Here is a 54,450-nt window from a genome sequence, read left to right on the forward strand (position 1 = left end):
CCAGCTCTCCAGGTCCGCGGCGGGCTTGCCGAAGACGTACTGGGAGGCGGCCTCCACGCCGTAGGCGCGGCCCTGGAAGAGCACCAGGTTCAGGTAGCCCTGGAGGATCTCCTCCTTGGACATCTGGTTCTCCACCGCGACGGCGAGCTTGATCTCCTTGACCTTGTCCGACGCCTCCTTGGTGCCGGAGAGGGTCAGGCGGGAGTCGCCGCGCACCTGCTGCGAGTTGATGAGCATGTTGTTGACGAACTGCTGGGTCAGGGTGGAGGCGCCCTGCGTGGAGGGCGAGGTGAGGTTGTTGACCGCCGCACGGATCAGGCCCTTGGCGTCCACGCCCTCGTGCTCGAAGAACCGCTCGTCCTCGATGGCCACGATCGCGTGCTCCATGTGGTCCGAGATCTGGTCCAGGGTGACCGGCTTGCGGTTCTCCTCGTAGAACGTGGCGATCAGCTCCCCGTCCGCCGAGTAGATCTTCGAGGGCATCGAGACGGGCTCCGCCGGCAGCTGGTCCGGCAGCTGGTCCAGCATGTCCTTGCCGGAGGCGAACACCGCGCGCCCGGCGCCCATGGCCGGCAGCGTCAGTCCCGCCACCAGCAGTCCGGCCAGCGCGGCCAGCCCGAGGAAGGTCAGCAGTCGGCCCAGGACCGAGGAGCGGGCGGCCGGATGGGCGGCGCGGGAGGAGCGTGCGGCGCGGGAGGACATGCGGGAAGTGTAGCGGCCCGCCCTGGATGTGGATCGGGCTCCGGGCGGCCTCGCTACGCTGGTCCCATGACTACTCAGACCCGGTGGGAGTACGCCACCGTCCCCCTGCTCATCCACGCCACCAAGCAGATCCTCGACCAGTGGGGCGAGGACGGGTGGGAGCTCGTCGCCGTCGTGCCCGGCCCGGAGGGCCCCAACCCCGTGGCCTATCTCAAGCGCCCCAAGGCGGCGTGAGCGTGGCCGATCAGGCGTCCGCCCCCACGTGGGGTGAGGGCGCCGCGGCTGCCCGCCTGGCGGAGCTGGGCCTCGCCCGCCCCGCCGTGGCGGCCCCGATGGGCTCCTACGTCCCCGCGGTGCGCGACGGCGACCTCGTCCTCACCTCCGGCCAGCTGCCCTTCGTCGAGGGCGCCCTGCCGCTGACCGGCAAGGTCGGCGCCGAGGTGACGCTCGAGCAGGCGCAGGACCTGGCCCGCACGGCCGCCGTGAACGCGGTGGCCGCCGTGCACGAGCTCGTGGGGGACCTCGACGCCGTGCTCCAGGTGGTGAAGGTGGTCGGGTTCGTCGCCTCGGACCCCGCGTTCACCGCGCAGCCGGCCGTCGTGAACGGCGCCTCGGACGTGCTCGCCGAGATCTTCGGCGAGGCCGGGCGCCACGCCCGCTCCGCCGTCGGCGTGGCCGTCCTGCCCCTGGACGCCCCCGTCGAGGTGGAGATCACCGTCCGTGTCCGCTGACGCGGCGGACCGCGTCCGGGTCCCCTCCCACGAGGAGGAGCTGACCCGGCAGTGGCTCGCGCAGCGTCACCGGCAGGTGCGCCCCGCGCGTCCGGCCTCCGCCGTCGTGCTGGTGCGTGACGGCGAGGACGGTGTCGAGGTGCTGCTGCGGCACCGGGCCGGCCGGACCCCGCTGGGCCGGATCGGGTTCCCCGGGGGCTCGCTCGTCGAGGCGGACGCGCACGCCTGCCCCTGGTTCGGGCCGAGCCCGGGGGAGTGGGCGCACACCCTCGGCCTGGCGGACCGCCGTCGGGTGCGCCAGCACGTGGTGGCGGCCGTGCGCGAGCTGTTCGAGGAGTGCGGCGTGCTCCTGGCCGGCGCCTCGGACATGGAGGTCGTGCAGGACGCCCGTGGCGAGACCTGGGGCGCCCGCCGCTCCTCGCTCGAGCACGGCGACGCCGGCCTCCCCCAGCTGCTGGAGGAGCGCGGCCTCGGCCTGCGCACGGACTTGCTGCGGGCCCTCGGGCGGTGGCAGTCCGCCCCGCACAGTCCGCGCCGCTTCGACACCGTGGTCTTCACGGCGGCCCTGCCCCCGCAGCAGGAGCCCGTGCCGCGGCCGGAGGGTCCCGACCTGCAGGGCTGGGTCCCCGCGGCCCGGGCGGTGGCCGAGCCGATGCCCCTGCCGGGTCCGGACGGCTGGCTCGGCGAGGTGGGCCGCATCGCCCTGGCGGAGGTGTCCACACCCCTGACCCAGCTGGTGCTGCGCGACGTGGCCCGGCACCGCACGGCGGCCGGCTTCCTCCTGTCCCTGGGCCACGGCCGGGACCCCGTCCCCCACGTGCGCCTGCGCACCGAGGCCGAGCGGGACGACGTCGCCACGGGCGCCCTGCACACCGTGGCCGAGCCGGTCAGGCCGGAGTGAGCGACCCCCGGACGCGGGAGGGGCCCGCACCGGACGGTGCGGGCCCCTCGTCTGTGCGGGGTCAGCGGGAGCGCTGACGCAGGCGCTGCAGGTCCAGGACGACCACGGCGCGGTTCTCCAGGCGGATCCAGCCGCGCTGCACGAACTCGGCCAGGGCCTTGTTGACGGTCTCGCGCGAGGCGCCCACCAGCTGGGCCAGCTCCTCCTGGGTGAGGTCGTGGGCCACGAGGAGGCCGTCGGCGGCCGGGCGGCCGAAGCGGTCGGCCAGGTCCAGCAGGGCCTTGGCCACGCGCCCGGGGACGTCGGAGAACACGAGGTCCGCGAGGGACTCGTTGGTCTTGGACAGGCGCTGGGCGAGGGCCTGCAACAGCTGCAGGGACACGTCCGGGGACGAGGCGATGGCGCGGCGCAGGTTCTCGTGACGCAGGCCGGCCAGGCGGGTGGCGGACACCGCGGTGGCCGTGGCCGAGCGCGGGGCCGGGTTGAACAGGGCCATCTCACCGAAGATCTCACCGGGGCCGAGTACGGCGACGAGGTTCTCGCGGCCGTCGGAGGCGGTGCGGCCCAGCTTGATCTTGCCGGACATGATCACGTACAGCTGATCGCCCTGATCGCCCTCGTGGAAGGCGGAGGCCCCACGGGAGAGGTCCACCTCGGTCAGCTCGGAGGTGAGGATGGCGAACACCTCGTCGTCCAGGTTGGTGAAGAGCGGAGCCTTCCGCAGAACCTCGAGATCCATGAATGCGCGTCCCTTCCGACGGTCGTACGGCGTTCCGCGGCGAAGACGCCCGGACTGTTGCCAGCCATTCTGCCCCATCGTCCCCTGGGGTGCCGATACCCTGGTGCCCCGCTCATCCCGGGCGGCACAGGAGCAGCGGGACAGATCGGAGGACGGCCTTGGAATCGCCCCTGCCGTGGGTCGACGCGGTCCTCTCGCTCGTCCTCCTGGCATCCGCGGCCTCGGGCGCCGGACGGGGGGCCAGCGGGGTGGCCGGTGCCCTGCTGGGCGCGGCCCTCGGCCTGACGGCCTGCGCGTGGGCGCTGCCGCACGTGCCCGGCCTGGTGGCGGACCCGGTGTGGTCGCCCGTGGCCACCGTGGTGGCCGGTCTGCTGCTGCTCGTCCTCGGTGAGGGCCTGGGTCTGCGGGTGGGCTCCGCCCTGCGCCGCGGGCTGGGAGGCGGGACGGCCCGCCGGCTGGACGGCGTGGCCGGGGCCGCGCTGGCGGCCGCGGTCTGCCTCGTGCTCCTCGGCGTCCTCGCTCCGCGGCTGGCCCCCGTCCTGCCCTCCGGGCTCGTGGCGGAGACGGGCCGCTCCCGGGTGCTGGCCGTGGCCGAGCGGACCGTGCCCGGGCCCGTGGACCGGGCCGCGGACGGCCTCCAGGCCGCCGTCGGCGAGGTGCTCTCCGGGCTGCCGCCGCTGCGTGTCCCGGCGCCCCCGGACCGGCAGGACGTCGTGCGGGCCTGAGCGCTGCCGACATCGGCCGAGGGATGTCCATGATGCGGACACGCCGGGAGAGCGGTGTCCGGCTTCCGGACGCTGCAGTACCGTGTGCTCACTCACACCCGCAGCACCGCCGCGACGGAGCCGAGGATCGGCCCGGTCCGCGTCGCGGAACCACCCGGAGGTCATCCCCCATGTCCACGTCCGCATCCGCGACGGCGCCCGCGCCGACGCGCACCCGCGAGGAGTTCACCGGCCGGTGGGCGTTCATCCTCGCCGCCATCGGCTCCGCCGTCGGCCTCGGCAACATCTGGCGCTTCCCGTACGTCGCCTATGAGAACGGCGGCGGCGCCTTCGTCATCCCCTACCTGATCGCGCTGCTCACCGCGGGCATCCCGCTACTGTTCTTCGACTACGCGATCGGCCACCGCTTCCGCGGCTCCGCGCCGCTGGCGTTCCGGCGCCTGTCCCGGTGGACCGAGACCGTCGGCTGGTGGCAGGTGCTCATCTGCGTCGTCATCGGGATCTACTACGCCGCGATCATCGGCTGGGCGATCATGTACACCTGGTTCTCCGTGGACCAGCGGTGGGGTGACGACCCGGAGACCTTCCTCATGGACGACTACCTGCAGGTCGCCGAGGACCCGTCCCCGTCCTTCGACTTCGTCTCGGGCGTCTTCTGGCCCATGCTCGCCGTCTGGGTGATCACGCTGCTCATCATGGGCTTCGGCGTGCGCCGGGGCGTGGCCCTGGCCTCGATGGTCGGCATCCCGCTGCTCATCGTGATGTTCCTGGTCCTCGTCGGCATCGCCCTCACCCTGCCGGGCGCCGCCCAGGGCCTGGACGCCCTGTTCACGCCGAACTGGGCCGCGCTCGCGGACCCGGGCGTCTGGATCGCCGCCTACGGTCAGATCTTCTTCTCGCTGTCCGTCGGCTTCGGCATCATGATCACCTACGCCTCCTACCTCAACCGCCGCACGAACCTCACCGGCTCCGGCCTGGTGGTCGGCTTCTCCAACTCGGGCTTCGAGATCCTGGCCGGCATCGGCGTGTTCTCCGCCCTGGGCTTCATGGCGCAGGCCTCCGGCGTGTCCGTGGCCGAGGTGGCGGGCAGCGGCATCGGCCTGGCGTTCATCGCCTTCCCCACCCTGATCTCGCAGGCCCCGCTCGGCGCCCTGATCGGCGTGCTGTTCTTCGGCTCGCTCGTGGTCGCCGGCTTCACCTCGCTGATCTCGATCCTCGAGGTCGTCATCTCCGCCGTGAAGGACAAGCTCGGCTGGGGCCGCTGGACGGCCACGATCGTCGTGATCGGCCTGTCCGGGGTGGTCTCCCTCACCCTGTTCTCCACCACCACGGGCCTGCAGATGCTGGACACCATGGACGCGTTCACGAACAACTTCGGCATCGTGGGCGCGGCGCTCCTCTCGGTGCTCCTGGTCACCGGCGCGCTGGGCTCGGCCCGTCGCATCACGGCGCACCTCAACGCCGTCTCCTCCTTCAAGGTCGGCCGCGGGTACGTGCTGCTGATCGGCGTGCTCATGCCGATCGTGCTCGCCTACATCTGGCTCTCCTGGATCATGAAGGTGATTGCGGAGGGCTATGAGGGCTACCCGGGCGACTTCCTCGGCGTCTTCGGCTGGGGCATCGCGCTCGGCTCCGTCGCCCTGGCTGTCCTGCTCTCCCTCATCCCGTGGTCCCGCAAGTCCAACCTCTACGCCGAGGACCTGGACAGCGAGATCCACGGCGACCTCATCCCGCACAACGCCGTGCCCGAGGGCACCGTCCCCACCGGCGCCCTGCCGGTGGTGCCCGCGGCCGCCACCCGGAAGGAGCTCTGACCGATGAGCACCGCAGCGATCGTCATGATGTCCCTGGCCATCCTCCTGGTGTGGGGCGGCCTCGCGGTCTCCGCCGTCCACCTGCTCCGCCACCCGGACGACTCCTCGGGCGATCTCGCCATCGAGGATGAACTGGCCCCCGCCGTGTGGGAGCGCGAGGATGACCGTCTCGACGCACGGCACCGGTGAGTCGATGAGGGCCCCCGGTCCGTCCCCAGCGGCCCCGTCCGCGGCCTCGGTCGCCGACGGGGCCGCGGGCGTGGTCTCCGCCTCCCTGCCGGTCGTGGCGGTGGACGGGAGCCTGCCGGCCCCGCCCTACCGGCAGATCGTGGACGCGGTCCTGGCCGCCGTCGCCGCCGGGCACCTCGCCCGTGGGGATCGGCTGCCGCCCGTGCGGACCCTGGCCGGGGAGCTGGGCCTGGCGCCCAACACGGTGGCCAAGGCCTACAAGGACCTCGAGGCGGACGGCCTGCTCCAGGGCCGGGGCCGGGCCGGCACGTTCGTGGCGGCCGCCGCGGACGAGCGCGCCGACCGCGCCCGGGCCGCCGCCCGGACCTTCGCCGACGAGGTGCTCGACCGCCTGCGGCTCACCCCGGACGAGGCCCTCGACCTCGTCCGCTCCGAGGCGGCCCGGCGCGCCTGACCTCCGGGCCGGGACTCCTCCCCGGACGCGACGACGCCCCCGCCCCCTCCGTCGGGAGGGGGCGGGGGCGTCGTGGTACCGGGTCAGGAGCCCAGGGTCTCGGTGATGCGCTGCATCACCGTGGGGTCCGCCAGCGTGGTGGCGTCGCCCGGGTCGCGGCCCTCGGCCACGTCCTTGAGCAGGCGGCGCATGATCTTGCCGGAGCGGGTCTTGGGCAGCTCCGGGACCACGAGCACGCGCTTCGGCTTGGCGATCGGGCCGATGTCCTTGCCCACGTGCTGGCGCAGCTCCTCCTGCACGGCCTCGACGTCCTCGCCCGCCGCGGCGGCCTCCTCCGTCAGCAGCACGAACGCGACGACGGCCTCGCCCGTGGTCTCGTCCGCAGCGCCGACCACGGCCGACTCCGCGACCTTCGGGTGCGCCACGAGCGAGGACTCGATCTCCGTGGTGGACAGGCGGTGGCCGGAGACGTTCATGACGTCGTCCACGCGGCCGAGCAGCCAGATGTCCCCGTCCTCGTCGTACCGGGCGCCGTCGCCGGCGAAGTACATGCCGGGGAACCGGTTCCAGTAGGTCTCCTTGAACCGCTCCGGGTTGCCCCAGATGCCGCGCAGCATCGACGGCCACGGCTCGCGGGCCACGAGGAAGCCGGGCGCGGTGCTGCCGGTCATCGGCTCGCCGAGCTCGTCCACCACCTCGAGGGAGACGCCGGGCACCGGCCGCTGGGCCGAGCCGGGCTTGAGCTCGGTGACGCCGGGCAGCGGGGTGAGCATGTGGCCGCCGGTCTCGGTCTGCCACCAGGTGTCCACGATCGGGCAGCGGGAGCCGCCGATGACCTCGTGGAACCAGCGCCAGGCCTCCGGGTTGATGGCCTCGCCCACGGTGCCCAGCACGCGCAGGCTGGAGAGGTCGTAGCCGTCCGGGATCTGCCGACCCCACTTCATGAACGTGCGGATGGCGGTGGGGGCGGTGTAGAGGATCGTCACGCCGTACTTCTGCACGATCTCCCACCAGCGGCCCTGGTGCGGGGAGTCCGGGGTGCCCTCGTAGATCACCTGGGTGGCGCCGTTGACCAGAGGCGCGTAGGCGACGTAGGAGTGGCCGGTGACCCAGCCGACGTCGGCGGTGCACCAGTACACGTCCGTGTCCGGATGGAGGTCGAAGGTGTCGTGGTGCGTGGCGGCGGTCTGCACCAGGTAGCCGCCCGTGGTGTGCAGGATGCCCTTGGGCTTCCCGGTGGTGCCGGAGGTGTAGAGGATGAACAGCGGGTGCTCGGCCTCGTGCCAGACCAGCTCGTGCTCGTCGGACTGGGCGGGGACCGTCTCGTGCCACCAGAGGTCGCGGCCCTCGGTCCACTCGACGTCGGCCTCGTTGCGCTTGACCACCAGCACGTGCTGGACGGTGTGGCCCTCGGCGGCCAGGGCCTGGTCCACGGCGGGCTTGAGCAGGGAGGGCTTGCCGCGGCGGAAGGAGCCGTCCGCCGTGACCACGAGCGTCGCCTCGGCGTCGTCCACGCGGGAGCGCAGCGCGTCCGCGGAGAAGCCGCCGAAGACCACGGAGTGCACCGCGCCGATGCGCGCGCAGGCCAGCATGGTGATGACGGCCTCCGGGATCATCGGCAGGTAGACCGCCACGCGGTCGCCCTTGGTCACGCCGAGGGACTCGAAGGCGTTGGCGGCGCGCCGGACCTCGGCGGCCAGCTCGGCGTAGGTCCACGTGCGGGTGTCGCCGGGCTCGCCCTCGAAGTGCAGGGCCACGCGGTCCCCGTTCCCGGCCTCGACGTGCCGGTCCAGGGCGTTGTAGGCAGCGTTCGTGGTGCCGTCCGGGAACCACTTCGCGAACGGGGCGTCCGACCAGTCCAGGACCTCGGTGAAGTCTTGCTCCCAGTGCAGGTGCTGGCGGGCACGGCGGGCCCAGTACGCGAGGCGGTCCTCGGCGGCCTCCTCATAGAGCCCGGCGCCGGCCACGGCCTGGGCGGCGAACTCCTCGGACGGCGGGTACGTGCGGGTGGTCTCCTCCACGGGGGTCTCCTCTGGATCTCGACGGCGGGGGCGCGCCGCGCGGTGTGATGCACGGCACACGGATGTCCTGCCACACCCTAGGGGACACGGGGGCCGGAGCCGCATCTCTGCGAGACTGTGTGACTCATCACGGCCCCCGGCTCCCTAGGATGGAGCGGCACCGAGGACGGGAGGCGGCCCCATGGCCGAGGACGGCACGACGACCGCGGCGGCGGCGACCCCCACGGGGGAGACCACGCTGGCCCTGACCCGGAGGGCGCGGCGGATCGACCGGGTCCTGGCCGAGGCCTACCCGTACGCCGTGGCGGAGCTGGACTTCGAGACCCCGTTCGAGCTGCTCGTGGCCACGGTGCTCTCGGCGCAGACCACGGACGTCCGGGTGAACGCCGTGACCCCGGCCCTGTTCGCCCGCTTCCCGGACGCGCACGCCATGGCCTCGGCCTCCGAGGTGGAGCTGCAGGAGCTCGTGCGGCCCACCGGGTTCTACAAGAACAAGGCGTCGGCGGTGCTGCGGCTCTCTCAGGAGCTCGTGGCCCGCTTCGGCGGGGAGGTCCCCGGCCGCCTCGAGGACCTCGTCTCCCTGCCGGGCGTGGGGCGCAAGACGGCGTTCGTGGTGCTCGGCAACGCCTTCGGCCGCCCGGGGATCACCGTGGACACGCACGTCGGTCGCCTCGCCCGGCGCCTCGGGTGGACGGAGGAGACGGACCCCGTGAAGGTGGAGCACGCCGTCGCCGCGCTGTTCCCGCCGAAGGACTGGACCATGCTCTCGCATCACCTGATCTTCCACGGCCGCCGCGTGTGCCATGCGCGCCGGCCCGCGTGTGGGGCGTGCCCGATCGCCCGCTGGTGCCCCTCCTACGGCGAGGGCGAGACCGAGCCGGAGGCGGCGCGGGCCCTCCTCTCCTACGAGCTGAAGCCGGGCCGCGAGGAGCTGCTCGCCGCGATGCGGGCCGGGAAGACCCGGCGGCAACTGCGGGCCGAGGGGTGGTCGCTGGAGGCGTGAGGGGCGAGGCGTAAGGCGACGGCACGTGGATCCCTGTTCGCAGGACGGGCGGGTAGCGAGCTGGCTAACCGCCCGTCCTGCGGGGGCTCCGAAGGATGAAAGCCGGGGTTCAGGGCAGCCGAGCGAGCTTCGACTCGGCGGCAATCTTGCTCCTATTGAGCCACCACCAGGTAAGTGAATGCCGGACCTGGAGAGATCCGAGCTCCTGGAGTGAAGGAAGGCCGCGCTCTGCAAGTTCGCGTGCGATGGCTTCCTTTCCGGCTCCGGCGTTCGCCGTGATGACGGCGTGGGCATCCTTCACGGCAGTCGATCCCAAAGGATGTTCGGCAATACGAGCGTCAAGGCTCCGGAGTTTGGCCTCGAGTCGGGGCCGTGCAGAGGTGGCATGGAACATGGGTGGTCACTTTCCACGCAGGCAGGCGAGGGTGGCCCGTCCGCCGGCTGCCCAGAACGCCTCCAGGGTTCCCTTCGTCATGATCTGGGTCATCTGTGGGCCGTTCAGTCCGAGCCCCATGAGGCAGCGGGCGACCACCCAGGGCAGTGCGTCGGTGTGAGCGACGTCGGAATATCCCTTGTCCTTCTCGATCACCGTGGAGGTGAACTCTTCCTCGTCTGCGGACGGGGTGGAGGGGGTGGAGGCGGACGTGCTGATGCTGGTGTGCGAGACATTCGGTGCGCCGACGCGCGCGGGTTCGACAGCCCACGCTGATGTGCCAAGGGAGGTTGCGAGCAGGGTGCCTGCAAGGGAAATGGCGGCGCCTGAACGTGCGATGCGAGTCAGGGGGGAGGTCATCGTGTTCCGTTTCTGTGGATGACATGGACAATCACAGAGTCTATGAGATACATATAGCGAGGGTAAGTTTTACCTACGGCGTCAACTGATTTCTTCGTGATCGCTAGGTTTTGCTACGACGCTCACTGGCGCCGTCATCCAGCAGAGTGTGACACGTCGCACAATCCCTCAAGGGATTTATCGCCTTACGGGTGAGGGGCGCGAGCTACTCGCCCGTCACTGCGAGTGGCAGCGGTGCAAGCGCACTGAGTGGTCCCTTGGGGCTTGAGGCGACGTCCGCCGCTCGGCACACGCTACCGTCGGGCCCATGTGGACCCTCGCCCTGGCCGGGCTGATCACGGGCCTCGCCCTCATCGTGGCGATCGGCGCCCAGAACGCGTTCGTGCTGCGCCAGGGCGTGCGGCGTGAGCACGTGGGGCTCGTCGTCGCGGTGTGCATGCTCTCCGACGCGGTGTTGATCTTCGGCGGCACCGCGGGTGTCGGCGCGGTGGTGGGCGCCGCCCCCTGGCTGCTGGAGGTGCTCCGCTGGGGTGGGGCGCTGTACCTGCTCTGGTTCGCGGTCACCTCGTTCCGCTCCGCGCTGCAGCCCACCGCGCTCACCCTGGAGCAGGCACCGCGCTCGGCCGGGTCGGTGCTCGGCACCACGCTCGCCCTGACCTGGCTGAACCCCCACGTGTACCTGGACACCGTGGTGTTCCTCGGCGGACTGGCCAACCAGCACGGCCCGGACCGCCGGTGGGTGTTCGCAGCCGGCGCCGCCCTGGGCTCCGTCCTCTGGTTCTCCGCGATCGGCTACGGCGCGCGGCTGCTCTCCGGGCCGCTCGGGGACCCGAAGGCGTGGCGGGTGCTGGACCTGGTGATCGGGGTCGTCATGGTGGCGCTCGCCCTCACGCTGATCCTGGGCTGATCCGGGCCCGCGGGCGGCCGCGGGCGTCGGCGTCGGCGTCCAGGCGGCCCCGCTACGGTGGGCCCATGGCCTCCCTCTCCGCCCCCCGGCCCGCCGTCCCGTCCACCGCGTCCGCCCGCGCCGGGCTCGAGGCGCTCCTGGCCGAGCACGGCGTGCCCGCGACGGCGGCCCCCGGCCCCGCCGCCGCGGGGTCCCTGACGCGGATCACCGAGGCCTCCGCCGCCATGTGGGGGCTGGACTGGCCGGTCCCGGCCGAGGCCCGCCCCTCCGCGGTGCTGATCCTGTTCGGCGCCCTCGACGACGTCCCCGCGGCCCGCTCCTGCCGGGGGGTCCACCCGGCCGTGGACGTGCTTCTGACCCAGCGGGCGGCCACCCTGCGCCAGCACGCCGGGCAGGTGGCGTTCCCCGGCGGCCGCGTGGACCCGGAGGACGGGGACGTGGTGGCCACGGCCCTGCGCGAGGCGCGCGAGGAGACGGGACTGGACCCGGCCGGCGTCGACGTGCTGGGCGTGCTGCCGCCCGTGCCGGTGAGCGTGTCCGGGCACGTGGTGCATCCGGTGGTCGGCTGGTGGCGGCGGGCCAGCGAGGTGGGCGTGGTGGACCACGGGGAGGCGGCCGCCGTCTTCCGCATGCCCGTGGCGGACCTCGTCGCTCCCGTGAACCGGGTGCGGGTGGCCCGGCCCGGGGGCCGGCGCGGCATCACCCCGGGGTTCCTGGTGGAAGACCGTCTGGTGTGGGGGTTCACGGCCGCCCTGCTGGACCGCGTGCTGCACCTGCTCGGCTGGGACGAGCCCTGGGACGAGGCCCGGGTGGTGGACGCCGCGACCCGCCTGCCCCTGCGGCGCGGCGGGGCGGGAGGGCCCGGGCCCGCGGCCTGAGCCGCCTCTCTCTCGGCCACGACTCCTGCACAGCCGCCGCCGGGGCGGGCCCGGTCCCCGGCGCGGGACCCCGGTGGTGCGGCACCGACCGGGGCGGGGTGGACTGGCGGGGCCCGACCCCGATCCCGCCGAGGAGGCCCCGTGCGCGCCTGGGTGCCCGCCGACCCGTCCCTGCCCCCCGCCCGGCCCCGACGCCGGCCACGACCGGCGGGGCCGCCCCGTGGACCCGCCGCCGCGCCGGTGCCGTCCGGGGCCGCCGCGCAACCGCCGTCGGTCCCCGGCGCGGAGGCCCCGCATCCCCGCCAGGGCCCGCCCGGCGCCCTGCGTCGCCTCCTCCGCCGGCCCGCACCCGATCCGGGTGGACCGGTGGACCTCGACCCGGAGGAGCGCCTGGCCCGTGTGCGGCGGGCCGCCGCCGAACGGCTCGCCCGTGCCCCGCTCGGGGCGGAGCCCTCCGTCCTGGACGCGGTGCGCGGGGTCCTCGCCCTCCCCGACCCCGGCGTCGCGCCCGAGGCCGCGGCGGAGCCCCTGACGGCCGGAGGGGCCGGCGTCGTGGCCCGGCGCGCCGCGGCGGTCACGGAGGAGCTGACCGGCTTCGGCCCCCTCGCGCCGTGGGTGCGCAGGGAGGGGGTCACCGACGTGCTCGTGGACGCGGACGGCCACGTGTGGACGGACGGCACGGAGGGGTTGGTGCGCCGGTCTCTCACGCTGCGGCCGGGGGACGCGGAGGCCCTCGCCGTCCGCCTCATCACCCAGGCCGGACGCCGCCTCGATCCGGCCGTCCCCCTGGCCGACGCCCGCCTGTACGGGGTGCGCGTCCACGCCGCGCTGCCCCCGGTCAGCAGCGGGGGCGCCGTCCTAAGCCTGCGCGTGCCCGCACCCGCGCCGCCGTCGCTGGAGCGGCTGGCCCGCGGCTGGCCCGACGGCCCCCGGTGGGGTGCGGTGCTGGACGAGCTCGTGGGCGGCCACGCCACCGTGCTGGTCAGCGGGACCACGGGCTCAGGCAAGACCACGCTGCTGTCCGCAGCGCTGTCGGCCGCGGCCCCGGACGAGCGGATCGTGCTCGTAGAGGACACCCGGGAGGCCACGCCCGCGCACCCGCACGTCATCCCGCTGCAGACCCGCGCCCCCAACCCGGACGGGGCCGGCGAGGTGACCCTCGCGGAGCTCATCCGGCAGGCCCTGCGCATGCGGCCTGACCGCCTGGTGGTGGGCGAGTGCCGCGGCGCGGAGGTGGCGGACCTGCTCACCGCCCTCAACACCGGCCACCAGGGCGCGTGGGGCACGCTGCACGCCAACGCCGCCGACGACGTCCCCGCCCGCCTGACCGCGATGGGCGCTCTGGCGGGGTGGTCGCCCGCGGCCGTGGCCGCCCAGACCCGGGCCGGGGTGGACGCCGTGCTGCATGTCGTGCGGGACGGCCGAGGGAGGCACCCTGCGGCGCTCGCGGTCCCGGACCGGCCCGACGACCCGGCCGCCCCGCTGCGCATGCTCCCCGCCCTGACCTGGACCGCTGAGGAGGGCACGCGGGACGGACCCGGCCTGGCCCTGCTCCGGGCCCGGCTGGCCGGCCGTGGACCGGCGACACCGCCCGGGGCGGGCGGATGAGTCGGGCACGGCGGCTGCTCACGGCGCTGCGGGGCCGCGCCGGACGCGAGGCCCGCGCCGAAGCCCGGCTCGAGGAGGCCGCCGAGGCCCTGCGCCGGTGGGCGGCGCTGCTGCGGGCCGGGCTGGCCGCGGACGCGGCCTGGGAGGAGGTCGCCCGGGGCGCCCCGCCGTGTGAGGATCCCGCCAAGCGGTGCTGCCCGCATCACGAGGCGCGACGCCGCGCCGTCCACGCCCGGTGGGCGCTGCCGCCCGACCCGGAGGGCGCTGCCATCACCGAGCGGGGTGACGGCGACGACGCCGACCCCTGGGCCCTCGCCGACGCCGCCCTGGCCGCCGCGCGGCGGGCCGGGGCCGCCCCGTCCGCGGTGGCCGTGCGCCTGGCCGACGCGCTCGAGGCCGGGCTGGACGCTGCGCGGGCGCGCCGGTCCGCCGCGGCCGGACCCCGGGCCACCGCCCGGCTGCTCTCCTGGCTGCCCGTGGGCGGCCTCGGCCTGGCCTGGCTGCTGGGCATGGGTCCCGTGGAGCTGCTGGCCACCCCGCTCGGGTGGATGCTCCTGGCGCTCGGCGGCGCGCTCACGGCGGCCGGCCGCGCCTGGACGCGACTGGCCGTGCGCCGCGCCGCCGGAGACGAGTCCGAGGCGGACCCCGCCGTCGTGCTGGACGTGGCGGCGGCCCTGCTGGGGGCGGGGCGCTCCCTGCCGGCGGCGCTCGACGACGTCGCCGTGTGCCTGCCCGGCGCGCAGGGCCTGCGCGTGGTCACCACGCTGCTGCGCTGGGGCGCGGACTGGGACGAGGCGTGGGAGCCGGTCGCGGACCGGCCCTCCTGGCGCACCCTGGGCGAGCGGCTGCGCCCCCTGCACCGCACCGGCATGGCCGGGCAGGGGACGCTCGCGGCCGCCGCAGCAGGTCTGCGGCAGGCGGGGCGACGCGCGGACGAGCGCGCCGCGGAGGAGCTGGCGGTGCGGCTCGTGGTGCCGCTCGGGCTGTGCCAGCTCCCGGCCTTCGTGTGCTGGGGCGTGGCACCCATGGCCCTCGCGCTGCTCGGCGGCGGCTGACCTCACCGGCTACCGACCGAGGGGGCGGGGGCGGTCCGCTCCTGCACAGGGTGCCGGAACCCGGGGCGTCGTCCACGGCCGCACACCCCGCTCACCCGCCGGGCGCTCCGGCCGCCCAGTCTGGGATCAGCGGCCCACCCGGGACGCAGCCATCACACCGAGGCACGGCCACCGAGCCGGCCCCACACCCAGGAGGAATCCCATGACCCCGATCTCCACCGCCCTGCAGCAGACCCTCACCACCACCCTCGGCGCCGAGCGCGCCGCCGCCCTGACCGGGGCCGCCGCGGACGAGACCGGCGCGCAGACCGCCGAGTACGGCATCCTCACGCTCGCCGCGGTCGGCTTCGCCGGCGTGCTCGCCGTGGTCCTCACCAGCTCCGAGGTGCAGGGCCTGCTGGTGGACCTCGTCTCCCAGGCGCTGACCCGTGACTGAGGACCGCTCCACCCTCCGCCGGTCCGTCCGCCCCCGTGGCGGACGGACCGGCGGCGGCCGTCCCGGCTCCCGGACCCGGTGCGAGGGCCGACCGGGCGGGCGGCGGCTCCTCGCCGGCGACCGCGGCGCGCTCACGGCCGAGTACGCCGTGCTCCTGCCGGCGGCCGTCCTGATGCTCGTGGCGGTGCTGCTGGCCGGCGCCGGCGCCGTGCAGCAGGTCCGCAACCAGGACGCCGCCGCCTCCGCCGCGCGGGTGCTCGCCCGGGGGGACGGGGAGGCCGCCGCCCGGTCCGCCGCCGCCCGCATGGCCGGGGACGGCGCGGACGTGCACCTGGCGATGGGCGACGGCTGGGCCACGGTGACCGTCACCCACGCCGGCCCGGGGTTCCTGGCCGGGGCGCTGCTGAGCGCCGAGGCCTCCGCCCCGCTGCAGCCGCCGCCCTTCCCGGTGCGCTCATGAGTGCCCCCGGCGAGGTCGCCACCACCGGGCCCCGGCCGCCGTGGCGGGACGACACCGGCTCCGGATCCGTCACGGTGCTGGGCACGGTGCTCCTGGCCGCGGGCCTGCTCGCCGCCGTCCTGGCGGTGGGGGAGGCCGCCGTCGTCTCCGCCCGGGCCTCCGGCGCCGCGGACCTGGCCGCGCTCGCGGCCTCGGACGCCCGCCGTGGGCTGTCCGACCACGACCCCTGCGGGATCGCCGAGGACACGGCCGAGCGCAACGGGGCCGTCGTCACCGAGTGCACGGCCCGTCAGGACGGGTCGATGCGCGTGGCCGTGGAGGTGCGTCAGGGCCCGGTGCCGCTGCCGCCGGGGGAGGCGGTCGCCGTCGCCGGCGCCCCGCACCCGGGCACTGGGCCGGGGTGATCAGCGGTGGCCCGCCCTGTCGGCCCCGGTCACGTCCGGGACGCCGACTGGGACCTCGGCGAGGCTGTCGAACCGCTCGGTCAGGAAGTGCAGCACAGTGAGGGCCCCGGCCTTGTCCAGCGGGCTGTTGCGGTTGCCGCACTTGGGCGACTGCACGCAGGAGGGGCAGCCGTCCTCGCACTCGCACGCGGCGATCGCCCCGGCGGTGGCCTCCACCCAGCGGCGGGCCTGCGCGAAGCCGCGCTCGGCGAACCCGGCCCCGCCGGGGCGGCCGTCGTACACGAACACCGCGGGGGAGCCGGTGTCCGGGTGCAGGACCATGGACACCCCGCCGATGTCCCAGCGGTCGTTGGAGGCCACGAGCGGCATCATGCCGATCATGGCGTGCTCGGCAGCGTGCAGGGCGCCGGGCAGCCGGTCCATGGTCAGCCCCGCGGCCACCAGCTCGTCCGAGGAGGCCTGGAACCACACGCCGGAGGTGAACAGGTCCCGGGCCGGCAGGTCGAGGGGCTCCTCGCCCAGCACCTCCCCGGACAGCAGCGCCTTGCGCTGGAAGGAGATCACCTGGGTGCGCACCTGCAGGTCCCCGAGACACCAGCGCAGCGAGGATCCGGCCGCGTCGAGCCGGCGGTGCACGGCCACGATCTCCACCTCCGTGACGTCCCGGGCCTGCGTGGTGAAGTCCGGCCAGGCCCGGCGCACCAGCACCGCGTGCCCGTCCTCGTCCAGCTCCTCCACCAGGAACGTGCGGTCCTGGTGGACGTACACGGCCCCCGGGTGGGCCTGGTAATGCGTCTGCGGGGAGTCCATGGTGCCCAGCAGAGCGCCGGACTCCACGTCCACGATGTCCATGGGCCCGCCACCGTCGTCCCGCAGGGACACCAGGGCGGCGGCATGCTCGGCGTGCGTCCAGAACCACCCGGCCGGACGGCGGCGCAGCAGCCCCTGCTCCACGAGCACGTCCAGCAGCGCGCGCACCCGCGCCGGATCCCCGAACCACGCGAGCGCATCCGGGGTCAGCGGCAGCTCCGCGGCGGCCGCGCACAGCTGCGGGCCCAGCAGGTGCGGGTTGGCCGGATCCAGCACGGTGTCCTCCACGCCGAGGTCGAACACGGCCTCCGGGTGGTCCACCACGAACGTGTCCAGCGGGTCGTCCGAGGCCACGAAGAACGCCAGGGCGTCCTGTCCGCCGCGCCCGGCGCGTCCGATCTGCTGGAAGAACGACGCGCGGGTCCCCGGCCAGCCCGCCACCACCACGGCGTCGAGCCCGGCGATGTCGATCCCCATCTCGAGCGCCGGCGTCGAGGCCATCCCCAGCAGCCGTCCCGAGCGCAGCGCCTCCTCGAGGGCGCGCCGCTCCTCCGGCAGGTACCCGGAGCGGTAGGCGGCGATCCGCGTTCCGAGGCCGGCCTCCACCTCCTCGAGCTGGCGCTTGGCGGTGCTCGCGATCACCTCGGCGCCGCGACGGGACGTGATGAACGCGAGCGTGCGCACCTGCTGCAGGGCGAGGTCGGTCACCAGGTCGGCGGCGGCGGCCGTGGCGGAGCGCCGCACGGGCGCGCCGTTCTCCCCGCGCCGGTCGGTCAGCTCCGGCTCCCAGAACGCCACGTGGACGGCCCCGTGCGGGGAGGCGTCGTCGGTGACGGCCACGGCCGGCGCTCCGATCAGCGTGGCGAAGTGCTCCGCCGGCGCGGCCGAGGTGGCCGAGGCCCCGAGGAACACCGCCGCGGGGCGCTCGCCCCGGTAGTGGGCGGCCACCCGGCGCAGGCGCCGCAGCAGGATGCCCACCTGGGACCCGAACACGCCGCGGTAGGTGTGGGACTCGTCGACCACCACGTAGGCCAGGTGGCGCAGGAACGTCGCCCAGCGCTCGTGGTGGGGCAGGATCCCGACGTGCAGCATGTCCGGGTTCGTCATCAGGACGTTCGCGTGCTCCCGGGCCCAGATGCGGTCCTGGGGGGCCGTGTCGCCGTCGTACGGGGCGGCCCGCAGCCAGGGGGCGCCGTCCCGCTCGAGGGCGCGCCACGAGGCCAGCTGGTCCGCGGCGAGGGCCTTGGTGGGCGCCAGGTACAGGGCGGTGGCGCGGGGGTCGTCCGCCAGGGTGGTCCCCACGGCCAGCTGGTAGCCCAGCGACTTCCCGGAGGCGGTGCCCGTGGCGAGCACCGTGTGCCGCCCGGCCAGCGCCGACGCCGCCCCCGCTACCTGGTGCTCCCACGGCGCCTCGACGCCGCGCGCCGCGAAGGCGCACACGAGCCCCTCGGGCGTCCCCTCCGGCCAGGCCGCGGTGCGCGCCTGCCGGGCGGGCAGCGTGGTGACATGCCGGACCTGCTCCGGCAACGACCGGCGGCCCAGCGCCGCCGCGAGCGCCCCGCGCGCCTCCGGGGAGGCCGCGGCGAGGTGTGCGGGCGGCGCCCAGGGGCCGGCGTCGTGCCAGGGCGTGTCCCCCGCGGGGGCGACCTCCGGCCCTTCGCCCCACGGGTCGCCGTCGGGCCAGGGGACGCCGTCGTCGGGGGAGGGGGTCACCGCCCCATCGTGCCGGTGTGCTCCGCCTCCGCGGCCTCGTCGTCCTCGGCGCGGGTCCAGATGCTGACGGGGCCCAGGTCGGTCCAGCCGAGATGGCCGTAGAGCTTCTGCCCGTCCGGGGAGGCCACGAGGAGGCCGTGCTCGAGGTCCGCGTCGGCGCTGAGGGCCTCGCTGGTCAGGTACCGCATGAGGAGGCTGCCGAGGCCGCGGCGGCGGTAGTGCGGAGAGGTCCAGATGCGGTCGTAGACGGCGGTGTCGCCCTCGAAGGTGACCCAGCCGAGGCCGGCGAGCTGCTCCTCGCCGTCGGGGGCGGCGGACGCGTCCCCGGTCGCGTAGAGCCGCAGGCGCCGCGCGCCCTCCACCGGCTCGTCCACGCGGGCCTCGTAGCCCTCCGGCAGGAGCGGCAGCTCGACGTCCTGGACCTCGGGGTCCAGGGCCACGGTCATGAACCGCTCCGGTTCGGCGGCGTTGTGAAGGCCCGCCGCGGTCAGGTCCTCGGAGGTCTCGCCGAACACCGTGATCAGGCGGTCCGGCTGCTCCTCCAGGGAGCGCAGGGCCGGGGCGAGGGCGGCGGCGTCGGGCTCGACCAGGATGTGCTCCCACGTCATCGGGATGTCGAGCGTCGCCCGGCCGGAGCCGCCCGGGATGCGCCGGGCCGGCCGCTTCTGGCGCAGCGCCGAGCGCAGGCCGTCCTCGGTGCGGGTCTCGTAGCCGCGGGAGCGGGACCACGCGGCGAACCACGTGCCCACCAGGGTGTCGTCGATGCTCTGCGTCATGCCGTCGAGCGTACTTCCCCGCGGGGTCGCCGGTCACGGTCTGCCCGTGGGCCGCGTCACATTCGGAGCCGTGCGCGGCCGACTAGGCTCGACGCCGATGACCACCGTCTCCCGCATCGTCCTCTACTACCGCTTCGTCCCGCTCGCCGACCCGGAGGCGGTGCGGCTCTGGCAGCGCACCCTCGCGGCCTCCCTCGGTCTGACCGGGCGGATCATCGTGTCCCCGCAGGGGATCAACGGCACGGTCGGCGGGCCCGTGGACGCCGTCAAGGCCTACGTGCAGGGCACCCGCGAGCACCCCGCGTTCGCCGACCTGGACGTGAAGTGGTCGGACGGGTCGGCCGAGGACTTCCCGCGTCTGTCGGTCAAGGTGCGGCCGGAGCTCGTGGCATTCGGCGCCCCGGGCCGCGTCCGCGTGGACGAGCACGGCGTGGTGGGCACCGGCGAGCACCTGTCCCCGCAGGGCGTCCACGCCCTCGTGGCCGAGCGTGCGGGCACCGATCGCCCGGTCGTGTTCCTGGACGGCCGGAACACGGTGGAGGCGCAGATCGGCCGGTTCGAGGGGGCCGTGGTCCCGGAGGCGCGCACCACGCGGGACCTGCTCGCGGCCGTCGACTCCGGCGCCCTCGACCACCTCAGGGACTCGCCGGTGGTCTCCTACTGCACGGGCGGGGTGCGCTGCGAGGTCCTCTCCGCGCTGCTCAAGGACCGCGGGTTCGCGGAGGTCTACCAGATCGACGGCGGCATCGTCCGCTACGGGGAGGCCTTCGGGGACGCCGGCCTGTGGCACGGCGAGCTCGCCGTGTTCGACCGCCGCCTGTCCGTGCGCTTCTCCGACGACGCCGAGACGATCGGCCGCTGCGTCACGTGCGGGGCGGCGACCTCGCGCCTGGCCAACTGCGCGGACCCGGCCTGCACCACGCTCGAGGTCCGCTGCCCGGACTGCGTGGCCGCCCACACCTACCACCGCTGCCCCGTCTGCGCGGACCGCCGCGCCCCCGAGAGGACTCCCGCATGAGCCTGCCCGTCCCGTCCCTGACCCCGACGTCGGCCGCCGCCCTGGCCGCCGACCTCACCGCGCTGCCGTACACCACGGACGCCGTGGAGGGCCTGCTCGGGCCCGTCGCCACCGCCGCCCTCGACCGCGAGCACGCCGAGGCCGCCAGGATGGCCGTGGCGCGCGTCCTGGACCCCGCCTCGGACGGCGCCGCCCCCGACGCCTCGGGCACCCGTCCGCTCGCCGCCGTCGTCGGCGCCTTCCTGCTGGGGGATCCCGTGCCCGCCGCCGCCCTGGCCGCCGCCGTCCCGACGCTCGGACTGGACGGGCTGCGGGAGGCCGGGCTCATCGTCGACGCCCCGGACGGCACGGCACGTGCCACGTGCGACCTCTCGCCCTACGAGACGGACGAGCCGGGCCGCCTGTGGGTGGCCTCGGACCAGACCGCGCTGCAGCGGCGCGGCCCCCTGCCGGAGGACCACGTGCTGGGCATCGGGCGTGCCTCGCTCACCCTGGCCGGGGCCGTGCAGCGCCGGCCGGTGGACGCGGCGCTGGACCTCGGCACCGGATGCGGCATCCAGACCCTGCACCTGCTCGCCCATGCGCAGCACGTGACCGCCACGGACCTGGCCCCGCGCTGCCTGGAGTTCACCCGCTTCAACCTGCTGCTCAACGCGGACGTGCTCGGCCTGGACCGCGAGCGCCTCGAGGAGCGCGTCGAGCTGCTCGCCGGGGACATGCTCGAGCCGGTGGCCGGGCGCCGGTTCGACATGGTGGTCTCCAACCCGCCGTTCGTGATCACCCCGCGCACGGACCCGGACGCCCCCGTGCTCACCTACCGCGACGGCGGCCGCGAGGGGGACCGGCTCGTCGCCGAGCTGCTCGCGGGCCTGTCGGACGTGCTCGCCGAGGGCGGCACCGCGCAGCTGCTCGCCAACTGGGAGATCCCCGCGGCCCCCGACGACGACGGCGCCCCCGCCCCCGCCTGGGACGCGCGCCCGCGCTCCTGGGTGGCCGAGGGCATCCAGGCCTGGTTCGTGCAGCGGGACGTGCAGGACGCGGCCGGCTACGCCGAGACCTGGCTGCAGGACTCCTCGCTAGAGCTCGACCCGGAGGCGTATCAGCGCCGGTATGCCCAGTACCTGGAGGACTTCACGGCCCGGGGCGTGGCCGGCGTCGGCTTCGGCCACGTGTGGCTGCGCCGCCCGGCGGCGGACGGCTCGCAGGGCCGGGCCTGGACGGTGGCGGAGGAGCTGACCGGCCCGGCCGACGACGCCCTGGGCGCCGCGTGGGCGGCCGCGATCGCCCGCCGGGACCGGCTCGCGGCGGGCACGGGCGGCGCAGCGTCCGACGGCGACCCCACCCTGGCCGTACTGCGCGGACTGCACCTGCGGGTGGCCGAGGACGTCACCGAGGAACGGCACCAGCGCTTCGGCGCCGAGCACCCGGAGGTGATCCTGGCCCGCCAGGGCTCCGGGTTCCGGCGCACCGCCCGTCTGGACACCGCCACCGCCGGCCTGCTCGCGGCGAGTGACGGCGAGCTGACGGTCGGGCAGATCGTCGGGGCGCTCGCCGCCCTGCTCGAGCTGGACGCCCCCGCCCAGACCGCGCTGCTCGTGGCCGTTCGTGAGCTCTACGAGGACGGGTTCCTCGCCGAGGCCTGAGTGCCAGGGCCTGGGCGCGGCCCCGGCGTCAGATCAAGCCGAACCGGGCGGCCTGACGCAGATGCCGCACGAACATCTCGTCGCCGGGGTCCCCGCGCCTCATCACCGGCACGGCTTCGTGGAAGGTGGGGTCCGGCTCGGGGAAGCCCACGAGCCCCTCGAGGTGCTCGTCCACCATCCGCCCGAGCACGCCCTCCACCTTGAACCCGGTCACCGCCCCGTCCTCGACCTCGAGGATCACGGTGACGCGTTGCCCCAGGGCGTGCTGGGTGAGGACCAGTCCGTAGGGATGGTCCTCCTCGGGGATCGGGCTCTCGAGCCCTGTCCAGTAGGCGACGTCGGCTCGCTCGATGCCGTCCTCTGCCTGGATGGCCTCGTCCTCCTCCTGTCGCCCCGACTCGAGGTGCCTCAGGTACGCGTCGAGGGAGGCGAAGGCGTGCCGGGCGCAGTGCAGGAGGGTGACGGGGTCCGTGATCGTCCACAGGACCTTCTGCGTCCCGTCCCGCAGCTCCTCGTCATTCTGGAGGTGTCCTCCCGAGAGGATCTCCGGGGCCAGGGGCCTGGCGCGGTAGCGCTCCGCCAGCATGGAGCCCACCTCTGCCACGGTGGGCGCGGGTCGGGCCGCGGACTCCCAGCGGCGGACGAGCTCCGCCGTCGGCACCGAGGTATCCCGGGCAGTCAACACGTCCCCTGCCCGGCCACGCCGTAGAAGGCGTGGACGCCCGCAGGTTTGCGGTTGTTGCCGTGGTAGTGGCAGTACTTGCCTGAGCCCGACTTGTCTTGCTCCGGACCGACCGGCCTGAGACCGGAGCGCGCAGACTGCGCGACTTGACGTGCTCCGTCCTTTGAGGCGGACCAGGTGTTGCCTCCACCGCGGAAGTGCGTGACGGCCTGAGAGAGGCTCAGACCGGCACCGAAGTAGACCTTTCCGTTTCGCAGCACTACGGCGTAGTGGCGCTTAGTCGCGGAGTTCTTGCGGATCTGCTCGCGGATGGCGGGGATGGCCCGGTCTGCGACGACGTAGGTGACGCCGAGGATGACGACGGTCGCCCCCGTCGCCACTAGGAATGCCTTCATGATGGCCCCAAGGGCCGGCAACGCCAGCAGGAACGGGATCGCGGACAGCGTCCCCTGCGAGGAGTCGTAGACCGCGCTCTGGCCGGTCTCCACGTCCGTCGCAGTGAAGAGGACTCGGTCGGCGGTCAGTTCGTGGACGTCCAGGGCGAGGGTCTGGCCGTCTAGTTCCGCGACGTCGCTGGTGAGATGGACCATGCCCTCAGACGTGGCCGCGTCGAGGGTCAGGTCGTAGGCGATCTCGTCGTCGGCGTGGAGCTGGGCGGTGACGTCCAGCTCCACTGTGTCGGCCGTCAAGTCCAGGGCCTGCAGCTCAAGGTCCTCGGCCACGGCGTCGGTGGTCTTCGTAGTGCCGGCGGCAACCGGATCGACGGGGTCTACGCTCATGCCGGTGGTGGCGACGGCGACGGCGAGCGCCGACGCGACGGCTATCAATCTGGTCTTCATCAGGGGGTCCTTTCGTAGGGGTGAGAGGTCTGCAGTTGGTGTGCGGCGCCAGTTGTGTCGCTACCCCGGCTCACGCGCTCTAGGAGGATGCGGGCCGCCTGTGCCGTAGCCGAGGACGTGCCGCCTTCGCCAGGCTCTCCGTCGGGGACATCAACGAGGACGTCCACCCCGGTCACCGGGCTGTACCACCGTGGGTCGCCGTGCTGGTCGGCGGCGCCGACGGAGATCGTTTCCGGCATGGACGCGGGGAAGCCGGATGACAGGCCCGGACGGTTGCCTGCTGCTGCGAGGACCACTGTGCCCGAACGGTGCATGCGAGCGATGGTGTCTGCGGCCGAGTCTGTGGGGACGTCGAAGGTAAGCGGCAGGATCAGGAGGTCCGTCCCACGGGATTCCAGCACACGCAAGGCCGCGTCGAAGGCCTCCGCCTCGAGGGTGTCGCTGATGGCGATCCCGTGGTGATGGACGGTCACCGCGCCGTCACGGGCTGAGCACACCGCCTCGAGCCCTGGCCGCATCGTCTCTAGTGTGCGCCGGGCATGAGGGGACTCCTCCCGCCCGAGGGTCGCGGCATGCTGGTGGAACTCGACGCAGTTCACGGAGCCCGCAGGCTGGACAAACCCGTCGATGACGCCCACGGTCAGCTCGCCGTCCCCGTCTGCCGTGGATGCGCATCCGGCCACGACGAGGGAACCCACGAGTAGACAGGCTGTCGCGCCCCAGGGCCGCCGATGCCGGTCGGTGCCCTGGACGGTGCGGGATGGGGTACGGGTACGGGACCGGCGGGGAAGTATGGCCTGAGAATAGACTGAGCGCCCGGAGGCGCCAAGGTCTCGCCCAGGGTCCCGTCCCGGTCCGGGCGTCGTCGTGTCCGCTGTTGTGGATAGTGTGGAGGGATCGGCCCGTAGGATGACGGGCGCCGGAGCGGCGCCGTCGTCGGCGGTCCCGCCCATCCCCGTCCGAGGAGGAACCCCCCTTGTCCCCTGCATCCGCGTCCAGGACCGGCTCCACGCCCGAGGGCAAGAAGCTGGTCATCGTGGAGTCCCCGGCCAAGAGCAAGTCCATCGCGAAGTACCTGAACGCGGTGGGCTCCGGCTGGGTGGTGGACTCGTCCGTGGGCCACATCCGGGACCTCCCCAAGCCCTCGGACCTGCCGGCGGACATGAAGAAGGGCCCCTACGGCAAGTTCGCGGTGGACACGGACCACGGCTTCACGCCGTACTACGTGGTGCACCCGGACAAGAAGAAGAAGGTCACCGAGCTCAAACGCGAGCTCAAGGACGCGGACGCCCTCTACCTCGCCACGGATGCGGACCGCGAGGGCGAGGCCATCGCATGGCACCTGCTGGACACCCTCAAGCCCAAGGTCCCCGTGTACCGGATGACCTTCGGCGAGATCACCAAGGAGGGCGTGCGCCGCGGCCTCGAGAACATCCGCGAGCTGGACACCCACCTCGTGGACGCCCAGGAGACCCGCCGCATCCTGGACCGCCTGTTCGGCTACGAGCTCTCGCCCGTGCTGTGGCGCAAGGTCTCCCGTGGCCTGTCCGCCGGCCGCGTGCAGTCCGTGGCCACCCGTCTGGTGGTGGAGCGCGAGCGCGAGCGCATGGCGTTCGTGGCCGCGCAGTACTGGGGCGTGGAGGGCACCTTCACGGTGGGCCCGGACGCGAAGGCCGACGGCGCCGCCGGCTCCTCCTTCACCGCGCGCCTGTCCACGGTGGACGGCTCCCGCGTGGCCACCGGCCGCGACTTCACGGACGCCGGCGCGCTCAAGGACTCCGCCGCCGGCAAGGTGACGCACCTGGACGAGGCGGCGGCGTCGTCGCTGGCCGCGGGCCTGGCCGGCAGGGACTTCACGGTGGACGCCGTGGAGGACAAGCCGTACACCCGGCGGCCGGCGGCCCCGTTCACCACCTCCACGCTCCAGCAGGAGGCCTCCCGCAAGCTGCGCATGAGCTCGCGGGTGTCCATGCAGGTGGCCCAGCGCCTGTACGAGAACGGCTACATCACCTACATGCGCACGGACTCGGTGAACCTCTCCCAGGAGGCGATCGGCGCCGCCCGCACGCAGGCCACCGAGCTCTACGGCGCGGCGTCCGTGCCGGACAAGCCCCGCGTCTACGCCAAGCGCTCCGAGAACGCGCAGGAGGCGCACGAGGCCATCCGCCCGGCGGGCGACGCCTTCCGCACGCCCGCGCAGGTCAAGGCCGAGCTGCGGCCTGACGAGTTCCGGCTCTACGAGCTGATCTGGAAGCGCACCGTGGCGTCGCAGATGGCCGACGCCAAGGGCTACACCGCCACGCTGCGCTTCTCCGCCACGGCCGAGGACGGCCGGACGGCCCAGTTCGCCGCCTCCGGCACCGTGATCACGTTCAAGGGCTTCCTCGACGCCTACGAGGAGGGCCGGGACGTGGAGAAGGAGGACGCGGAGGACAAGGACTCCGTGGGCCGCCGCCTGCCGCAGGTCGGGGAGGGGGAGACCCTCACGGGCGCCCCGATCGAGCCGACCGGGCACGAGACCTCCCCGCCGGCGCGCTACACGGAGGCCTCGATCGTCGCCGAGCTGGAGCGCCGCGAGATCGGCCGCCCGTCCACCTACGCGCCCACGATCTCCACGATCATGGACCGCGGCTACGTGACCAAGCGCGGCAACGCCCTGGTGCCGTCCTGGACCGCGTTCGCCGTGATCGGCCTGCTCGAAGACCACTTCGCCACGTACGTCGACTACGACTTCACGGCCCGCATGGAGGACGACCTCGACCGGATCGCCGCCGGCGAGCTGGCCCGCGAGGCCTGGCTCCAGACCTTCTACTTCGGCGCCCCCGCGGAGCAGACCCAGCGGGGCGTGGAGGGGCTCAAGCACGTGGTGGAGAACCTCGGGGAGATCGACGCCCGCGCCGTGAACTCCCTGCCCGTCACAGACGAGATCACCCTGCGCGTGGGCCAGTACGGCCCGTACCTCGAGCGCCGCCTGCCCGAGGGCGCCCCGGAGGGCACGACGCCGGACCGCGCCAACGTGCCCGAGGACCTCGCTCCGGACGAGCTGACGCCGGCCAAGGCCGAGGAGCTCCTGGCCGCCAGCGGCGGCACGGGCGAGCGCGAGCTGGGCACGGATCCGGAGACGGGGCGCGTCGTCGTCGCCAAGGACGGGCGCTACGGGCCGTACGTCACCGAGGTGATCCCGGAGATGACGGAGGAGCAGCTGCAGGCCTGGCTGGACGCGCAGCCCACCGAGTACTACAAGAACGGCAGGCCCAAGCCCAAGAAGAAGCCGGCCAAGGAGAAGCCCCGCACCGGCTCCCTCTTCAAGTCCATGTCCCTGGACACGGTCACGCTGGAGCAGGCGCTGCAGCTGATGTCCCTGCCGCGGATCGTGGGCGCGGACGCCGAGGGCGAGGTCATCACCGCCCAGAACGGCCGGTTCGGCCCGTACCTGAAGAAGGGCACGGACTCCCGGTCGCTCGAGTCCGAGGACCAGATCTTCACGATCACCCAGGAGCAGGCCCTCGAGATCTACGCCCAGCCCAAGCAGCGCGGCCGGGGCGCGGCCAAGCCGCCGCTGGCCGAGTTCGGCGAGGACCCGGTGTCCGGCAAGAAGGTCACGGTCAAGGAGGGCCGGTTCGGCCCGTACGTGACGGACGGCCAGACCAACATCACCGTGCCGCGCGGGAAGGACCCGGAGCAGCTCACCGCGGAGGAGGCCTACCAGCTCCTCGCGGACAAGCGCGCCAAGGGCCCCGCCACCAAGAAGGCGCCGGCCCGGAAGCCGGCCGCGAAGAGGCCCGCGGCGAAGAAGGCCCCCGCGACGAAGCCCGCCCCCCGGAAGAAGGGCTGAGCGTGCGCCTCGGCGTCCTGGACATCGGGTCCAACACCGTCCACCTGCTGCTCGTGGAGGCGCACGCCGGGGCGCGTCCGGCCCCGTACGCGGAGCACAAGCGGTCCCTGCCGCTGATCCGCTTCCTCGACGACGAGGGCGCGATCAGCACCGAGGGCCAGGACGAGCTGGTCGGGTTCATCGGCGAGGCCGTGGCCTTCGCCGAGGAGCACGAGGCGGAGGACATGATCTCCTTCTGCACCTCCGCCATCCGCGAGGCCGCCAACGGCCCCGCGGTGCTGGCCCGCGTGGAGGCGGAGACCGGGGTGCACCTCATGGAGCTCTCCGGCGAGCAGGAGGCCGCCATGACGTACTTCGCGGTGCGTCGCTGGCAGGGCTGGGACGCCGGGTCCATCCTGAACTTCGACATCGGCGGCGGCTCCTTCGAGATCGCCTACGGCCAGGACGAGCTGCCCAGCCACGCGGTCTCCCTGCCCCTGGGCGCCGGCCGGCTCACCCGCGAGTGGCTCCCGGACGATCCGCCCAGCCCCAAGGGCGTGAAGCGGCTGCGCAAGCACGTCGAGGCGCGCATGGAGGAGGCCTTCGCCCGGTTCCCTCCGACGGAGGCCCCGCTCGCGGTCACCGCCACGTCCAAGACGTTCCGGGCCCTCGCCCGCCTCACCGGCGCGGCGCCGTCCGCGGCGGGTCCGCACGTCAAGCGGCACCTGCGCGCGGACGACCTGCAGCTCTGGGTCAACCGCCTGGCCGCCATGACGTGGGACGAGCGCGCGGAGCTGCCCGGCGTCTCCGAGGTGCGCGCGCCCCAGGTGCTGGCGGGCGCCGTCGTCGCACTCGCCGCGATGCGCGCCTTCGGCGTGGCCCAGCTGGAGATCTGCCCGTGGGCGCTGCGCGAGGGCCTCATCCTCAACCGGCTCGACGCCCTCATGCTGGAGGGCCACCTCACGCGGGACGGCGGCCGCGGGGTCGGTCACATCAACCTCAACACGGACTCACTGCTGCCGGGCCTGCGCCTGGGGGTGCGCTGAGATGACCGAGCCGACACCGGACCCCGCCCGCACCCCGTACCCCCACCGGGTGTCGGGCACCGGCTCCCACGCGCGTCTACCCGGGGAGCCGCAGCTCGCCCCGCCGCTGGTGTCCACCGAGCACCTGATCCCGGAGCTCCGCCACGGCGCGGACATCCCCGTGACCCTGTCCTCCTCCTCGGTCTTCCCGCTGGGCACGCAGGACGTGTTCGCCCTGGCCCAGGACCTGGGCTACGACGGCGTCGAGGTGATGGTCACCCACAACGGGTACAGCCAGGACGCCGACCGACTCACCACGCTGTCCAAGCGCACCGGCATGCGGATCGACTCCATCCATGCCCCGACCCTGCTGTTCGCCCAGCAGGTGTGGGGCACGGCCTGGTCCAAGATCGAGCGGTCGGTGGAGCTCGCGCAGGCGGTGGGCGCCCGGACCGTGGTGGCGCACCCGCCGTTCCGCTGGCAGGGCACCTACGCCTCGCAGTTCGCCCGGCGCATCGCCGAGATCATGTCCGAGACCGGTGTGGTGATCGCGGTGGAGAACATGTACCCGTGGCGCGCCCGCGGCCGGGAGCTGACCATGTACCTGCCGCACTGGGACCCCGTGCCCGAGCCCTACGAGCACGTCACGTGGGACTTCTCCCACGCCGCGATCGCCCGCGAGGACTCGCTGGCCAACATCCGCGGGCTCGGCCGGCGGCTGCGCCACGTCCACCTCACCGACGGCGTGGACGGCACCAAGGACGCCCACCTGGTCCCCGGGGAGGGCACGCAGAACGTGGCCGAGTCCCTGCGGTTCCTGGGACGTGCGGGCATCGCGGGCTCGGTGTGCGTGGAGGTGGGCACCCGCGGCGTCTCCTACGCCGGCGAGCGCGAGGAGAAGCTGGCCGCCTCGCTCGCCTTCGCGCGCGAGCACCTCGGCGGGCGCGACGACTGACCCGGGCGGCCGCCGTCGCCCCTCCCACGGACCCCCACGGAAAGGACCGACCATGACCTCCCAGCCCCGCCTCGCGATCCTCGGCCTCGGCTCCATGACCGGCGCCATCCTCACCGGCCTGCTCGCCGCCTCCGTCACGACGCCGGACCGCATCTCCGCCACGACCCGCAGCGCCGCCTCGGCGCAGGAGCGGGCGGCGAAGCACGGCGTGACCGTGCACTCGTCCGAGGAGGACCCCGACGCCAACCTCACCGCGGTGCGGGAGGCGGACGTGGTGCTGCTCGGCGTCAAGCCCAAGGACATCGTGGCCACCGCCCGGGAGATCGCCCCCGCGCTGCGTCCGGAGACCGTCGTGGTGTCGGTGGCCGCCGGCGTGCGCGCCGAGACCATCGCCGCAGCCCTGCCGGCGGGCCAGCCGCTCGTGCGGACCATGCCGAACACCCCGCTGACCGTCGGCTCCGGCGTGGTGGGCGTGGCCCCCGCCGCGGGTGTCACCGAGGAGCAGCGCGCGCTCGTGGAGTCCCTGTTCTCCGGCTCTGGCCTGGTGGTGCCGGTGACGGAGGAGCAGCTGTCCGCCGTCGTGGCGGCGGCGGGCTCGGCTCCCGCCTACGTGTTCCTGCTGGCCGAAGCGATCGCGAAGCACGCGGTGCAGCTGGGCCTGGACCGGGCCGACGCCGAGGCCATGGCCGCGGCCACCGTCAAGGGCGCCGGGCTCATGCTGCAGCGCGGCGTGCAGTCCGGGGACCAGACCGCCGAGCAGCTCCGGAAGGCCGTGATGAGCCCGAACGGCACCACGGAGCGCGCCGTGGCGGTGCTGCAGGAGGGCGGGTTCGAGCGGCTCGTGGCCGAGGCCATGGACGCCGCCGCGGCCCGGGACCGGGAGATGGGCGAGGAGTTCGCCGGCTGAGGTCCAGCGGCGCGCCGCGCCCTTGCTCAGGGCCGCGCGGCGAACCGGTCGATGAGGTCCGTGTGGCCGGAGACGATCAGCGTGTCGCGCGGGCCCACGCGGGTGAACGGCTGGGCGTAGGTGAAGTCCTCGCCGGGGGTCTTCACGCCCACGATCGTCACGCCGTACTTCTGGCGCACGTTGGACTCGGCCAGGGTGAAGCCCACCGTCTCGGACGGCGGGAACATCTTCACGATCGCGAAGTCGTCGTCGAACTCGATGAAGTCCAGCATGCGCCCGTTCACCAGGTGCGCGGCGCGGACGCCGGCGTCCTTCTCCGGGAAGATGATGTGCTGCGCCCCGATCCGCTGGAGGATCGTGCCGTGTGCGTCGGAGATGGCCTTGACCCAGATGTGGGGGATCTCCAGGTCCACGAGGTTCGCGGTGATCAGGACGGACGCCTCGATCGAGGTGCCCACGCCCACCACGGCCATGGCGAAGTCCTGGGCGCCCAGCTGGCGCAGCGCCTCCGGGTCCGTGGCGTCCGCCTCCACGATGTGCGTGAGGACGGGGGCGAAGCGCTGCACGAGTCCCGGGTCCCGCTCGATGGCCAGGACCTCGCGCCCCTGGGCCACGAGCTCCTGGGCCGTGGCGGCGCCGAAGCGCCCCAGGCCGATCACGAGGACGGGCGCGTTGGGGTCGGTGCGCTGCTGGTCAGCCAAGGATCGGCCTCTCGACGGGGTAGCGGTAGAGCACGCGGCGCTGGCGCAGGGCCAGGGCGGCGGCGAACGTGATCGTACCAACGCGCCCGGCGAACATCAGGGCGGTCAGGAGGTACTTGCCGGCGGGCGGCGCCTCGGCGGACACCCCCACGGACAGCCCGCACGTGCCGAACGCCGAGATCACCTCGAACAGGGGCCGCTGCAGGGACTCGCCGGTGATGGAGACGAGCACGATCGTGGCCAGCAGCACGAGCGTCGACCCCAGTGCCAGCACGGAGATGGCCACCCGGAGGGTCTCCTGCGCGATCGTGCGGCCGTGCACCGTGACCTCCTTGTCACCGCGCGCCTCGGCCACGATGGCCAGGAACATCACGGCCAGCGTCGTCACCTTGATGCCGCCGGCGGTGGAGGCCGACCCGCCGCCCACGAACATGAGGGCGTCCATCAGCAGCAGGGACTCGGGGCTGTGGCTGTTGGTGTCGTCGATCGCGAACCCGCCCGAGCGCGTCATCACCGAGCCGAACAGCGCGTGTGCGATGCGCTGACCCACCCCCATGCCCCCGTGCGTGGCCGGGTTGTCCGCCTCGAAGAAGAACAGGCCGACGGCGCCGAGCAGCAGCAGGAGGACGGTCACCTCCACGGTGAGCTTGGTGTGCAGGTTCCAGGAGCGGAACCGCCACCCCTTGTCCAGCAGCACCATCACCACGGGGAAGCCCAGGGCGCCGGCGAACACGCCGACCGCGATCACGGTGACGATCACCGGCTGCCCCGCGAGCTCCGCGATGCCGCCGCCGGCGTGCAGGGCGAAGCCGGCGTTGTTGAACGCGCTCACCGAGTAGAAGACGCCCTGCCACAGGCCCGTGGCCCAGGACCCGGAGAGCCCCGCGAACTGCGGCACGAGGATCACCGCCAGCGCGGCCTCGCACGTGAGCACGGTGACCACCACGACCCGCAGCAGCCGGCCCACCTCGCCCATGTTGCCGGTGGTCATGCCGGCCTCCTGGGTGGCGAGCTTGGTGCGCAGGCCGAGGTGACGGGACACGGCGAGGGTCAGCAGGGAGGCCATGGACAGGATGCCCAGGCCGCCGATCTGCATCGCGGCCAGCAGGATCAGGTGTCCCCAGAACGACCAGTGGGTGGAGGTGTCCACGGTGGTCAGCCCCGTCACGGAGAAGGCGGAGACGGCCGTGAACATGGCGTCGTGCAGCGCGGTGGGACGCCCGTCCGCCGCGGCGATCGGCAGTGTCAGGAGCGCCGTGAACAGCAGGGCTCCGAGGGCGAAGGCGGACAGGGCCGCGCGGGCGGGGGAGCCGGCGACGACGGCGGTCACCGCGCCGCTCGCGCGCCGGAGCGCGGACGCGGGGGCGGGGGCCATGGGGATCCTCCTGGTGGGTGGTCGCCGGGGCGGGGCCCCGTCTCGGCCCGGCGGGCCGGGTCCAGTATCCCCCTCGGGGAACCGGGTCGGCGTCGTGCCGCTGCGCGTCACGGAGGGGACACGATCCGGAGCCGGGTTGCCCCGACGGTGGTGGACGGATCTACCCTGAGGCGTGACCTCCGCCACGTCCGACGCCGCCCAGCCCGCACCCACCGCGGTGGTGTGGGATCCGAGCCTGCTGAAGTACCGCTTCAGCGCGCATCACCCGATGGCGCCGCTGCGCCTGGACCTGACGCACCGGCTCACGGACGCCCTCGGCCTGCTGGACGCGGAGCACGTGCGGATCCTCCAGCCCCCCGTGGCCACGGACGAGGAGCTGGCCACGGTGCACTCCCCGGAGTTCATCGCGGCCGTGCGGTCGGCCTCGTGCGAGGACGCCGCCGTGGACGAGGCGCACGGTCTGGGCACCGAGGACTGCCCCACGTTCCCCGACCTGCACGAGTCCGCGGCGCGGATCGCCGGCGGCACCCGCGCCGCCGCCGAGGCCGTCTGGTCCGGGGAGGTGACGCGCGCCGTGAACTTCTCCGGCGGCATGCACCACGCCGCGCGGGACAGGGCCTCGGGGTTCTGCATCTACAACGACTGCGCGCTGGCGATCCGGCGCCTGCTGGACCTGGGCGCCGAGCGCGTGGCCTACGTGGACGTGGACGCCCACCACGGGGACGGCACGCAGGCGATCTTCTACGACGACCCCCGCGTCATGACGATCTCCCTGCACGAGACGGGCATCAGCCTGTTCCCCGGCACGGGGTTCGCCAACGAGACCGGCGGCCCGGACGCGGTGGGCACCGCGGTGAACGTGGCCCTGCCCCCGCGCACCGGAGACGCCGGCTTCCTGCGGGCCGCGCACGCCGTGATCCCCCAGCTGCTCGAGGAATTCGCCCCGGACGTGCTCATCACCCAGCACGGCTGCGACTCCCACGCGGCGGACCCCCTGGCGGACCTGCGCCTGTCCGTGGACGGCCAGCGCCAGCTGGCCTTCGACCTCGGCGACTGGGCCGACCGGTTCGCCCACGGCCGGTGGCTGGCCACCGGCGGCGGCGGCTACAACCCGCTGCGCGTGGTGCCGCGTGCGTGGACGCACCTGGTCGGCGTCGTCACCGGCCAGCCGGTGCCGCTGTCCACGCCGATCCCCGAGGCCTGGCGGGAGCACGTGCGGCGCCTGGGCAAGGAGGACCTCACGGGGGACATGTCCCTGTTCGAGGGCGACGACGAGGCGCGCATCCCCGCCGTCATGGGCGAGGACGCCGACGTGTGGTGGCGCTCGTGGGAGGTGGGCTACGACCCCGCCGACCCCGTCGACCAGACCATCATGGCCACCCGCCGCGAGGTCTTCCCCCTGCACGGTCTCGACCCCTGGTTCGGCTGAGGGCCCCCGAGGCCCCTCGGCGCCGCGGTTCGACGCGGGCCCGCGGCGACCGGTAGTGTGGCCGGGAACGTTTTCATGCGTTCCACACCCGGTGGAATGCGGGTCGGCGTGACCGGAGGACCCGGACACCCGCGGTCCCCACGCCCCGCCGACCCTCACCCCGACGAAGGAGTCCCCATGGGATCTGTCATCAAGAAGCGCCGCAAGCGCATGGCGAAGAAGAAGCACCGCAAGCTGCTTCGCAAGACCCGCCACCAGCGTCGCAACAAGAAGTGACGCCCGCTCCCTGAGAGCGACTGACGAGGCCGTCCGCCCCCCGCCGGGGCGGACGGCCTCGTCGTCTGTCCGGCGGGCGAGGGGCGCCGCCGTCGGGCGGGGGAGCGCGCCTAGGATGGCGGCATGCTCCCCGCGCCTCCCGCCTCCGACGCCCGCGTCCAGCTCCTGGTCAAGCCCGGATGCCACCTCTGCGCGGACGCCGAGTCCGCCGTCGAGGGGGTGTGCGCCCCGCGGGGGCAGGCGTGGGAGAGGGTCGACGGCGCCGCGCACCCGGATCTGCTGGAGGCCTACGCGGAGGAGGTGCCGGTGCTGTTCGTGGACGGGGTCCAGCGCGACTTCTGGCGCGTGGACCCCGCCCGGCTGGCGCGCCTGCTCGACGCGCCGCGGCCCTGAGGCCGGCCCGCGAGGCCGGCGGTCGCGCCCGTCAGCGGCGGGCGGCGCGCTCCCAGGCCTTGAGCCGCAGGTACTCGGTGGCGTCCTTGCGGTAGGCCATCCCGACGCCGACCGCGCCGAGGGCCACCCACAGCAGCTCGAGCGGGTTGAACGACCCGAGGACGAGGTTGACGGCCAGCATCAGCACGGAGAGCACCGCGAGCACGGTGCCGACCGTGCGGGCCGCGCGCGAGCCACCGCGGATCTTGAGGGCGATCCAGAGGTAGACGAGGAAGGCCAGCACGCCCAGGGCGATGGTCACCCCCGTCATCACCGGCAGGAGGGTGGGGACGAGCTCCCGGTACTGCTGGATCTGGGCGTCGGTCAGGCCCACGTCCCGATAGGACTGCTCCATCGCCTGGGTGAGCGCCTGGCGGCCGGGCTCGGTGAGCAGGGACAGCCCGGCCAGCAGCGTGGTGAGCAGGAACAGGGAACCGGCCGAGAGGATGAGCCAGAAGGCGGCCGTGATGGAGCCCGGGCGGCGCGGCGTCGCGGGCGCCGGGTGCCCGGACCACTGCGGGAGGGCCTCCTGACCCGGCTGCTGCCCGGGCACCCCGGTCCACTGCGGGGCCTGGGCGCCGGGCGCGCCGGCGTCGACCGGGGGACGGCCGTAGGGGCTCTGGGCGTCCGCGTCCGGCCAGCGGGGCGCGGACCCGGCGTGCGGGTCGGCGCCGTAGGGGCTGCGGTCGCGGGGGTCGTGCTGGGGCGTGCCGGACATGGTCCTCCTCGGTCGGTGCTCTGGCGCCCACGGTACCGGGCGGGGCGGTCTGGAAGACTGGGCCCATGCAGACCCTCGCCACGGTGCACCTCGTCCGTCACGGAGAAGTCCACAACCCGGAGCGCGTGCTCTACGGCCGCCTGGACGGCTTCGGCCTGTCCGAGCTGGGCCGGCGCATGGCCGTGGACGTGGCCGCGTGGTTCGCGCGCCGGGCGGACGAGCAGGGCCGTCGGCCGGAGATCGTGGCCGCCTCCCCGCTGCTGCGCGCCCAGCAGACCGCCGCCCCGATCGCCGAGGCCCTGGACCGGCCGCTGCGCACCGAGGCGGACGTGATCGAGGCGGAGAACGCCTTCGAGGGGATGTCCGACGTCGCCGCCACGCTCAAGCGCTCCCCGCGGCTGTGGCCGCTGCTGCGCAACCCCCTGACCCCCTCGTGGGGCGAGCCCTACCGGCAGCAGGCCGCCCGCATGCTCGCGACCGCGGACCGGGTCAAGGACGAGGCGCTCGAGGCCGGCGGGCCCGGTGCGGAGGCCGTCCTGGTGTCCCACCAGCTGCCCATCTGGGTCACCCGCCTGGCCGTGGAGGGGCGTCCGCTGGCCCACGACCCGCGCTCGCGGGAGTGCTCGCTGACCTCCGTGACCTCGTTGGTCTACGAGGAGGGCCGGGCCCTGCCGCGCGTCGAGTACCACGAGCCCAACCGCGCGCTGCTCAAGGACGCCTCCTCCCTGCCCGGGGCCTGAGCGTCCGCCCCTCCGACGGGGGAGGGGCCTCCGGTGCCGAGGGGGAGTCTCCGGCGGCACCCAGGGTTCCATCAGGCGGAGTCCCGCCGCGTAGACTCGCGAAGACCCCGTCCACCCTGCTCACCCCGCCGTCCCCGTCCCCGGAGCGCCCGCGTCATGTCCCTTCCGTCCCGTCCCTCCCGCCGCGTCGTCCTCACCGGACTGTCCGCGGCCTCCCTGGCCCCCCTGCTGGCCGCCTGCTCGGGCGGCGACGACTCCCTCGCGCGCCAGGCCGGCAACGCCGGCGGGAAGAACTACATCGCCGGGGACGGCTCCGTGGCGGAGTTCGCCCCGGCCGAGCGCGGCACGCCGGTGGGGTTCACCGCGGAGCTGTTCGACGGCACCCCCGTCAGCGGCGCGGACCTGCGCGGCGAGCCCGCCCTGTTGAACTTCTGGTACGCCGCGTGCGCCCCGTGCCGCGTGGAGGCCCCCCACCTGGTGTCGCTGCACGAGCGGTTCGCCCCGCAGGGCGTGCGCTTCCTGGGTGTGAACGTCCGGGACACCGCCACCACGGCCCAGGCGTTCGAGCGCACCTTCGACATCCCGTACCCCTCGGTGGAGGACGCCTCGGGGGACGTCCTGCTGGCCATGACCGACCACGTCCCCCCGCAGGCGGTGCCCTCGACCCTCGTGCTCGACCGGCAGGGCCGGGTGGCCGCCCGCGTCCTCGGCGCCGTCCAGGAGGGCACCCTCGCCGCCCTGCTGGACACCGTGGTCGCGGAGTCCTGAGGCCCGCCCGGATGCAGGACAACCCCTTCGCGGAGATCGCGCTCGACGGCTCGCTGCTGGCCGCCGCGCCCCTCGCCCTGCTCGCCGGCCTGATCTCCTTCCTCTCCCCGTGCGTGCTGCCGCTCGTGCCCGGCTATCTGGGCTACGTGTCCGGCCTCGGCGGCGCCGCCCTCGACACGCCGCGGCGCGGCCGCGTGGTCCTCGGCGCCGTCCTGTTCGTGCTCGGGTTCACCGCGGTGTTCATGGTGATGAACATCCTCTTCGCCGAGCTCGCGTTCCGGATCCTGCGGGATCTGTCCTGGGTGACCCGGCTGCTCGGCGTCCTCGTGATCGTCATGGGCGTGGTGTTCATGGGCGGGCTGCGCGGGCTGCAGACCGAGCGCAAGCTGCACGTGCGGCCCGCCGCCGGCCTGGCCGGGGCGCCCCTGCTCGGGATGACGTTCGGCCTCGGCTGGGCCCCGTGCATCGGTCCCACGCTCGCGGCCGTGTTCGCCCTGTCCTACACGCAGGACTCCTCCGCCGTGGCCCGCGCCGCCCTGCTGGCCGGGCTGTACTGCCTGGGCCTGGGGCTGCCGTTCGTGCTCATCTCCTTCGGGATCGAGCGCGGCATGCGCGTCCTCGGGTTCTTCAGGCGGCACCGCCGCGCCGTCATGGTGGGCGGTGGTGCGGTCCTGATCCTGCTCGGCCTGGCCATGGTCACCGGCCTGTGGACCGAGTGGATGGTCCGCCTGCAGTCCTGGTTCCAGAACGAATGGGTGATGCCCCTGTGAGCACGAAGCCCGCCCCCACCGGCTCCACCCGCGCCCGCGCGCGCGACGACGTCGCCCTGCCCGCGCTCGGCGCGCGCGGCATGCTGCGCTGGGCCTGGACGCAGCTGACCAGCATGCGCACCGCGCTGCTGCTCCTGCTGCTGCTGGCCGTGGCCGCCGTGCCCGGCTCGCTCGTGCCCCAGCGCCGCGCCGGCCCCGAGGCCGTGGACCGGTGGATCGAGGACAACCCCGTCTGGGGTCCGGTCCTGGACAGGGCCCAGTTCTTCGACGTCTACTCGTCCGCCTGGTTCTCGGCCATCTACCTGCTGCTGTTCATCTCGCTCGTGGGCTGCGTGCTCCCGCGCGCCGTGAAGCACGCCCGCGCCCTGCGGCAGCCCCCGGCACGGACCCCGCGGAACCTGGGTCGCCTGCCGGAGTCCGGCGTCGTCGTCCTGGAGGACGGCGGACCCGCGCCCGAGGAGGCCGTCCGTCAGGCCCAGGGGTGGCTGAGGAAGAAGCGCTACCGCGTCCAGTTCCGCCCCGAGGAGGGCGGCGCCTCCGTCGGGGCCGAGCGCGGCTACCTGCGGGAGATCGGGAACATCCTGTTCCACCTCTCCCTGATCGGGGTGCTGGTGTTCATGGCCTACGGCTCCATGACCAAGTACACGGGACAGAAGATCATCGTGGAGGGGGAGGGCTTCGCCAACAACCTCGTCTCCTACGACTCCTTCACCCCCGGCATGTACTTCGACGCCGAGGACCTGCAGCCGTTCTCCCTGACCCTGGAGTCCTTCGAGGCCGAGTTCGAGCGTCAGTCCCTCACCCACTACGGCCAGCCCCTGGACTACACGGCCGTCATGCAGGTCCGCGCGGGCGCCGGGGCCGAGCCCGAGGAGCGCATCCTCAAGGTGAACCACCCGATCGAGGTGGACGGCGCCAAGGTGTACCTCGTGGGCAACGGCTACGCGCCCGTGGTCACCGTCCGGGACGGTGACGGCGAGGTGGCCTTCCAGGGGCCCGTGGTCACGCGCGTCACCGACCAGAACTTCAACTCCCTGGCCGTCCTCAAGGTGCCCGACGCGCGGCCGGACCAGCTCGGCTTCGTCGGTCAGTTCATGCCCGCGGCGGACGACCCCACCGGCTCCGGCGTCGAGATCTCCGTGGACCCCGAGCTGCTGAACCCCGCGCTGATCCTGAACTCCTACCACGGCGACCTCGGCCTGGATGCGGGCGTGCCCCAGAACGTGTACGTCCTGGACACGTCCACGCTCACCGAGCTGAACAGCCGCACGAACGCCAACGGCGGCATCCGGCTGGGCCTGGGGGAGACGTACGAGCTCCCCGAGGGCAAGGGCTCCATCAGCTTCGACGGCGTGCGCCGCTACGTCGGCCTGGACATCCACCACGACCCGGGGAAGTGGGGCGTCGGGTTCTTCGCCCTCACCGCCCTGGCCGGGCTCGCGATCAGCCTGTTCACCCGCCGCCGCCGCGTGTGGGTGCGCGGGCGGACCGATCCGGACGGCCGCACCCGGGTGGAGTACGCACTCCTGGCCCGCGGTGAGGAGTTCGGCCTGCGCGAGGAGCACGTGGCCCTGCGCGAGACCATGGAGAAGATGTGGCCGGTGGCCGCCGCCCAGGCGGACACTGGTGAGACGACCCCCGCGACCCCCCGATCTGGAGACTGACAGTGTTCAACCCCATGGCTCCTGTGAACGAGCAGCTCGCGTACTACAGCGACCTGTTCATGCTGATCGCCGCCCTCGTGTACGCGGTCTCGTTCATCCTGTTCGCGATCGACATGGCCACGTCCTCGGCCACCATCCGCCGCCTCGAGGACGAGCTGGCCCGGGAGGGCCACGCCGAGGCCGCCGTCCACGCCCCGGCGCGGGAGCGGGAGCTCGCCGCGGTGGGCGCAGGGGGCGCGACCGCCGTCGGCGTGTCCGGGACCGGCACGCCCGTCCGCGGCGCCGCGGGATCCGCGGGCGCGTCCGTCGGCACCGTGGACCTCGTGGACGAGGACATGGACTACACCGGCAACGGGCGTCGGCCTGTCGCCAACGTGGCCGTGGCCGTGCTGACCCTGGGCTGGGCCCTGCACGCGTTCGCCGTCGTCGCCCGCGGCCTGGCCGCGCACCGGGTGCCGTGGGGCAACCTCTACGAGTTCATGACCACCGGGGCCGTGCTGATCACGACCGTCTACCTGGCGTTCCTGATCCGCAAGGATCTGCGCTTCGTCGGCACGTTCGTCACCGGCCTCGTGGTGGCCATGATGTGCGCGGCCACCATGGGCTTCCCGACGCCGGTGGGCCACCTGCAGCCGCCGCTGCAGTCTCCGTGGCTCGTGATCCACGTGTCGATCGCCGTGCTCGCCACCGCGCTGTTCACCCTCACCGCCGCGATGTCCGCCCTGCAGCTGCTGCAGGACCGCGCCGAGCTGAAGGCCGCCGCGGGGGAGCGGACGTGGTCCTTCCTGCGTCTCGTCCCCTCGGCCCGTGCCCTGGAGAACTGGTCCTACCGCATCAACGCGGTGGCCTTCGTGATGTGGACGTTCACGGTGATCGCGGGCGCCATCTGGGCCGAGGCCGCGTGGGGCCGGTACTGGAACTGGGACACCAAGGAGGTCTGGTCCTTCGTGATCTGGGTGGTCTACGCGGCGTACCTGCACGCCCGCGCCACCCGCGGCTGGACCGGCCGCCGCGCCGCGTGGCTGAGCATCGTGGGCTTCCTGTGCATCGTGTTCAACTACACGATCGTCAACACGTACTTCCCCGGCCTGCACTCCTACGCCGGCCTGCCGAGCTGACCCGCCGGGCCTGAGCCCGCACGAGGGCCCCGCCGGAGTGTCTCCGGCGGGGCCCTCCTACGTCCCCCTGGCAGGTCAGGTCAGCGGTCGGTGCCGTCCCCGCCGTCCTCGGGCTCGGGCTCCTCGCCCCGCTCACGACGACGGCGCAGCTCCTCCTCGCGCGCCCGCAGCTCGCGCTCGCGCGCCTCGAGCTCCTTCTCCCGCTCGGCCTGCCGCCGCTGGACGCGCAGGGACCGGAGAAACTCCTCGTCGTCGTCGGGGGAGGAGGGGCGCGCCGGGGCGGGCCCTCCGGCGGCGCGGGGGGCGCGCCGCCTGCCGAGGATCAGCCACAGCAGCGGGCCGACCAACGGGAGCAGGAGCACTGTGAGGACCCACGCCCACTTGGGCATCGAGCGCATCTGGTGCGCCGGGGTGAGCAGCGCCTCGAAGAGCGCGTAGAGCGTGAGGCCGACGAGCACGATCGCCGCCGGGATGATGAACCGACCCATCACCCCAGTCTAGGAGGGACGCGGGCCGGGCACGGGCGCCGGCGGGAGGGACCCGAGCCCGCTCCTAGACTGGGTCCATGCGCCTCTTCCTCTACGGCCTGGTCCGCGTGGTCCTGTTCCTCGTGTTCTGGGCGGCCGTCTACTACCTCACGAACCTCGGGATGATCGTGGCCCTTGTGGTGGCCACGATCCTCACCTTCGCGGTGTCCTACCTGTTCCTCACGCGGCTGCGCCTGGGCGCCTCGCAGGACCTGCAGGACGCGTGGGAGGGCCGTCAGGGCCGCCGGGGCCGCACCGAGGTGGCGGACGCCGACGCCGAGGACGCCTACACGGACGGACGCTTCGGGCGCTGAGCCCGCCGGGTGTCAGAGGACGACGCCCAGGGCGAACGTCACCGCGTAGACCACGCCCACGATCCCGGTGGCCTTGAGCACCGGGATGAGCTGCGCCCGCTCGGTCGCACGCAGCACGGTGCGGCAGGCCGGCACGGCCACGACGCCCGCCAGCAGCACGAGCCACAGCCACGGGTGCGCGCCGGTGAACAGCAGGGGGAGGACCACGGCGACGGCGAGCATCGCCACGAAGGACGCCCGCGCCGGGCCGTCCCCGATCCGGGCGGCGAGGGTCATCTTGCCCACCTGGCGGTCGGTGGGGATGTCCCGGATGTTGTTGGCCATCAGCAGCGCCGTGGAGATGAGCCCGCAGCTCACCGCCCCGGCCCACGCGAGGGCATCGACCGTCCCGGCCTGCGTGTACGTGGTGCCGAGTACCGCCACGAGCCCGAAGAACACGAACACGAACACCTCGCCCAGGCCCAGGTAGCCGTAGGGCTTCGTCCCGCCCGTGTAGTACCAGGCCGCGAGGATCGCCGCGACGCCCACGAGCACCGCCCACCAGGCGCCGGAGAGCGCGATCAGCGCCAGCCCCGCGACGGCCGCCACCCCGAAGCACGCGAACGCGGCGTGCTTGACGGCCTTCGCCGGCACCAGCCGGGAGGCGGTGAGGCGGAAGGGGCCGACGCGGTCGTCGTCGGTGCCGCGGATGCCGTCCGAGTAGTCGTTGGCGTAGTTCACGCCCACCTGCAGCGCGAGGGACACCACGAGCGCCAGCAGCGCCCGCCCGAGGTGGAACCCGCCGAGCACGTGGGCGGCGGCGGAGCCGACCACCACGGGCGCGACCGCCATCGGCAGGGTGCGCGGGCGCGCGGCGGCGATCCACTGGGAGAGCGTGGCGGCCATGGGCGGGGGTTCCTCCTGGGGAGCGGGGTGGGCAGCGGCGTGCGGCGGGCCGGGTCGACGGCGGCGCGCGGCCGGGGCCCGACGTCGGCCGGTCCCGGGTCATCCTCCCACGCGGGCGGGGCGGCGCTCAGCCGGCGGTGAACCGGGCGGTCAGGGCCTGCCGGTCGGTCTTGCCGGTGGAGAGCAGGGGCAGGGCGTCGAGGACGAGCCACGTCTTGGGCACCGCGGCCGCACCCAGCGCCTCGCGCACGTGGGCGCGCAGGACAGCCTCGTCGGGGGCCGCGGCCGGGTGGGCGGGCACGACGGCGGCGCACAGCCGGGCGCCCCACTCGGGATCCGGCACGCCGGCCACGTGGGCCGCCGCGACGCCCGGGTGCGCCTCGAGCACCGCGGTCACCGCCGCCGCGGACACCTTCACCCCGCCCGTGATGACGACGTCGTCCAGGCGGCCGGTCACGGTCAGCCGCACGCCGTCGTCGGTGGGGGAGAGCACGCCCGTGTCCTCGGTCAGGAAGGCGCGGGCGCCGTCCGCGGCGGGGACGAAGTGCTCGGCGGTGCGGGCGGGGTCGTCGAGGTAGCCGGCCGCCACCATGGGCCCGGCCAGGCGCACGCGCGGCGGGGCGTCGGGGTCGTCCGGGGCCACCGCGACGGCGACGCCGGGCAGCGGCACGCCGTCGTAGACGCAGCCGCCGCACGTCTCGGCCATGCCGTAGGTGGCGGTGAGGCGCACCCCCGCCGCCTCGGCCGCGTCCCGCAGCGCGGGATCGAGCCGGGCGCCGCCCACGAGCACGCGGTCGAAGGAGCGCAGGGCCGCCCGCCCGGCCGGGTCGGCGTCGGCCGCGAGGAGGCGGGCGAGTTGGGTGGGGACGAGCGAGACGAGCCGGGGGCCGGCGTCGTCGGGCAGGGCGGCCGCCCCGGTGGCGAACGCCGCGGGCGTGAACGGGCCCGGCGGCAGGGCCACGGGTGCGGTCCCGGCCGCGATCGAGCGGGAGAGCACGGCGAGCCCGGCCACGTAGTGCACGCCGAGGGCCAGCAGCCACGCCCCCTCGCCCCCGAGCCGCCGGGCCGTGGCCGCGGCCGAGGCGCGCAGGGCCGTGCCGGTCAGGACGATCTGCTTCGGCGTGCCCGTGGACCCCGAGGTGCGCACCACGGCGACGGCGTCCGTGTCGCCGCAGCGGCGCGGGTCGCGGGCCTCGGGGCGCAGGGCCACGGTGCCGTCCGCCGTGAACTCGACGGGCGCGCCGCCGTCGAACGCCGTGGCGAGGGCGGAGCGGGCAGTGGCCAGGGCGTCGGGGGTCAGCGGCATGAGACCACGGTAATCGTGGGCGGGTACGCTCTAGGCTTCACGCATGACCGCCCCGGACACCGCCGCCACGCCCGCCGCCGAGATCGGCCCCGTCACGCTCACCGGCCGCCTCGTCCGGCTGGAGCCGCTGAGCCACGACCACCACGACGAGCTCGTCGAGGCGGTGCAGGACGGCCGGCAGTGGGAGCTCTGGTACACCGCCGTGCCCACCGCCGAGGGCATGGCCGCGGAGATCGACCGTCGCCTGGCCCTGCAGGAGGCCGGGTCCATGGTCCCCTTCGCCACCCGTCGGCTCTCCGACGGGCGGGTCATCGGCATGACGACGTTCATGAACATCGACCGTTCCGTGCCCCGCGTGGAGGTCGGCAGCACCTGGAACGCGGCCTCCGCCTCCGGCACGGGGACGAACGCCGATGCCAAGCTGCTCCTGCTCGGCCACGCCTTCGAGGTCTGGGGCGTCGCGGCCGTCGAGTTCCGCACGGACTGGATGAACATGCAGTCCCGCGCGGCGATCGAGCGGCTCGGTGCCAAGCGGGACGGGGTGCTGCGCCAGCAGGCACAGCGCAACGGCTATGTGCGGGACACAGTGGTCTACTCCGTCGTCGCCGCGGAGTGGCCCGCAGTGAGGAAGGGCCTCGAGTTCCGCGTGGGGCGCCGGGCTCAGAAGTAGTAGGGGAACGGCGTCCAGTCCGGGTCGCGCTTCTGCAGGAACGCGTCCCGGCCCTCCACGGCCTCGTCCGTCATGTAGGCCATGCGCGTGGCCTCGCCGGCGAAGACCTGCTGGCCGGCCATGCCGTCGTCGGGAAGGTTGAACGCGAACTTGAGCATGCGCAGGGCCTGCGGGGACTGACGGTTGATGTCCGCGGCGTACTCGAGGGCCACCTCCTCGAGGCGCTCGTGGTCCACGGCCTGGTTGACGGCCCCGAACTCCGCCATCTGCTCGGCCGAGTACTCGCGCGCCGTGAAGAAGATCTCGCGGGCGCGCTTCTGGCCCACCTGCCGGGCGAGCAGGGCCGAGCCGTAGCCGGCGTCGAAGGAGCCCACGGTGGCGTCCGTCTGCTTGAACCTCCCGTGCTCGCGGGAGGCGAGGGTGAGGTCCGCGACCACGTGGAGCGAGTGGCCGCCGCCGGCCGCCCATCCGTTCACGACGGCGATGATCGCCTTGGGGGAGGTGCGCATCAGGCGCTGGACCTCGAGGATGTGGAGGCGTCCGGCGCGGGCCGGGTCGATGGTCTCGGCCGTCTCCCCCTCGGCGTAGCGGTAGCCGTCGCGGCCGCGGATGCGCTGGTCCCCGCCGGAGCAGAACGCGTGGCCGCCGTCCTTGGGGGAGGGGCCGTTGCCGGTGAGCAGCACCGTGCCCACGTCCGGGGTCATGCGGGCGTGGTCGAGAGCGCGGTAGAGCTCGTCCACGGTGCCGGGGCGGAACGCGTTGCGGACCTCGGGGCGGTCGAAGGCGATGCGCACCGTGGGCAGGTCGCGCACCCAGCGGCCGTCGGCGTCGCGCTCCACCTGGCGGTGGTAGGTCAGGTCCTCGAAGTCGAAGCCCTCGACCACGCGCCAGCGCGTGGGGTCGAAGATGTCGGAGACCTGCTCGGGCAGGCGGTCGCGGTCGGGGCGGGCGGCGGTCGGCTCGGTCATGGGGCCGAGTCTAGTGAGGGCCGCGGACGGAGAGGGGGGGGTGGGGCTGTCACCACGCGATGCCCGCGCTCGGCGTCGGCGCAGAGGAGCAACGAACGGGCCGATTTGGCACGTGACTCGTCCACGTCCGTCCTACGGGGTGGTTAGCATGCATCAATGACCCAACCCAGCCGTACCACCGTGGCTTCCATCACCTTTGAGGGAGACCATCGGCTCACCGCCCTGCAGGCCCTCTCGGTCGACCGTCTCTTCGAACTCGATGAGCTGGAGGAGTATCTGATCGTCCTCAATGGCCGGGACAACAGCGACCTGCGGGTTACTCTCGCCGGGCTGCTCTACGGTGCTGTCAGTGCCGAGCTGTGGGATCGTATCCGGTTCCTGGTCCCGGCGGACGTCCCGCGCGGAGGCGATGGCCAGGGATGGCATGGACAGCAAGCACTCAAACTGGGCCTGGCCGATCTCGTCCGCACCGATACTTACCTTATGCTAGACGGCAAAAATCATTTCGTGCGTCCAGCCGGGGTAGCGGACTTCTACGAGACGGGACGCCCGAAGACCGTATGGTCTGACACCTCGCCGTACTGGGATAAGTATGTAAGGGCATCCCTAGATGCTTTCGACGTCCTCACGGACGAGAACGCGCGGCGGATGATGCCCACCACGACGCCATACCTCTTCATCAGCGAAGAAGTACGTCGCACTATTGACGGGCTTGAGTCGAAGTACGGAATACCCTTGAAGTCGGCCATGGGTAAGACGAAGTGGGGGACCGAGTTCTTCCTTTACTGGCCCTTCACAGATGAGCATGGGTAGGGGTCTTGCGCCACGGCCGGTGTCCGCCGGCGGCGAGCAGGGCGCGTAGGCGGTAGTTGTCGAAGTTCCGGAAGCCGCGGGCGACCCGGCGCATCGTCTCGATGACCCCGTTCACGGCCTCGGTGGGCCCGTTCGAGGCCCCGGCGGTGTCGAAGTAGGCCAGGATCGCGGCCTTCCACCGGCGTAAGGTCCGCCCGAGCCGGGCGATCTCCGGGATCGGGCAGGACGGGAAGGCGGCAAGGATCTCGGCGACCAGCCGGCGGCCGGTCTCGGGGCGGGCGTGGTAGACCGCGCGCAGCTTCTGGTAGCAATGCCAGGCAAGGGTGACCTCGTGGTGCGGGTCCCCGGCCTCGAGCTTGGTGTTGAGCCGGGTGATCTGTTTGGCGGTGAGGTGCTCGGCGCCGATCTGCAGGGTGCGGCGGATCCCGTAGAGCGGGTCCCCGGCCCGGCCCCGGTGGCCCAGAGTGTCCTGCTGCACCCGACGACGCACCTCGTCCACGACCTGCCCGCCGAGCTTGACCACATGGAAGGCGTCGAGAACGGTGATCGCCTCCGGGAGTTCGTCGCGGATGGCGTTGGCGTAACCGTGGAACGGATCCAGCGTCGCCGTGCGGATCCCGCTCGTGAACGCCGGCCCCTGCTCGGTGAGCCAGTCGCCGTAGGCCGCCCCCGTGCGCCCCTTGACCAGGTCCAGCAGTCGTGCCCGGGGCCGGCCGTCCTCGCCGCGGGAGTGGTCCACGATCCCGGTGACCAGCCCAGTGCCGGGTGGGCCCACGTGGCGCCAGACGTGCTCGTCCACGCCCAGGGCGTCCACCCCGGCCAGCCGATCCTCCGCGGCCAGCTGGGCCTCGATGACTGGAGTGATGGCGTCCCAGACGGTGTTCCAGGCGACCCCGAGCATCTCGGCCAGGGCGGAGACCGCGATGTCATGGCAGCGCAGCTGCGTCACCGCCCAAGCAATCGCGCGGGTGGTGAGCTTGGCCCGCGGCGCGGCCAGCTCGTGGACCTCACTGAACGTCACGACCTCGCAGGCGTCCTCCCGGCACCTGAAGATCCGCTTGCGCCACACCACCCGCACGGGCACCCCAGCGCAGGGCAGATCGTGGAGCACGACCTCCCGGCGGCCGTGGCCGGTGGCGAGCACCCCGCAGGACGGGCACCCCACCAGCGTCGGAGAAGTCTCCACCACCACGGTGAACGAGCGTGGTCCGCGTTCCACGGCCCTGACATGGACGTCGGGCAGGTCGAAGAGCGCGCACGCGGGCGCGCAGATAGCATGAGACACGTCGAGGCCTTCATGGATCGGGTTGCTTGGTCGCTACCCATCCTGGAGGCCTCGACCTCCACCCAGACCTCACAACACACCCCTCGAGACGCCCACGCGCACACCGCTACCCATGCTCATCTGTGAAGGGCCCCTTTACTACGCCCACCTGGTGGCCGAGGACAAGTTGGGTCTTTATGTCGATGCCCCCAGTCCGGTACGGACTCTCTTCACCTCGTGGCCTCAGGACCCCGCGGCGGTGCTGCGGATGATCGCAGAGGCGACGTCGGGGGAGGTTGTCATGTTCGGCCTGCACCGGAATCGCCTTTCCCAGCTGACTGAGGAGCAACGAAACGCAGTCACATCGATGTGGCACCAGGACCTGCTCAAGCCATGGGAACAGGGAGACTGGTTCATGGAGCAGTGAGCGCGGGTGCGCCCATAGCAGCAACGACGCTCACGCAGTGTGTCGGGTGCGCAGGCGTCGTCGTGATGATGCCCGATGCCGACTTGGCCCGGGATCATCCGGTCGGCTGGGTCACCTCTCAGCGGGAGGACGCCCAGCCCTCCGGCCCGGGCGAGCCAGCCTCGTATGCCTCGAGCGGGACTAGGCCGGCGTCCCACGCCCGCCGCACCGGCTCCACGATCCGCCAGCACTCCTCGGCCACGTCCCCGCGCACGGAGAGCAGCGGGTCGCCCAGGATGATCCCCCGCAGCACCTCTCCGTAGGCGTCGCGGGAGGCCGGCGGCAGGTCGGCGTCCAGCGCGGCCCGGTCGGCGTCGAACGGCTCCCCGGTGCCGTCCACGGACAGCTCGAGGGCCAGGCGGGCCGGATCCAGACCGACGCGCACGCGGTCCCGGCCCGCGGTGGCGTCCATGCCCTCCGGCACGAACCGCGGCGGGCGGAGCGTCAGCACGACCTCCCACCGGTGCTCGCCGAGGGCCTTCCCCGAGCGCAGCGTGAACGGCACCCCGGCCCACCGCTCGGTGTCCACCGCCAGCACGAGCTCCGCGAGCGTCTCGGTTCCGCGGTCCGGGTCCACGCCGTCCTCGTCCGCGTAGGAGGGCACCTGCCGCCCCCGCACGGCGCCGGCCGTGTACCGGGCGCGGCGCGTGTGGGCGGCGACGTCGTCCTCCCACACGTGGGTCGCGCGCAGGGCGGCGGCGACGGCGTCGTGCAGGTCCACGGAGCGGATCTCGGCGGGGGTCTCGAGCACGGTCATGGCGAGCACGGCCAGCAGGTGGGACTGGTGCATGTCCAGCATCGCCCCGGTGGCGTCGTAGAACCCGGCGCGGCCCTCCAGGGCGAGCGTCTCGTCCGCCCGGATCTCCACGGCCTCCACGTCCTCGGCGCTCCACACCCCGCCGATGGCCCGGTTGAGGGTGCGGATGCCCAGCAGGGCCGTCACCATGGCCAACCCCAGGAAGTGGTCCACGCGGAACACCCGCTCCTTGCCGGCCACCTCCGCCACGGCGGCGTTCAGGTCCCGGGCGCTCTCCAGCCCGGTCCCGAACGGCTTCTCCAGGGCGAGCCGCAGCCCGTCCGGCAGATCCGCCATGCTCCGCAGCGCGTCCACTGACCGCACGGTCACGGCCGGCGCGAGGGCGAAGTACAGCACCGACACCGCCCCCTCGCCCGCGCGCTCGCGGGCCACGTCGAACAGAGCACGGAGACCGTCGGCGTCGGTGGCGTCGGCCGTGCGCCAGACGGCCCGCCCCACGATCCCGGCCCGGATGTCGTCGGGCACGTCGGCGCCGTCGAGAGCCTCCGCCACGAGCTCCCGCCACCGCTCGTTGCCCATCTCCGTGATCGACGAGCCCACGAGCGTCAGCTCCGGCAGCTGTCCGGCCGCGAACGCGGTCGCCAGCCCGGGCAGGAGCAGGCGGGACGTGAGGTCGCCGCTCGCGCCGAGGATGATCAGCGCCACGGGTCGCCCGTCCGCGGGTTGGGCGCCGCGTGCCGCTCCGGAGGGACGGTCCTGGGGTCGGGTCGTCTGCTGGGTCATCGGGGAGGTCCCTTCGCGCGGCGGTCCGTGGTGCGCCGGCCCGGGGGCCGGGCCGGCGTCGTCATGCCCCAGTCTCCCGTCTGCGCTCCCGCCGGGCCAGGCGGGGACGTCGCCTGGCGCCCGTCCGGCGGAACGTGGTGGGCTGGGGACATGACGACCTCACCCCTGATCGACGACCTCGCCTACCTCTCCGACCAGCACGCCGGAGCCCTGGTGACCCGGGACGGGACCGTCGTCTGGCTCTGCCTGCCCCGGTACGACTCGCCCGCGGTGTTCACGTCCCTGCTCGGGGAGCCCGAGCACGGCCAGTGGTCCCTGCGCATCGCGGGCGGCGAGGTGGTGGAGCGCGCGTACGTGCCCGGCACGCTCGTCCTGCGCACGCACTGGCGGGGCCCGGAGGGGGAGGCCGAGGTCCTCGACCTCATGCCGCTCGGCGAGGAGGCCGACGACGACGTCCGGGCCGACCTGGTGCGGATCGTCCGGTGCACCGCGGGCACGGTCCGCCTGGAGCAGGAGCTCCGTCTGCGGAACGACTACGGCGAGGTGGTGCCGTGGGTCCACCGGGGGGCGGACGCCCACGGGGAGCCGGCGCTGATCGCCGTGGCCGGCGGGGACGGCGTCGTGTTCCACGGCGGCGGATTCGCGGCGGACGGCGCGGCGCACCGGTCCGTCCAGGAGCTGGCGGCCGGGCAGGCGGAGGCCGCCTCTCTGGCCTGGTTCCCCTCGTGGGAGACGCCGCCGGCCGCCCCGGACGCGGAGCAGGCCCGCGAGCGCACGGAGGCGGACTGGCTGCAGTGGCTCGGCGGCCCCGTGGCGCGGGGGCCGCGGGCCGAGCGCGTGGAGCGGTCCCTGCTGACGCTGCGCGGTCTCACGCACCGGGAGACCGGCGGCATCGTGGCGGCGGCCAGCACCTCCCTGCCGGAGGAGATCGGCGGGGTCCGCAACTGGGACTACCGGTACGTGTGGCTGCGGGACACGGCCCTGACGCTGGAGGCGCTGATCGCCCACGAGCACGTGGAGGAGGCGACCCTGTGGCGGGACTGGCTGCTGCGCGCCGTCGCTGGCGACCCGGAGGAGCTGAAGATCATGTACACGCTCGCGGGAGAGCGGCACATGCCCGAGTTCGAGCTGCCGCACCTGCCCGGGTACGAGGGCTCGCGGCCGGTGCGCGTGGGCAACGGTGCGGCCGGGCAGTGGCAGGCGGACGTCGTCGGGGAGGTGATGATCGCCCTCGAGACCCTGCGCGAGGCCGGCGTCGAGGAGACCCGCGGCTCGTGGGCTCTCCAGCGGCGCCTGGTGGACCAGGTGCTGGCCCACTGGGACACCCCGGAGCACGGCCTGTGGGAGATGCGCGGGGAGCCCGCGTTCTTCACGCACGGCCGCGTCATGATGTGGGCCGCCCTGGACCGGGCGGTGCACGCCGTCGAGCGCCACGGCCAGGACGCGCCCGCGGAGGAGGTGGACCACTGGCGTGAGCGGCGCGAGGCCCTGCGTGCGGAGGTGCTGGAGCGCGGCGTCGACGGGACCGGCGCCTTCACGCAGACCTACGGATCCACCGAGACGGACTCGTCCCTGCTGCAGATCGCCCACACCGGCTTCGTCCCGTTCGACGACCCGCACATGCTGGCCACCGTCGCCCGGATCGAGGAGGACCTGCTCTCCCCGACGGGCCTCGTCCACCGCTACCGGATGACGGGCACGGACGGCCTGCCGGGCGAGGAGGCCCCGTTCGTCCTGTGCTCGTACTGGCTCGTGGAGCAGTACGCGCGCTCAGGCCGCACGGAGGACGCCGAGCGGCTCATGGAACGCCTGGACGAGTGCTCCTCCGACTTGCACCTGCTCGCCGAGGAGTACGACGACGAGGCCGGCCGCATGCTCGGTAACGTCCCGCAGGCCTTCAGCCACCTGGGCCTGATCCGCGCCGCGGACGCGCTCGAGGACGTGCGGGGCGAGGGCTGATCAGCCGTCCACCCGCTCCGTCGCCCCCAGCGCCGTGAGCAGGAAGGCGTACTCCCACGCGGTGTCCTCCCAGCCCTGGTACCGGCCGGACGCGCCGCCGTGGCCGCCGTCCATCTCGGTGCGCAGCAGGATCGGGGCGCCGCCCTCGGCCAGGGGCGTGGCCTGGTCCGAGGTGACCGTGCGGCGCAGCTGCGCCACCCACTTGGCCGGCTCCACGTAGAGCACGCGGGTGTCGTGCAGGCTGGTCACCGCGGCGATCGCCGGGTAGTCCACCGCGCGGATGTTCTCGTACGGGGTGTACGCCTTCATGGCGGCGTAGACGGCCGGGTCCTCGATGGGGTTGCCCCACTCCTCCCACTCCAGCGCGGACAGCGGCAGGTCCGGGTCGAGGATGGAGGTCAGCGCGTCCACGAACGGCACCACGGCCAGGCACGCCCGGTACAGCTCCGGCGCCCGATTGAGGACGGCGCCCATGAGCAGGCCGCCGGCCGAGCCGCCCGTGGCCGCGATCCGCGCCGGGTCCACCCAGCCGGAGTCCGCGACGAACCGCGTGGCGTCCACGAAGTCCGTGAACGAGTGGTGCTTGGCGGCCTTCTTGCCGTCCTCGTACCAGGCCCGGCCCAGCTCGCCGCCGCCGCGCACGTGCGCCACCACGTACACGACGCCGCGGTCCAGCAGGGACAGCCGCGCGACCCCGAACACCGGGTCCATGGACATCTCGTACGAGCCGTAGCCGTACACCACGGCCGGCGCGGTGCCGTCCTGCGCCACGTCCCGCCGCCGGATCACGGTCAGCGGGATCCGCACGGCCTCACCCGTGATCGAGCTCGGCTCCGAGGCCGGGGCCCACCACCGCTCGGCCACGTAGAGGTCCCGGTCGAAGCCGGGCACCTCCACCTCTCGGCGCAGGCGCACCTCGCCCGTGGCCGCGACGACGTCCAGCACCCGCGCCGGCGTGGTCCAGGAGACGTACGTCAGGCGCAGGAAGGGGGAGTCCTGGCTCACGGGCGCCAGGCGGCACGTGTAGAGCTCCTCGTCGAACTCCGGCTCGGACCAGGCGAGGGCATCGGCGGAGGCGGCGCCGCCGTCGTCGTCCGCGGACGACGTGGGGGCCGGCGCCGCGAGGACGGTCCGCAGCCCGTCCAGCGGCGCGACGAGCACGCGCGGCGTGGTCTCCCGGCGCACCGCGAGCGCCACGTGCGTGCGGGTGACCATGACGCCGTCCACGCGCACGGTCTCCGAGTGCGGCACCACGGTGCGCCACGCGGCGCGGTCGGACACGTCCGCCTCCCGCACCACGGACAGCAGGGAGTTCGGGGCCTTCGTGCCGTCGGCGAGGCGGTCGTGGACGATCAGCAGGACGCGCTCGCCGTCCAGGTCGAGGGGCTCGACATCGGCCAGCATGCGGGCGTCCCGCCCGATCAGCAGGCGCGGGGCGGGCAGGGGGGCGTCCGCGGACTCCGGCAGGTCGAGGGCCCAGGTCTCGGAGACCTCGGAGTTGCCGACGCCGATCAGCAGCTGCGTGCGGTCCGCGGTCCCCTCGAACCCGGTCCACATGCCGGGGTCGTCCTCCTGGAACAGGACCTCGTCCTGCGCGGCGTCCGTGCCCAGCACGTGGACGCGCACCTGGTAGGGCCGCCAGGTCTCGTCCCACACGGTGTAGAACACCCGGGTTCCCGAGCGGTCGAAGCGCACGCCCGGGGCGATGCCCGGCACGGTGTCCGGCAGGTCCTCGCCCGTGGCGATGTCCCGGATCCGCAGGGTGTACCGCTCGTCGCCGGTGGTGTCCACGGCGTAGGCGGCCAGCGCGGCGTCCGGGCTGAGGTGCATCCCGCCGAGGGAGAAGAACGGGTGGCCCTCCGCCTCCGCGTTGCCGTCCAGGATGACCTGCTCGCCGGGCAGGCCCTCGCCCGCAGGCACGACGGGCGGTGTCCAGTCCGCCTCCGCGTCCCCCGTCTCCTGGGCCGGGACGCGGCAGTGGATGCCGTAGTCGGCGCCCTCCCGGGTGCGCACGAAGTACCACCAGTCGTCCCGGCGGACGGGCACGGACTGGTCCGTCTCCACCGTGTGGGCCTTGATCTCCCCGTAGATCGCCGCCCGCAGACCGGCCTGGTCCGCGGTGACGGCCTCCGCGTACGCGTTCTCCGCGTGCAGGTGGTCCAGCACCTGCTGGTCCTCCTTGGCGCGCAGCCACTCGAAGTCGTCCGTGAACGTCTCCCCGTGGAACGTCCGGGCGGTGGGGACCTCGGCCGCCGTCGGGGGTACGGGCGCGGCCCCCGGCGACGTGGGAGAGGTGCCCGGCGTGGCGGGGGCGGTGGCGGCGTCGTCGTGCGCGGTGGTCTCGGTCATGCGCCCCATCCCATCACAGCACCCGGACACGCCAGCGACCCGGGCCCCCGGCCGACCCCGGAGGAACAGCGCCCCGGCGACATTCCAGCGCGGCAGGACCGCGGGAATGTCGCCGGGGCGCTGCGGATCGGGCTCAGTCGAGGCCGAGCAGCCCGCGGAACACGCCCATCCCGAAGAACAGCACGAACGCGGCCGCCACCACCCACAGCAGCGGGTGGACCTCCTTCGCGCGGCCCTGGCCGGTCCTGATCACGGCGTAGGCGATCATGCCGGCACCGATCCCGTTGGCGATCGAGTACGTGAACGGCATGAGGATGAACGTGAGGAACGCGGGCAGGGCGGCACCCGCGTCGGTCCAGTCGATGCGCACCACCTGGGAGGCCATCATGAAGCCCACCACCACGAGCGCGGGGGCCACGGCCTCGAACGGCACGAGGTGGATCAGCGGGGTGAGGAACACGGCCACCAGGAACAGCAGGCCGGTCACCACGGAGGCCAGGCCCGTGCGGGCGCCCTCGCCGATGCCGGTGCCGGACTCCACGTAGATCTGCCCGGCCGACACGGACGCGCCGCCGCCGGCGGTGACGGCCAGGGCGTCGGTCATCAGGACGCGGTCCTGGTGGGGGATGGTGCCGTCCTCGCGCATGGTGCCGGCCTCCCGCGCCAGGCCCACCATGGAGCCCATCGCGTCGAAGAACACGGACAGCAGGATCGCGAACACCAGCAGGGCCGCCATGAGCCAGCCGAGCTTCTCGACGGCGCCCGTCAGGGACACCTGTCCGAGCAGGGACAGGTCCGGGGCAGTCCACTCGGGCAGGGACGGGGCCACGAGGGACCAGCCGTGCGGGTTCACGGTGCCGTCCGCCGCCACGGACGGGCCGATGTGGAACACCGCCTCGAGGATGTTGGCCAGCACGGTGGCCACCACGATCCCGATCAGGATGGCCCCGCGCACGCCGCGGACCACCAGGATCGACGTCACCAGCAGGCCCACGATGAACACCAGCACGGGCCAGCCGGCCAGCTCGCCGCCGGCGCCCAGGCCCACCGGCACGGTGGTGCCCGCCGCGTCCGGCACACGCCGCACGAACCCGGCGTTGACCAGGCCGATCAGGGCGATGAACAGGCCGATGCCCACCACGATCGCCGTCTTCAGCGTCTCCGGGACGGCGTTGAACACGGCCGTGCGGAAGCCGGTGGCCACCAGCAGGATCATCACGAGGCCCGCGAGGACCACGAGGCCCATCACGTCCGGCCAGGTCAGGCCGGGCGTCGTCGCCACGGTGATGGCCACGAAGGCGTTGACGCCCAGCCCCGTGGCCAGCCCGAAGGGGTGCCGGGCCCACAGGCCCATCAGCAGCGTGGCCAGGGCGGCCACGAGCGCCGTGGCGGCGGC

The 54,450-nt window shown here is 73.8% G+C and carries 55 protein-coding genes (2 of these 55 only partly in view); 34 read left to right on the forward strand and 21 right to left on the reverse strand.

Features of this window, described 5'->3' with window-relative positions:
• A protein-coding gene (locus tag BJ976_RS01870; RefSeq protein ID WP_135029792.1) for a transglycosylase domain-containing protein crosses the window boundary here: on the reverse strand, positions 1–702 show its 5' end (the start). 1,578 nt of this gene lie to the left of the window's left edge; only the first 702 of its 2,280 coding nucleotides appear in the window; it begins with the start codon at positions 700–702; its stop codon lies beyond the left edge, outside the window.
• A gap of 66 nt (positions 703–768) precedes the next feature.
• On the opposite strand from BJ976_RS01870, the gene sp36 reads away from it, so the two are divergent.
• Genes sp36 through BJ976_RS01885 form a run of 3 tightly spaced genes read left to right on the forward strand, consistent with a single transcriptional unit; the run spans position 769 to position 2,334 of the window.
• Entirely contained in the window at positions 769–936 is a 168-nt protein-coding gene (gene sp36 / locus BJ976_RS01875) for a Sp36 family protein (RefSeq protein ID WP_135029790.1), read from the forward strand.
• A 2-nt stretch (positions 937–938) separates the two neighbouring features.
• Positions 939–1,433, forward strand: coding sequence for a RidA family protein (locus tag BJ976_RS01880; protein WP_376698719.1), 495 nt, complete (start codon positions 939–941; stop codon positions 1,431–1,433).
• A complete protein-coding gene (locus tag BJ976_RS01885; protein WP_184231805.1) occupies positions 1,423–2,334 on the forward strand; it encodes an NUDIX hydrolase in 912 nt (303 codons plus the stop codon). The genes BJ976_RS01880 and BJ976_RS01885 overlap by 11 nt, the downstream gene beginning before the upstream one ends.
• 61 nt (positions 2,335–2,395) lie before the next feature.
• On the opposite strand, the gene BJ976_RS01890 is transcribed toward BJ976_RS01885, so the two are convergent.
• A complete protein-coding gene (locus tag BJ976_RS01890) occupies positions 2,396–3,073 on the reverse strand; it encodes a Crp/Fnr family transcriptional regulator (protein WP_135029786.1) in 678 nt (225 codons plus the stop codon).
• 158 nt (positions 3,074–3,231) lie between these two features.
• On the opposite strand from BJ976_RS01890, the gene BJ976_RS01895 reads away from it, so the two are divergent.
• The 4 genes from BJ976_RS01895 (at position 3,232) to BJ976_RS01910 (ending at position 6,255) form a co-directional block, all read left to right on the forward strand.
• Positions 3,232–3,798 carry a hypothetical protein gene (locus tag BJ976_RS01895; RefSeq protein WP_135029784.1) on the forward strand — a complete coding sequence of 189 codons (567 nt, stop codon included), beginning with the start codon at positions 3,232–3,234 and terminating at the stop codon, positions 3,796–3,798.
• A gap of 170 nt (positions 3,799–3,968) precedes the next feature.
• Entirely contained in the window at positions 3,969–5,612 is a 1,644-nt protein-coding gene (locus BJ976_RS01900; RefSeq protein WP_184231806.1) for a sodium-dependent transporter, read from the forward strand.
• Between the two features lie 3 nt (positions 5,613–5,615).
• On the forward strand, positions 5,616–5,801 hold the full coding sequence (locus BJ976_RS01905) for a methionine/alanine import family NSS transporter small subunit (protein ID WP_135029780.1): 186 nt from the start codon (positions 5,616–5,618) through the stop codon (positions 5,799–5,801).
• Positions 5,773–6,255 (forward strand): GntR family transcriptional regulator, encoded by a 483-nt coding sequence (locus BJ976_RS01910; protein WP_135029778.1) that lies wholly within the window; start codon positions 5,773–5,775, stop codon positions 6,253–6,255. Before BJ976_RS01905 ends, BJ976_RS01910 begins: the two co-directional genes overlap by 29 nt.
• An 83-nt stretch (positions 6,256–6,338) precedes the next feature.
• Here BJ976_RS01910 and acs read toward each other — a convergent pair whose 3' ends face one another.
• Positions 6,339–8,381: an acetate--CoA ligase gene (acs, locus tag BJ976_RS01915; protein ID WP_376698696.1), complete on the reverse strand. Its 2,043-nt coding sequence runs from the start codon at positions 8,379–8,381 to the stop codon at positions 6,339–6,341.
• A gap of 76 nt (positions 8,382–8,457) precedes the next feature.
• Between acs and nth the strand changes: the two genes are divergently transcribed.
• Entirely contained in the window at positions 8,458–9,279 is an 822-nt protein-coding gene (gene nth / locus BJ976_RS01920) for an endonuclease III (RefSeq protein ID WP_135029774.1), read from the forward strand.
• A 109-nt stretch (positions 9,280–9,388) separates the two neighbouring features.
• Here nth and BJ976_RS01925 read toward each other — a convergent pair whose 3' ends face one another.
• Together BJ976_RS01925 and BJ976_RS01930 are read right to left on the reverse strand one after the other, a co-directional pair.
• Positions 9,389–9,580, reverse strand: coding sequence for a hypothetical protein (locus BJ976_RS01925; RefSeq protein WP_239286768.1), 192 nt, complete (start codon positions 9,578–9,580; stop codon positions 9,389–9,391).
• Between the two features lie 99 nt (positions 9,581–9,679).
• Positions 9,680–10,072 carry a hypothetical protein gene (locus tag BJ976_RS01930; RefSeq protein ID WP_135029770.1) on the reverse strand — a complete coding sequence of 131 codons (393 nt, stop codon included), beginning with the start codon at positions 10,070–10,072 and terminating at the stop codon, positions 9,680–9,682.
• 307 nt (positions 10,073–10,379) lie between these two features.
• On the opposite strand from BJ976_RS01930, the gene BJ976_RS01935 reads away from it, so the two are divergent.
• From BJ976_RS01935 to BJ976_RS01965, 7 genes are all read left to right on the forward strand, one after another.
• Positions 10,380–10,979, forward strand: coding sequence for a LysE/ArgO family amino acid transporter (locus BJ976_RS01935; protein ID WP_135029769.1), 600 nt, complete (start codon positions 10,380–10,382; stop codon positions 10,977–10,979).
• Between the two features lie 65 nt (positions 10,980–11,044).
• On the forward strand, positions 11,045–11,857 hold the full coding sequence (locus BJ976_RS01940) for an NUDIX hydrolase (RefSeq protein ID WP_376698697.1): 813 nt from the start codon (positions 11,045–11,047) through the stop codon (positions 11,855–11,857).
• Positions 11,858–12,223: 366 nt separating this feature from the next.
• Positions 12,224–13,465 carry a TadA family conjugal transfer-associated ATPase gene (locus tag BJ976_RS01945; RefSeq protein ID WP_229667288.1) on the forward strand — a complete coding sequence of 414 codons (1,242 nt, stop codon included), beginning with the start codon at positions 12,224–12,226 and terminating at the stop codon, positions 13,463–13,465.
• A complete protein-coding gene (locus BJ976_RS01950) occupies positions 13,462–14,520 on the forward strand; it encodes a secretion system protein F (protein WP_229667290.1) in 1,059 nt (352 codons plus the stop codon). Before BJ976_RS01945 ends, BJ976_RS01950 begins: the two co-directional genes overlap by 4 nt.
• A gap of 202 nt (positions 14,521–14,722) precedes the next feature.
• Complete coding sequence (locus BJ976_RS01955; RefSeq protein WP_135029765.1) at positions 14,723–14,956, forward strand: DUF4244 domain-containing protein; 234 nt, start codon at positions 14,723–14,725, stop codon at positions 14,954–14,956.
• Positions 14,949–15,416 carry a TadE family type IV pilus minor pilin gene (locus BJ976_RS01960; protein WP_135029763.1) on the forward strand — a complete coding sequence of 156 codons (468 nt, stop codon included), beginning with the start codon at positions 14,949–14,951 and terminating at the stop codon, positions 15,414–15,416. Before BJ976_RS01955 ends, BJ976_RS01960 begins: the two co-directional genes overlap by 8 nt.
• Entirely contained in the window at positions 15,413–15,820 is a 408-nt protein-coding gene (locus tag BJ976_RS01965) for an Rv3654c family TadE-like protein (protein WP_135029761.1), read from the forward strand. Before BJ976_RS01960 ends, BJ976_RS01965 begins: the two co-directional genes overlap by 4 nt.
• Here the strand turns inward: BJ976_RS01965 and BJ976_RS01970 are convergent, their stop codons facing one another.
• Positions 15,821–18,172, reverse strand: coding sequence for a DNA 3'-5' helicase SftH (locus BJ976_RS01970; RefSeq protein WP_135029931.1), 2,352 nt, complete (start codon positions 18,170–18,172; stop codon positions 15,821–15,823).
• A 167-nt stretch (positions 18,173–18,339) separates the two neighbouring features.
• Complete coding sequence (locus tag BJ976_RS01975) at positions 18,340–19,119, reverse strand: GNAT family N-acetyltransferase (RefSeq protein WP_135029759.1); 780 nt, start codon at positions 19,117–19,119, stop codon at positions 18,340–18,342.
• A 97-nt stretch (positions 19,120–19,216) separates the two neighbouring features.
• Between BJ976_RS01975 and trhO the strand changes: the two genes are divergently transcribed.
• A complete protein-coding gene (trhO, locus tag BJ976_RS01980) occupies positions 19,217–20,137 on the forward strand; it encodes an oxygen-dependent tRNA uridine(34) hydroxylase TrhO (RefSeq protein ID WP_135029757.1) in 921 nt (306 codons plus the stop codon).
• The gene (locus BJ976_RS01985; RefSeq protein ID WP_135029755.1) at positions 20,134–21,780 is read left to right on the forward strand and encodes a DUF7059 domain-containing protein; all 1,647 of its coding nucleotides are present in this window, start codon (positions 20,134–20,136) and stop codon (positions 21,778–21,780) included. The genes trhO and BJ976_RS01985 overlap by 4 nt, the downstream gene beginning before the upstream one ends.
• Before the next feature lie 28 nt (positions 21,781–21,808).
• Here BJ976_RS01985 and BJ976_RS01990 read toward each other — a convergent pair whose 3' ends face one another.
• Genes BJ976_RS01990 through BJ976_RS02000 form a run of 3 tightly spaced genes read right to left on the reverse strand, consistent with a single transcriptional unit; the run spans position 21,809 to position 23,999 of the window.
• Positions 21,809–22,462 (reverse strand): hypothetical protein, encoded by a 654-nt coding sequence (locus BJ976_RS01990; RefSeq protein ID WP_221419381.1) that lies wholly within the window; start codon positions 22,460–22,462, stop codon positions 21,809–21,811.
• On the reverse strand, positions 22,459–23,301 hold the full coding sequence (locus BJ976_RS01995; RefSeq protein ID WP_135029754.1) for a hypothetical protein: 843 nt from the start codon (positions 23,299–23,301) through the stop codon (positions 22,459–22,461). The genes BJ976_RS01990 and BJ976_RS01995 overlap by 4 nt, the downstream gene beginning before the upstream one ends.
• On the reverse strand, positions 23,301–23,999 hold the full coding sequence (locus BJ976_RS02000; protein ID WP_135029752.1) for a S8 family serine peptidase: 699 nt from the start codon (positions 23,997–23,999) through the stop codon (positions 23,301–23,303). The genes BJ976_RS01995 and BJ976_RS02000 overlap by 1 nt, the downstream gene beginning before the upstream one ends.
• Before the next feature lie 278 nt (positions 24,000–24,277).
• Between BJ976_RS02000 and topA the strand changes: the two genes are divergently transcribed.
• From topA to proC, 4 genes are read left to right on the forward strand one after another with little or no spacing between them, the layout of a single operon-like run.
• Entirely contained in the window at positions 24,278–27,136 is a 2,859-nt protein-coding gene (gene topA / locus BJ976_RS02005; RefSeq protein ID WP_135029750.1) for a type I DNA topoisomerase, read from the forward strand.
• A gap of 2 nt (positions 27,137–27,138) precedes the next feature.
• Complete coding sequence (locus BJ976_RS02010) at positions 27,139–28,161, forward strand: Ppx/GppA family phosphatase (protein ID WP_135029748.1); 1,023 nt, start codon at positions 27,139–27,141, stop codon at positions 28,159–28,161.
• A gap of 1 nt (position 28,162) precedes the next feature.
• Complete coding sequence (locus BJ976_RS02015) at positions 28,163–29,095, forward strand: sugar phosphate isomerase/epimerase family protein (RefSeq protein WP_135029746.1); 933 nt, start codon at positions 28,163–28,165, stop codon at positions 29,093–29,095.
• 52 nt (positions 29,096–29,147) lie between these two features.
• Entirely contained in the window at positions 29,148–30,002 is an 855-nt protein-coding gene (gene proC, locus BJ976_RS02020) for a pyrroline-5-carboxylate reductase (RefSeq protein WP_135029744.1), read from the forward strand.
• Between the two features lie 26 nt (positions 30,003–30,028).
• Here the strand turns inward: proC and BJ976_RS02025 are convergent, their stop codons facing one another.
• On the reverse strand, positions 30,029–30,703 hold the full coding sequence (locus tag BJ976_RS02025; protein WP_135029742.1) for a potassium channel family protein: 675 nt from the start codon (positions 30,701–30,703) through the stop codon (positions 30,029–30,031).
• A complete protein-coding gene (locus tag BJ976_RS02030) occupies positions 30,696–32,078 on the reverse strand; it encodes a TrkH family potassium uptake protein (protein WP_135029739.1) in 1,383 nt (460 codons plus the stop codon). Before BJ976_RS02030 ends, BJ976_RS02025 begins: the two co-directional genes overlap by 8 nt.
• A gap of 172 nt (positions 32,079–32,250) precedes the next feature.
• On the opposite strand from BJ976_RS02030, the gene BJ976_RS02035 reads away from it, so the two are divergent.
• The 3 genes from BJ976_RS02035 to BJ976_RS02045 all read left to right on the forward strand — a co-directional run bounded on the left by BJ976_RS02035 (position 32,251) and on the right by BJ976_RS02045 (position 34,176).
• Positions 32,251–33,507 carry an acetoin utilization protein AcuC gene (locus tag BJ976_RS02035; RefSeq protein ID WP_376698698.1) on the forward strand — a complete coding sequence of 419 codons (1,257 nt, stop codon included), beginning with the start codon at positions 32,251–32,253 and terminating at the stop codon, positions 33,505–33,507.
• Between the two features lie 177 nt (positions 33,508–33,684).
• Positions 33,685–33,783 carry a 30S ribosomal protein bS22 gene (locus BJ976_RS02040; RefSeq protein WP_003792170.1) on the forward strand — a complete coding sequence of 33 codons (99 nt, stop codon included), beginning with the start codon at positions 33,685–33,687 and terminating at the stop codon, positions 33,781–33,783.
• 123 nt (positions 33,784–33,906) lie between these two features.
• Positions 33,907–34,176: a glutaredoxin family protein gene (locus BJ976_RS02045; RefSeq protein ID WP_135029737.1), complete on the forward strand. Its 270-nt coding sequence runs from the start codon at positions 33,907–33,909 to the stop codon at positions 34,174–34,176.
• A gap of 31 nt (positions 34,177–34,207) precedes the next feature.
• On the opposite strand, the gene BJ976_RS02050 is transcribed toward BJ976_RS02045, so the two are convergent.
• Positions 34,208–34,933 carry a hypothetical protein gene (locus BJ976_RS02050; RefSeq protein WP_135029735.1) on the reverse strand — a complete coding sequence of 242 codons (726 nt, stop codon included), beginning with the start codon at positions 34,931–34,933 and terminating at the stop codon, positions 34,208–34,210.
• A 65-nt stretch (positions 34,934–34,998) separates the two neighbouring features.
• On the opposite strand from BJ976_RS02050, the gene BJ976_RS02055 reads away from it, so the two are divergent.
• The 5 genes from BJ976_RS02055 to ccsB all read left to right on the forward strand — a co-directional run bounded on the left by BJ976_RS02055 (position 34,999) and on the right by ccsB (position 39,993).
• On the forward strand, positions 34,999–35,673 hold the full coding sequence (locus tag BJ976_RS02055; RefSeq protein ID WP_135029733.1) for a histidine phosphatase family protein: 675 nt from the start codon (positions 34,999–35,001) through the stop codon (positions 35,671–35,673).
• 156 nt (positions 35,674–35,829) lie between these two features.
• Positions 35,830–36,441 (forward strand): TlpA family protein disulfide reductase, encoded by a 612-nt coding sequence (locus BJ976_RS02060; RefSeq protein WP_135029731.1) that lies wholly within the window; start codon positions 35,830–35,832, stop codon positions 36,439–36,441.
• Between the two features lie 11 nt (positions 36,442–36,452).
• A complete protein-coding gene (locus BJ976_RS02065; RefSeq protein WP_135029729.1) occupies positions 36,453–37,211 on the forward strand; it encodes a cytochrome c biogenesis CcdA family protein in 759 nt (252 codons plus the stop codon).
• Positions 37,193–38,875: a cytochrome c biogenesis protein ResB gene (resB, locus tag BJ976_RS02070; protein ID WP_135029727.1), complete on the forward strand. Its 1,683-nt coding sequence runs from the start codon at positions 37,193–37,195 to the stop codon at positions 38,873–38,875. Before BJ976_RS02065 ends, resB begins: the two co-directional genes overlap by 19 nt.
• Before the next feature lie 14 nt (positions 38,876–38,889).
• Positions 38,890–39,993, forward strand: coding sequence for a c-type cytochrome biogenesis protein CcsB (gene ccsB / locus BJ976_RS02075; RefSeq protein WP_184231808.1), 1,104 nt, complete (start codon positions 38,890–38,892; stop codon positions 39,991–39,993).
• An 80-nt stretch (positions 39,994–40,073) separates the two neighbouring features.
• Here ccsB and BJ976_RS02080 read toward each other — a convergent pair whose 3' ends face one another.
• The gene (locus BJ976_RS02080; protein ID WP_135029723.1) at positions 40,074–40,481 is read right to left on the reverse strand and encodes a PLDc N-terminal domain-containing protein; all 408 of its coding nucleotides are present in this window, start codon (positions 40,479–40,481) and stop codon (positions 40,074–40,076) included.
• Between the two features lie 77 nt (positions 40,482–40,558).
• Here BJ976_RS02080 and BJ976_RS02085 point away from each other — a divergent pair, with 77 nt between their 5' ends.
• Positions 40,559–40,834: a DUF4229 domain-containing protein gene (locus tag BJ976_RS02085; protein WP_135029721.1), complete on the forward strand. Its 276-nt coding sequence runs from the start codon at positions 40,559–40,561 to the stop codon at positions 40,832–40,834.
• Between the two features lie 12 nt (positions 40,835–40,846).
• Here the strand turns inward: BJ976_RS02085 and BJ976_RS02090 are convergent, their stop codons facing one another.
• Both BJ976_RS02090 and BJ976_RS02095 read right to left on the reverse strand, forming a co-directional pair.
• A complete protein-coding gene (locus tag BJ976_RS02090) occupies positions 40,847–41,719 on the reverse strand; it encodes a 1,4-dihydroxy-2-naphthoate polyprenyltransferase (protein ID WP_135029719.1) in 873 nt (290 codons plus the stop codon).
• A gap of 127 nt (positions 41,720–41,846) precedes the next feature.
• Positions 41,847–43,025, reverse strand: a complete 1,179-nt coding sequence (locus BJ976_RS02095; protein ID WP_135029717.1) for an AMP-binding protein — start codon at positions 43,023–43,025, stop codon at positions 41,847–41,849.
• Positions 43,026–43,068: 43 nt separating this feature from the next.
• Between BJ976_RS02095 and BJ976_RS02100 the strand changes: the two genes are divergently transcribed.
• A complete protein-coding gene (locus BJ976_RS02100) occupies positions 43,069–43,695 on the forward strand; it encodes a GNAT family N-acetyltransferase (RefSeq protein WP_135029715.1) in 627 nt (208 codons plus the stop codon).
• Here the strand turns inward: BJ976_RS02100 and BJ976_RS02105 are convergent.
• A complete protein-coding gene (locus tag BJ976_RS02105; RefSeq protein WP_135029713.1) occupies positions 43,686–44,663 on the reverse strand; it encodes a 1,4-dihydroxy-2-naphthoyl-CoA synthase in 978 nt (325 codons plus the stop codon). The genes BJ976_RS02100 and BJ976_RS02105 overlap by 10 nt on opposite strands.
• 156 nt (positions 44,664–44,819) lie before the next feature.
• Here BJ976_RS02105 and BJ976_RS02110 point away from each other — a divergent pair, with 156 nt between their 5' ends.
• Positions 44,820–45,476 carry a DUF6492 family protein gene (locus BJ976_RS02110; protein WP_135029711.1) on the forward strand — a complete coding sequence of 219 codons (657 nt, stop codon included), beginning with the start codon at positions 44,820–44,822 and terminating at the stop codon, positions 45,474–45,476.
• Here BJ976_RS02110 and BJ976_RS02115 read toward each other — a convergent pair.
• Positions 45,457–46,761, reverse strand: coding sequence for an ISL3 family transposase (locus BJ976_RS02115; protein WP_311768983.1), 1,305 nt, complete (start codon positions 46,759–46,761; stop codon positions 45,457–45,459). The two genes, BJ976_RS02110 and BJ976_RS02115, sit on opposite strands and share 20 nt — an antisense overlap.
• 151 nt (positions 46,762–46,912) lie before the next feature.
• Here BJ976_RS02115 and BJ976_RS02120 point away from each other — a divergent pair, with 151 nt between their 5' ends.
• The gene (locus BJ976_RS02120; protein WP_135028902.1) at positions 46,913–47,167 is read left to right on the forward strand and encodes a hypothetical protein; all 255 of its coding nucleotides are present in this window, start codon (positions 46,913–46,915) and stop codon (positions 47,165–47,167) included.
• A gap of 118 nt (positions 47,168–47,285) precedes the next feature.
• On the opposite strand, the gene BJ976_RS02125 is transcribed toward BJ976_RS02120, so the two are convergent.
• Positions 47,286–48,746, reverse strand: a complete 1,461-nt coding sequence (locus BJ976_RS02125) for a glucose-6-phosphate dehydrogenase (RefSeq protein WP_135028900.1) — start codon at positions 48,744–48,746, stop codon at positions 47,286–47,288.
• A gap of 63 nt (positions 48,747–48,809) precedes the next feature.
• Between BJ976_RS02125 and BJ976_RS02130 the strand changes: the two genes are divergently transcribed.
• Entirely contained in the window at positions 48,810–50,705 is a 1,896-nt protein-coding gene (locus tag BJ976_RS02130) for a glycoside hydrolase family 15 protein (protein ID WP_221419382.1), read from the forward strand.
• Here BJ976_RS02130 and BJ976_RS02135 read toward each other — a convergent pair whose 3' ends face one another.
• The gene (locus tag BJ976_RS02135; RefSeq protein WP_376698699.1) at positions 50,706–53,054 is read right to left on the reverse strand and encodes a S9 family peptidase; all 2,349 of its coding nucleotides are present in this window, start codon (positions 53,052–53,054) and stop codon (positions 50,706–50,708) included. It lies immediately after the preceding gene.
• Between the two features lie 133 nt (positions 53,055–53,187).
• Positions 53,188–54,450: the 3' portion of an NCS2 family permease gene (locus BJ976_RS02140; RefSeq protein WP_135028894.1), read on the reverse strand. 240 nt of this gene lie beyond the right edge of the window; the window shows 1,263 of its 1,503 coding nt (coding positions 241–1,503); its start codon lies beyond the right edge, outside the window; it ends in the stop codon at positions 53,188–53,190.

The sequence above is a fragment of the Micrococcus flavus genome, from assembly GCF_014204815.1.
GTDB classification, from domain to species: Bacteria; Actinomycetota; Actinomycetes; order Actinomycetales; family Micrococcaceae; genus Micrococcus; species Micrococcus flavus.

Excerpts from the sequence above, each read along its gene's own strand:
- sp36 (WP_135029790.1), top strand. The coding sequence starts at position 769 with ATGACTACTCAGACCCGGTGGGAGTACGCCACCGTCCCCCTGCTCATC.
- BJ976_RS01890 (WP_135029786.1), bottom strand. The coding sequence starts at position 3,073 with ATGGATCTCGAGGTTCTGCGGAAGGCTCCGCTCTTCACCAACCTGGAC.
- BJ976_RS01900 (WP_184231806.1), top strand. The coding sequence starts at position 3,969 with ATGTCCACGTCCGCATCCGCGACGGCGCCCGCGCCGACGCGCACCCGC.
- BJ976_RS01905 (WP_135029780.1), top strand. The coding sequence starts at position 5,616 with ATGAGCACCGCAGCGATCGTCATGATGTCCCTGGCCATCCTCCTGGTG.
- BJ976_RS01910 (WP_135029778.1), top strand. The coding sequence starts at position 5,773 with ATGACCGTCTCGACGCACGGCACCGGTGAGTCGATGAGGGCCCCCGGT.
- acs (WP_376698696.1), bottom strand. The coding sequence starts at position 8,381 with ATGCGGCTCCGGCCCCCGTGTCCCCTAGGGTGTGGCAGGACATCCGTG.
- nth (WP_135029774.1), top strand. The coding sequence starts at position 8,458 with ATGGCCGAGGACGGCACGACGACCGCGGCGGCGGCGACCCCCACGGGG.
- BJ976_RS01930 (WP_135029770.1), bottom strand. The coding sequence starts at position 10,072 with ATGACCTCCCCCCTGACTCGCATCGCACGTTCAGGCGCCGCCATTTCC.
- BJ976_RS01935 (WP_135029769.1), top strand. The coding sequence starts at position 10,380 with ATGTGGACCCTCGCCCTGGCCGGGCTGATCACGGGCCTCGCCCTCATC.
- BJ976_RS01940 (WP_376698697.1), top strand. The coding sequence starts at position 11,045 with ATGGCCTCCCTCTCCGCCCCCCGGCCCGCCGTCCCGTCCACCGCGTCC.
- BJ976_RS01950 (WP_229667290.1), top strand. The coding sequence starts at position 13,462 with ATGAGTCGGGCACGGCGGCTGCTCACGGCGCTGCGGGGCCGCGCCGGA.
- BJ976_RS01955 (WP_135029765.1), top strand. The coding sequence starts at position 14,723 with ATGACCCCGATCTCCACCGCCCTGCAGCAGACCCTCACCACCACCCTC.
- BJ976_RS01965 (WP_135029761.1), top strand. The coding sequence starts at position 15,413 with ATGAGTGCCCCCGGCGAGGTCGCCACCACCGGGCCCCGGCCGCCGTGG.
- BJ976_RS01975 (WP_135029759.1), bottom strand. The coding sequence starts at position 19,119 with ATGACGCAGAGCATCGACGACACCCTGGTGGGCACGTGGTTCGCCGCG.
- trhO (WP_135029757.1), top strand. The coding sequence starts at position 19,217 with ATGACCACCGTCTCCCGCATCGTCCTCTACTACCGCTTCGTCCCGCTC.
- BJ976_RS01985 (WP_135029755.1), top strand. The coding sequence starts at position 20,134 with ATGAGCCTGCCCGTCCCGTCCCTGACCCCGACGTCGGCCGCCGCCCTG.
- BJ976_RS01995 (WP_135029754.1), bottom strand. The coding sequence starts at position 23,301 with ATGAAGACCAGATTGATAGCCGTCGCGTCGGCGCTCGCCGTCGCCGTC.
- BJ976_RS02015 (WP_135029746.1), top strand. The coding sequence starts at position 28,163 with ATGACCGAGCCGACACCGGACCCCGCCCGCACCCCGTACCCCCACCGG.
- proC (WP_135029744.1), top strand. The coding sequence starts at position 29,148 with ATGACCTCCCAGCCCCGCCTCGCGATCCTCGGCCTCGGCTCCATGACC.
- BJ976_RS02030 (WP_135029739.1), bottom strand. The coding sequence starts at position 32,078 with ATGGCCCCCGCCCCCGCGTCCGCGCTCCGGCGCGCGAGCGGCGCGGTG.
- BJ976_RS02040 (WP_003792170.1), top strand. The coding sequence starts at position 33,685 with ATGGGATCTGTCATCAAGAAGCGCCGCAAGCGCATGGCGAAGAAGAAG.
- BJ976_RS02045 (WP_135029737.1), top strand. The coding sequence starts at position 33,907 with ATGCTCCCCGCGCCTCCCGCCTCCGACGCCCGCGTCCAGCTCCTGGTC.
- BJ976_RS02050 (WP_135029735.1), bottom strand. The coding sequence starts at position 34,933 with ATGTCCGGCACGCCCCAGCACGACCCCCGCGACCGCAGCCCCTACGGC.
- BJ976_RS02055 (WP_135029733.1), top strand. The coding sequence starts at position 34,999 with ATGCAGACCCTCGCCACGGTGCACCTCGTCCGTCACGGAGAAGTCCAC.
- BJ976_RS02060 (WP_135029731.1), top strand. The coding sequence starts at position 35,830 with ATGTCCCTTCCGTCCCGTCCCTCCCGCCGCGTCGTCCTCACCGGACTG.
- BJ976_RS02065 (WP_135029729.1), top strand. The coding sequence starts at position 36,453 with ATGCAGGACAACCCCTTCGCGGAGATCGCGCTCGACGGCTCGCTGCTG.
- resB (WP_135029727.1), top strand. The coding sequence starts at position 37,193 with ATGGGTGATGCCCCTGTGAGCACGAAGCCCGCCCCCACCGGCTCCACC.
- ccsB (WP_184231808.1), top strand. The coding sequence starts at position 38,890 with ATGGCTCCTGTGAACGAGCAGCTCGCGTACTACAGCGACCTGTTCATG.
- BJ976_RS02080 (WP_135029723.1), bottom strand. The coding sequence starts at position 40,481 with ATGGGTCGGTTCATCATCCCGGCGGCGATCGTGCTCGTCGGCCTCACG.
- BJ976_RS02085 (WP_135029721.1), top strand. The coding sequence starts at position 40,559 with ATGCGCCTCTTCCTCTACGGCCTGGTCCGCGTGGTCCTGTTCCTCGTG.
- BJ976_RS02090 (WP_135029719.1), bottom strand. The coding sequence starts at position 41,719 with ATGGCCGCCACGCTCTCCCAGTGGATCGCCGCCGCGCGCCCGCGCACC.
- BJ976_RS02095 (WP_135029717.1), bottom strand. The coding sequence starts at position 43,025 with ATGCCGCTGACCCCCGACGCCCTGGCCACTGCCCGCTCCGCCCTCGCC.
- BJ976_RS02100 (WP_135029715.1), top strand. The coding sequence starts at position 43,069 with ATGACCGCCCCGGACACCGCCGCCACGCCCGCCGCCGAGATCGGCCCC.
- BJ976_RS02105 (WP_135029713.1), bottom strand. The coding sequence starts at position 44,663 with ATGACCGAGCCGACCGCCGCCCGCCCCGACCGCGACCGCCTGCCCGAG.
- BJ976_RS02110 (WP_135029711.1), top strand. The coding sequence starts at position 44,820 with ATGACCCAACCCAGCCGTACCACCGTGGCTTCCATCACCTTTGAGGGA.
- BJ976_RS02125 (WP_135028900.1), bottom strand. The coding sequence starts at position 48,746 with ATGACCCAGCAGACGACCCGACCCCAGGACCGTCCCTCCGGAGCGGCA.
- BJ976_RS02130 (WP_221419382.1), top strand. The coding sequence starts at position 48,810 with ATGCCCCAGTCTCCCGTCTGCGCTCCCGCCGGGCCAGGCGGGGACGTC.
- BJ976_RS02135 (WP_376698699.1), bottom strand. The coding sequence starts at position 53,054 with ATGACCGAGACCACCGCGCACGACGACGCCGCCACCGCCCCCGCCACG.